Source organism: Mangrovibacterium marinum, assembly GCF_003046625.1.
In the GTDB taxonomy this organism is placed as follows: Bacteria; Bacteroidota; Bacteroidia; order Bacteroidales; family Prolixibacteraceae; genus Mangrovibacterium; species Mangrovibacterium marinum.
The window spans coordinates 1-56,087 of record NZ_QAAD01000023.1 but is presented as its reverse complement, the minus strand read 5'-3'; the positions used below and the strand labels follow the sequence as shown (position 1 = coordinate 56,087).

The 56,087-nt window shown below is 48.2% G+C and carries 32 protein-coding genes; 5 read left to right on the top strand and 27 right to left on the bottom strand.

Features of this window, described 5'->3' with window-relative positions; all coding sequences use genetic code 11:
- Window positions 1-153: 153 nt before the first annotated feature.
- The 6 genes from C8N47_RS16180 to C8N47_RS16155 all read right to left on the bottom strand — a co-directional run bounded on the left by C8N47_RS16180 (window position 154) and on the right by C8N47_RS16155 (window position 11,410).
- Window positions 154-828, bottom strand: coding sequence for a GDSL-type esterase/lipase family protein (locus C8N47_RS16180; protein WP_107823614.1), 675 nt, complete (start codon window positions 826-828; stop codon window positions 154-156).
- A gap of 1 nt (window position 829) precedes the next feature.
- Window positions 830-2,965: a GDSL-type esterase/lipase family protein gene (locus C8N47_RS16175; RefSeq protein ID WP_211316179.1), complete on the bottom strand. Its 2,136-nt coding sequence runs from the start codon at window positions 2,963-2,965 to the stop codon at window positions 830-832.
- 13 nt (window positions 2,966-2,978) lie between these two features.
- Window positions 2,979-4,943, bottom strand: a complete 1,965-nt coding sequence (locus C8N47_RS16170) for a family 20 glycosylhydrolase (RefSeq protein ID WP_107823613.1) — start codon at window positions 4,941-4,943, stop codon at window positions 2,979-2,981.
- Between the two features lie 19 nt (window positions 4,944-4,962).
- Window positions 4,963-6,588, bottom strand: coding sequence for a sialidase family protein (locus C8N47_RS16165; protein WP_245915733.1), 1,626 nt, complete (start codon window positions 6,586-6,588; stop codon window positions 4,963-4,965).
- Window positions 6,589-6,676: 88 nt separating this feature from the next.
- The gene (locus tag C8N47_RS16160) at window positions 6,677-8,164 is read right to left on the bottom strand and encodes a RagB/SusD family nutrient uptake outer membrane protein (protein WP_107823611.1); all 1,488 of its coding nucleotides are present in this window, start codon (window positions 8,162-8,164) and stop codon (window positions 6,677-6,679) included.
- Window positions 8,165-8,176: 12 nt separating this feature from the next.
- Window positions 8,177-11,410: a SusC/RagA family TonB-linked outer membrane protein gene (locus C8N47_RS16155; RefSeq protein ID WP_107823610.1), complete on the bottom strand. Its 3,234-nt coding sequence runs from the start codon at window positions 11,408-11,410 to the stop codon at window positions 8,177-8,179.
- 146 nt (window positions 11,411-11,556) lie between these two features.
- Here C8N47_RS16155 and C8N47_RS16150 point away from each other — a divergent pair, with 146 nt between their 5' ends.
- The gene (locus C8N47_RS16150) at window positions 11,557-12,330 is read left to right on the top strand and encodes a FadR/GntR family transcriptional regulator (RefSeq protein WP_107823609.1); all 774 of its coding nucleotides are present in this window, start codon (window positions 11,557-11,559) and stop codon (window positions 12,328-12,330) included.
- Between the two features lie 206 nt (window positions 12,331-12,536).
- On the opposite strand, the gene C8N47_RS16145 is transcribed toward C8N47_RS16150, so the two are convergent.
- The 21 genes from C8N47_RS16145 to C8N47_RS16040 all read right to left on the bottom strand — a co-directional run bounded on the left by C8N47_RS16145 (window position 12,537) and on the right by C8N47_RS16040 (window position 51,808).
- Complete coding sequence (locus C8N47_RS16145; protein WP_211316178.1) at window positions 12,537-13,787, bottom strand: PNGase F N-terminal domain-containing protein; 1,251 nt, start codon at window positions 13,785-13,787, stop codon at window positions 12,537-12,539.
- Between the two features lie 203 nt (window positions 13,788-13,990).
- Window positions 13,991-15,421, bottom strand: a complete 1,431-nt coding sequence (locus C8N47_RS16140) for an arylsulfatase (protein WP_107823607.1) — start codon at window positions 15,419-15,421, stop codon at window positions 13,991-13,993.
- A 269-nt stretch (window positions 15,422-15,690) separates the two neighbouring features.
- Window positions 15,691-17,883, bottom strand: a complete 2,193-nt coding sequence (locus C8N47_RS16135; RefSeq protein ID WP_107823606.1) for an alpha-N-acetylglucosaminidase — start codon at window positions 17,881-17,883, stop codon at window positions 15,691-15,693.
- Between the two features lie 61 nt (window positions 17,884-17,944).
- Window positions 17,945-19,783, bottom strand: coding sequence for a right-handed parallel beta-helix repeat-containing protein (locus C8N47_RS16130; protein ID WP_107823605.1), 1,839 nt, complete (start codon window positions 19,781-19,783; stop codon window positions 17,945-17,947).
- 34 nt (window positions 19,784-19,817) lie between these two features.
- On the bottom strand, window positions 19,818-21,353 hold the full coding sequence (locus C8N47_RS16125; protein ID WP_107823604.1) for a sulfatase family protein: 1,536 nt from the start codon (window positions 21,351-21,353) through the stop codon (window positions 19,818-19,820).
- 228 nt (window positions 21,354-21,581) lie between these two features.
- Entirely contained in the window at window positions 21,582-24,647 is a 3,066-nt protein-coding gene (locus C8N47_RS16120; RefSeq protein WP_107823603.1) for a glycoside hydrolase family 2 TIM barrel-domain containing protein, read from the bottom strand.
- A 45-nt stretch (window positions 24,648-24,692) separates the two neighbouring features.
- Window positions 24,693-27,017: a glycoside hydrolase family 20 protein gene (locus tag C8N47_RS16115; protein WP_107823617.1), complete on the bottom strand. Its 2,325-nt coding sequence runs from the start codon at window positions 27,015-27,017 to the stop codon at window positions 24,693-24,695.
- Window positions 27,018-27,152: 135 nt separating this feature from the next.
- On the bottom strand, window positions 27,153-28,436 hold the full coding sequence (locus C8N47_RS16110) for a glycoside hydrolase family 27 protein (protein ID WP_107823602.1): 1,284 nt from the start codon (window positions 28,434-28,436) through the stop codon (window positions 27,153-27,155).
- A 10-nt stretch (window positions 28,437-28,446) separates the two neighbouring features.
- Entirely contained in the window at window positions 28,447-30,483 is a 2,037-nt protein-coding gene (locus tag C8N47_RS16105; RefSeq protein WP_107823616.1) for an alpha-L-fucosidase, read from the bottom strand.
- 17 nt (window positions 30,484-30,500) lie between these two features.
- A complete protein-coding gene (locus tag C8N47_RS16100; protein WP_107823601.1) occupies window positions 30,501-32,054 on the bottom strand; it encodes a sulfatase family protein in 1,554 nt (517 codons plus the stop codon).
- A gap of 26 nt (window positions 32,055-32,080) precedes the next feature.
- Window positions 32,081-33,634, bottom strand: a complete 1,554-nt coding sequence (locus C8N47_RS16095; RefSeq protein ID WP_107823600.1) for a sulfatase — start codon at window positions 33,632-33,634, stop codon at window positions 32,081-32,083.
- Window positions 33,635-33,909: 275 nt separating this feature from the next.
- Window positions 33,910-34,767, bottom strand: a complete 858-nt coding sequence (locus C8N47_RS16085) for a glycoside hydrolase family 16 protein (protein ID WP_107823598.1) — start codon at window positions 34,765-34,767, stop codon at window positions 33,910-33,912.
- A 186-nt stretch (window positions 34,768-34,953) separates the two neighbouring features.
- Complete coding sequence (locus C8N47_RS16080) at window positions 34,954-37,251, bottom strand: glycoside hydrolase family 20 protein (protein WP_107823597.1); 2,298 nt, start codon at window positions 37,249-37,251, stop codon at window positions 34,954-34,956.
- Window positions 37,252-37,257: 6 nt separating this feature from the next.
- The gene (locus C8N47_RS16075) at window positions 37,258-38,097 is read right to left on the bottom strand and encodes a glycoside hydrolase family 16 protein (protein ID WP_107823596.1); all 840 of its coding nucleotides are present in this window, start codon (window positions 38,095-38,097) and stop codon (window positions 37,258-37,260) included.
- Window positions 38,098-38,244: 147 nt separating this feature from the next.
- Window positions 38,245-40,233 (bottom strand): RagB/SusD family nutrient uptake outer membrane protein, encoded by a 1,989-nt coding sequence (locus C8N47_RS16070; RefSeq protein ID WP_107823595.1) that lies wholly within the window; start codon window positions 40,231-40,233, stop codon window positions 38,245-38,247.
- 12 nt (window positions 40,234-40,245) lie between these two features.
- Window positions 40,246-43,680, bottom strand: coding sequence for a TonB-dependent receptor (locus C8N47_RS16065; protein WP_211316177.1), 3,435 nt, complete (start codon window positions 43,678-43,680; stop codon window positions 40,246-40,248).
- A gap of 169 nt (window positions 43,681-43,849) precedes the next feature.
- Window positions 43,850-44,926 (bottom strand): FecR family protein, encoded by a 1,077-nt coding sequence (locus C8N47_RS16060; protein WP_107823594.1) that lies wholly within the window; start codon window positions 44,924-44,926, stop codon window positions 43,850-43,852.
- Window positions 44,927-44,989: 63 nt separating this feature from the next.
- On the bottom strand, window positions 44,990-45,607 hold the full coding sequence (locus tag C8N47_RS16055; RefSeq protein ID WP_170111426.1) for an RNA polymerase sigma factor: 618 nt from the start codon (window positions 45,605-45,607) through the stop codon (window positions 44,990-44,992).
- Window positions 45,608-45,785: 178 nt separating this feature from the next.
- The gene (locus C8N47_RS16050) at window positions 45,786-49,121 is read right to left on the bottom strand and encodes a glycoside hydrolase family 2 TIM barrel-domain containing protein (RefSeq protein WP_107823592.1); all 3,336 of its coding nucleotides are present in this window, start codon (window positions 49,119-49,121) and stop codon (window positions 45,786-45,788) included.
- Between the two features lie 185 nt (window positions 49,122-49,306).
- Window positions 49,307-51,595, bottom strand: coding sequence for a family 20 glycosylhydrolase (locus C8N47_RS16045; RefSeq protein WP_107823591.1), 2,289 nt, complete (start codon window positions 51,593-51,595; stop codon window positions 49,307-49,309).
- Between the two features lie 18 nt (window positions 51,596-51,613).
- The gene (locus C8N47_RS16040; protein ID WP_107823590.1) at window positions 51,614-51,808 is read right to left on the bottom strand and encodes a hypothetical protein; all 195 of its coding nucleotides are present in this window, start codon (window positions 51,806-51,808) and stop codon (window positions 51,614-51,616) included.
- Window positions 51,809-52,833: 1,025 nt separating this feature from the next.
- On the opposite strand from C8N47_RS16040, the gene C8N47_RS16035 reads away from it, so the two are divergent.
- The 4 genes from C8N47_RS16035 (at window position 52,834) to C8N47_RS16020 (ending at window position 55,737) form a co-directional block, all read left to right on the top strand.
- Entirely contained in the window at window positions 52,834-53,469 is a 636-nt protein-coding gene (locus C8N47_RS16035; protein WP_107823589.1) for a carbohydrate-binding family 9-like protein, read from the top strand.
- Between the two features lie 152 nt (window positions 53,470-53,621).
- Window positions 53,622-54,722 (top strand): LacI family DNA-binding transcriptional regulator, encoded by a 1,101-nt coding sequence (locus tag C8N47_RS16030; RefSeq protein ID WP_107823588.1) that lies wholly within the window; start codon window positions 53,622-53,624, stop codon window positions 54,720-54,722.
- 134 nt (window positions 54,723-54,856) lie between these two features.
- Window positions 54,857-55,141, top strand: a complete 285-nt coding sequence (locus C8N47_RS16025; protein WP_107823587.1) for a LysO family transporter — start codon at window positions 54,857-54,859, stop codon at window positions 55,139-55,141.
- On the top strand, window positions 55,138-55,737 hold the full coding sequence (locus C8N47_RS16020; RefSeq protein WP_107823586.1) for a LysO family transporter: 600 nt from the start codon (window positions 55,138-55,140) through the stop codon (window positions 55,735-55,737). Before C8N47_RS16025 ends, C8N47_RS16020 begins: the two co-directional genes overlap by 4 nt.
- Window positions 55,738-56,087: the final 350 nt, after the last annotated feature.

Below are 56,087 nucleotides of genomic sequence, written 5' to 3'. Positions count from 1 at the left end.
AAGTTGTAATAAGCAGGAATTGCGGATACGTTCAGTTCACCGTTTTCTTTCATCGGTGAAAATGGAGCTGCAACCAGCCCTTCAATTTTATTAATTGTAATACTCATAATTTATGAAATCGTTGTGGTTAAATAAATAACCGGTTTTTACTGTTTATATAAATTGATTTATAATCTTCGTCCATAGCAGGTAACCATCGCCCAACAGATGAAGCCCATCGTTGGTGTAGCGGGGGTTCATCTGCTGGTTATCGTCATTTTTAAACTGATCGAACAGGTTGATAAACTGTGCGTCATGGGTTGAACACCACGCACTCAACTGTTGGTTAATCCATAAAATTTCTTCTGTCTTGGAGCAATGTCCCTGGAATTTCCCGAAATCGGGGTTGACCGGCAAAATGCTTTGCAAATATAGCTGTGTCTTCGGCGAGTCGGCTTTAATTTGTGCGGCGATTCTACAGATGTTGCTAAAAACAGTATCTTTCGATATTCCACGCGCCAGGTCGTTGATGCCAATCAGCAAAAACACTTTTGCCGGCTTCGATTCGGTCACCTCATTCAGGCGAAAAAGTACACCCTCGGTCACATCGCCGCTGATGCCACGGTTCTTGATGCGCTTATTCTGAAAAAGCTCAGCCCACTCGCCACCATTGGTAACGCTGTTGCCCAAAAAGATGATTTCCTTTTTGGTATTCGGAAGGCTTTCGAACAGGGTTCTCCGCTGCTCGTAAAAAGTAGATTGAGACCACTTTTTTGCCTCCTGAGCCTTTGCTGCCGGTACAACGTAAAGCGCCAAAAGAATTATTAATATGACTCTACTCTCCCTCATATCATTCGTTTTTAGTAGTAAGCTGTTTGGTACATTCGAGCTCGAATGTGGATGCCGGCCAACCGTTTTCGTTTACCAGGTTGCCTCTTGAATAAGGTTGCCAGCCGTAGCGCACCTGTTCTATCGTTTGATCTTTTGAATCGATGATGATCTTATTATCCTTCAGCCTTGCGCTAACTAAATGGAAAAGACCATCCGGTCCGGCCGCCTCCAATTCCCGGACAGGTTCACCATCCGACGTTTTTAATTGGGTCGCGCCTGAAAAAGAAAGAATCACTTTCCCCTTGTCCCGGCTAATCGTACGGATTGCAGGTCCGCCGGCCGGAATGCTTTTCAAACCGTAATCGCGGGATAAGGCCAGGTTTGCAAAACGCTCGCCAATTTCTATTTTATGTCTGGGATGCACATCCAACGAATCGCCCAAATCACTGGTTACCACCATGGCGGTGTTTGGAATTGTGAGTGCCAATTCTCGCTGCGTTTCGCGGAACCAGGGCCACGAAGGTCGACTGAGACTCGACAGCTGGGCAAAATAAAAAGGCATTTCAGCTTGGTTAAAAGCCATCCGCCACGATTTCACCAAAGCCGAAAATGCATGCTTGTAATGACCGGCATTGTGTGCATTCGATTCGCCCTGGTACCAAATCGCCCCGGCAACCGGGATTCCGGCCACCGACTTCACAGCAGCTTCGTAAATATAGGCCGGTTCGTAAGGATGGCGCTGCAGCTTGTTATTGGCCAACTCAATGTTGGTAGCGGCACGTTTGCGACACCAGTCCTGAATAAAATCATTTTGTTTCCAATTGGTGAGCACATCCACCATGTACGGATCAAACTCCAGCGTTTTGCGATCGATAAAGGCTTCTGCCGGAGCCCCCCCAACACTTATCTGGATCAGTCCGACCGGAACCTTCAGCGTTTTTTGCAGTTGCCGGCCGAAAATGTATCCAATTGCTGAAAACTGAGCCGCATCGTGGGGATTGCTTCGCTTCCATTTGCCCTCAAAAAATTGTAGTTGATTCACCTTCACGAGCGTCGTCGAATCCCAACTTGCATTGTCGGGACGCACAATGCCCTTTAAATTATACAGGCGAAGATTCGGAAAAGCGGAAGCGCCATCAATCACTGCTAAAGCATCGATCGCTTGCTTCAACTGAAACTCCATATTCGACTGTCCGGCACAAATCCATACTTCTCCCACCAAAATATCGTCGAGTTCAATCGACTCGTTCCTATTGCTTTTTACTTTTAGCCGGTAAGGGCCGCCGGCAGCTACCGGATCAAAAGTAACGGACCAGTTGCCATGTTCATCGGCCGTACAAGTTCTTTTTTGTTGGTCGAAGGTCAGTGTCAGCTTGGTTCCGCTATTTGCTTTTCCCCACACCGGAATGGGCTGTTTTTGTTGCAACACCATCTGGTTGTTAAAAACCGGAGCCAGACTTAATCCACCAAAGTCACCTGTAATGTTTTCATAAACAGTTTGCGCAATAATACCGGCCCCTTCGATATTGGGGTGAATAGCATCGGCAAACAAGTCGGGACGGCTATACAGCGGGCCATGCAAATCAATCAGTCCGGCATTGCTATTGCTGGCTACTTGTTCAATGGCTTCCTGAATTTGCCAAAACCAGTCGCGCGTGCCGGATTTAAAACGCGGGTGCGCATTAAAAATCGGGCTCATTTTGCAGATATAAACTTGCGGATTGTTGTCCTTGCAGAGCGAGTCAATCAGGGCCATGTAATCCGTTACAAATTCGTCCCGGTAGTTGGGCCAGTTGCGCGGATCGGTATCGTTCAAGCCAAGGTGAATGATGATAATGTCGGCATCAAAATTCTGTGCCTGGCGATACTCGGGCATTTCCACATACGGACGGTGCCCCTTCGTTAAGAGCGTTGCTCCACTATGCCCGAAGTTTTGGACATCGTAATCGTCTCCCAATAAATTCTGCAACTGCGACGGATAAGAATCTTTCTCCGGCTTGCTCAACCCGTAGCCACGGGTTACAGAGTTACCCACGCAAGCGACCTTAATTTTCCGGTGAAACTTCTCGTTGGGTGCGAAGGCCATGGCTTTTGTCCACACCCCCAGCGTGAGTATCATCAGTCCAACCAAAAGAGTTATCCTATGCAGTTTCATTTTAAAATGCTTTTTATTTTATTTCAGCCGAAAACTTCAGGCCTTCAACTTCTTTCATTGTTCCATTTTCTTCCCTTACCGGCACAAAGGTGAACATGCGCTTCCAGGTTTCTTTTTTCACCGGAATTTTCAGCAGCACTTCGTTCCAGCCTTTTTTCAGTTGGATGGGTTCAGGCTTTCGGAAAAAATAATTTTCATCGGTGAATGGAATTTCTTCGGAATTGCTCGCCAGCCCCGGGTGATCCCAATTGGGCGCAGCAACCAGCTCCCCGTTCAGCCAAACCTTCGGATGTGTATTGTGCCACTCGCCGCTCTGCGGGAATGGTCCTCCTCGCCGACCGCCCGAGCGCGACCAGTCGTGAAAACTGATCCAGGCTCCCACGGTTTGTTCTTTGGGCGACCAGATTTGGGTGCGGGCATAATAAGTCCCCTCCTGCTTGGGGAAGTATGAAGGGTAACCAAAGAAGTGATTCAGGTGAATGGTACCACCAACAAAAGGCCCCTGCCAGACATAACCGACCGTATCAATCTGATAAGTTTCCTGCAAAGTGTCTTCAACCGGAAAGGTCGCATCCACATCGCCTCCATTGGCTATCGGCCCCAGCACCTTCCACTCCATGTTTGTTTGCTTCAGGTAGGGAAAGGGTTTTCCGGCGAAATATTTATCGCGGTGCTCGATCAAGCGGTCTTCAAAATCGCTGAATTCATTGTAAAGCTCGCTCCCTTTTTCGGGCAGCTTGGCCAGGTACGTTTCGCCAAAGTGGGTTTTCTGTCCGGTCCACGAAGTTTCGCTGTAGGTAACTATTCCCGGGTAAACGGGATTCTGCGTTAAAATGTCGTTTTCTTCATTGATATTATTGTCGTTCCAGCAACAAAGGATGCCCCCCAGCCGCAACGAATCGCCATGGGCTGCACCGTTTATGCGTTCGAAATACAATTGGGGAATCCCGGCCAGCGGATCCAGGTGATTCAGGTAATTCAAGCGGCAGTCGATGTAGCGATGCCCCGGCTTGGGATGGCCGCCGGACGACCAAAGTTGGGTAATGGAAACTGAATCGCCCTCAATATGTTGTCCGGGCCGCCAAACAATAAGTTCGCGGCCGTGGTGTTGGGTTACGCGTTCGAGCAAAGCCGACAATAATGTTGGGGAGGGTTTTTCGTAGCTGTGCCAAACCTCATCGGTTCCCAGGTGGATGTAGGGCATCACATCTGCCGGAGCCAGAGTGCACAGTTCGTCCACCAGGTCGATTAAAACCGGTTGTACACGCGGGTCGCTCATGGTATCAAATCCCATGGCATTGCGGAAAGCAGCACTGTGTCCCGGGATATCGAACTCGGGAATCAGCGTAATTTTTCGTTCGTGGCAGTAGGCCACCAGTTCTTTAAAATCTTTTTGGCTATAGTATTTGCCTTTTTGGCGGGTCATGCTTTCCGCCGCGTTCAGTTGCGGATAGATTTTGCTTTCCAGGCGCCAGCCCGGATTTTCGGTGACATGAAAATGAAAAACATTCAACTTATAGGCAGCCAACACATCAATCTGTTCTTTCAGCATTTCCAGGCTTTGGAAATTGCGGCCTACATCCTGCATGAAGCCACGCATGGCAAAAGCCGGCCAGTCAACAATAGAACAGCCTGCCAGGTAGCGTTTGCCGTGCTTCCGGAAAGCAAGCTCTTTTACGGTTTGTAAGCCATAGAAAAGGCCTGTTTCACTTGTCGCTTCCAGGACAACCGAATCGGCAGAAACCTGCAAGCGATAGGCTTCATTACTGTTCAGCTGAACTTGCGGAATAGCCTCTACAATTCGCGGTACAAAACGGGTGCTGCTGTCGGCCAGATCAAAGGGCTGCGCGCTCCACACCAGTTGTTGGGGCATGGGTATTAAAGCCGGATGAACCGGCTTCTCGGTTCGGCATGAAAAAAGCATCCCAACAGCCACAAGGGCTGCCAGGAAGCTGTAATATGTTTGCTTTTTATCCACAATTCAGCCTTTCATATTGCTATTTTCCGAGGATGGCAGCAACGGGAATTTTTTGGAAATAGAGTTCTTTTACGCCTTCGTAAAGAATACCGATGGTGTTTTCATCGATCATGGTCATGCACGAATAACCATAACCACCTGCTTCGTTCAGTTGCAACTGGTACTCCGCCGGCCAGCTCATTCCTTCATCCAAACTGGCTTTAATGGTCATATTGGTTCGTTGGTTTTTATTATTCGGGTTCGAGAAGAAAAGCACTCTTTTCGGAGCTCCGTCAATGCTTAGCTCAGCCGAAATGATGCTGGCCATACAGTTTGATTCGGGCAGGGCTGAATTTGACGAAGGATGAACCTCCCAGCTTTGACCGAAGTCTTTAGTTACGGCAACAGCGCGGCCATTGGTTTCCGATTTATCTTTGCGGTTGCGGTCGTCGCGCATGTTCAACATCAGGCTGCCATCCGACAACTCAACGACCTGCGCTTCGGTGGTGTTCGATTTAGCGCCAACACCGATGTGCCAGCTTTGCCCTGCATCCTTGCTGTAAACAAGGGTTGAGTGCGACGTATATTGTCCCCCGTCGAGCGATTTTTCGCCAATATCGGCTTTAAACTGCGCCGGAAAAACCAGCGTGCCGTCTTCCATGGCGATACCCCGGCCGGGTCCCTGCAACAACAACTGCCAGGCCGGATCTTTAATCTGTTCGGTAATATTGATTGGTTCTGACCAGGTCAGGCCATCGTCGGTACTTTTAGTCAGTAAAAACTGCCCGGTTTCCTGCGGCGACAGTCCGGGTTTTGAAACCCACCAGGCCATCTGATCCTTGCTGAATCCGTTCAGCCACAAAGCTGCCACCCAGATGGTGCTGTTCACCGGATCGTACAACACACACGGGTCGCCCACACCGTTTAGCTCTTCGGGCTGGCCACCCCACTCACCCATATCCATAATCACCTTCATGGGTTCCCAGGTCTGACCGCCATCGGTGCTTCGGCTCATACCGATGTTAATATCTTCCTGTAAATCTTTACTATTATTATAGCGATTATCGTAAACGGCAATTAAACTACCTTGGTTGGTTGTGATTAACCCGGGGATGCGGTAGGTGTCGCAATTATCCTGCCCCGCAGCACGTAAAATTTGTGCAAAACGATGGCTCAGCGGTGCATCAATAGCAGCCTGCAGCCGTTCGCCGGTAGCCAGTTTTACATCTACATTTTCAAGTTGAATGGTCGATAACAGGTTGGCATCTGCTTTCACCTCGAAGCGAAAGCTAAAAACCTGTTTTCCGGCCGTTGTGGAAAACGGCCCCTTAAAAATAACCGGGCTGTTGAAGTCTGTTATTGTTTGAACAACTTCGCCTTGCTCTCCCGATTGCTTCACCAGGCTCAGAGAAGCCAGGGCCGACAAATCGCTGTCGTCGGTAAACTGAAGGTTGATTTCAGCCAGCTCAACCGGGCTTAGTGTTGAATCGCCGGTGATCACCAGGCAGGCAGGCTCGTTGTTGTCGGTTCCTGCAAAAAGCGGTACTTGTTTTTCTTCCAGCCGGATCGCATCAATCTGCTCCAGCTCGTCTACATTCGTATACTTTGTTGTTCCACAGCTCATCAGCAACAAAGCCAATACGAAAGTGAATGCTGTTTGTCTCATCGTTCTGTTTTCTGGTTTCTTTTATTTTGTAAAGGAGAGGAATAAATTCCTCTCCTTTCATGACCTCTATTAGGTGGTAATGATTTAATTATTCGTAACCGTCGGTTTGTTCCAACTGGTCGTCGTTGGCAATCATGCTTTCGGAAATTGAATAGTATATTTTGTACGCTTCAGAAGCATCCAGCGATGCCACCTCGTCGAAAACATAGCTACCACCAGCGCGAACCAAATCCCACCAGCGTTTTCCTTCGCCAATGAACTCTTTGTAACGTTCGTCCAGGATGGCTTGGGTATTTTCCTCAACCGATCCGTTGGTATATTCATGCCCGGCATAGTTCTCGCCGTAAGCACGTTCTCGTACCGCATTGATCTCTGCTGAAGGATCTTCACTCAGGTTGTTTTTGGCTTCGGCCAACAAAAGCAACACATCCGCATAACGGTAAAGTGGAACATTGTTATAGTTTTTACGAGCTCCGTCATCGCCCACAATACCGAGGAATTTGGTTAAGACAGCACCTTTATAAGCACCCTCCGAAGCGACATAAGGTACGTGGACAGCTCCGTCGTCGTACAAACGAATGAACGTGCTTTGGCGTTGATCGTCCTCATCGTCCAGCAGCAACAGCGTTTTATCAGTCGGGCCATAGCGGCTGGCTCCGTTTACCACAAAACCAGCCATTGTTGTGCCTTCTTCATCAAACAGACTTGCCAGATCGACTGCCCGGCCTGTAAATGACGCATAGAAGTTTGAGGCTTGATCTTCTTGATAATCGAAAGCAAAGATGAACTCATCGTTATTTTCATTATCCTGTCCCCACAAGCTACCAAAATCAACCAGGTCAAATCCGGCAATCTGCGACAATGCAGACTTGGCTTCCGTATAGTCGGCATTACCGCCTCCCAATACTTTGCCCGACCAAAGATAAACATCGCCTTTCAGGGCCAATGTTGCTGCTTTCGACCAATACACGTTTTTATTCAACCACAAGCTGTTATCCGAGCCGAAGTACTGCAACGATTGAGCGATGTCGCTCTTAATTTGGGTCATCACCTCTGCTTTGGGTGAGCGTGGTTTTTTCAAAGCTTCCAGGTTCACCTCAAGCAATGGCTCAGTCGAAATAGGCACGTCACCCCAGGCTTTCACCATGGTGTAGTAAATCTGAGCCCGAATACCATAGACCTGCCCCAGCAGATGGTTTTTCTCGTCCTCGTCGGCAAAAGTAACATTGGGCACATTTTTAATAAAATCATTCACATAGTGCAACAGCCCGTAGAAATTGGCCCAGCTACTGAAATGAACGACCGTTGTACTAATGTTGTTATCAATTAAATCTTGACCGGAAGGCGATTCAATTGTGTTTCCGCCCCAGATATCGGAGCGAAGCTCTCCCATCTGCCATAAGGTTGAAGCATAATTTCGATAGCTCGCATAAATTCCGACATGCGCTGCTTTCACCGCTTCTTCCGATTCCCAATAGCCGTTATAGGTTAACTCACTTTCAGGCTGCATGTCCAAATCGCAAGCGGTAAAAAAGCCCATGGACACGAATAGTATTAATAATATTGCATTCTTCATAATTGGTCGTGATTAAAAGGTTACGTTTACACCAAAGGTTACTGTTCGTGGAAGCGGGAAACGTCCGCTGTCGATACCTGAAGATGATTCTTCGGGAGAACTACCCGAGAAGCCGTTAAAGTAGGCCAGGTTCGAACCACTCACATAAAGGCGCATATTGCGGAAGTAGTTGTTGGCAATTGCGCCGTCCAGGTCGTAGCTAAGGGTCACTTCGCGCAAAGCCAGGTAATCGCCTTTTTCCCACATCCGCGAGCTACTGCTGGTCATCGATCCCTGGTCGCCACCGGCAGCCAGGTGGTTTCTCTGACGGTCAACCAAAGTAAAGATCGGAATGTTTGATGTTGGGTTTTCCGTAGTCCAAGAATCGGCGATCTCTGCCGGTCCGTTTTGGTTCCCCTGGGTTTGTGCAATCCCTTTTACGCGACGACCATTGATGATATGGTGTCCAACGGCAAAGTCGGTTTTCACGAATAAGCTCAATTTTTTATAGCTGAAATCAGAAGTTAAGCCTCCGGTAAATTTCGGCGTTCTGCGTCCAATCACTACGCGGTCGAGGTTGTTGATTACGTTGTCGCCATTCAGGTCTTTCCAACGGGTATCTCCCAGGAAACGGGTATTCTTTTGGGTCGCAAATTCAACCGTACGGCCAGCATCCTCTGCAATATCGGCTTGCGTTTGGTAAACACCATCAAATACATAAGCCGTAATCACGTCGTAGCCCACGCGTTCACCTTCCTGTAAACCACCAACATATTTTGTTCCTCCGGTTTTAGCGTCATAAATTTCGGTACCTCCCTGGCGATTCTTGGCAACACCATTGGCCGGTAACTTATGGGCGAAGTTACGCACGCGGTAATAGGTTAAGCCAACATTCCAGTTAAAATCGCCGGCTTTCACAACATTCGCATCAATCTGCAGTTCCAGACCTTTGTTTCTCAGGGTACCGTTGTTGGTGGTAATCGATGAGAAACCGGTCCAAAGCGGCAAAGTCAAACTAGCCAATTTGTCTTCCACATCGCGAATGAAGTAGTCTCCAATTACTGTTACCCGGTTGTCGAACAAGCCCAGATCCAAACCGAAGTTCAGTGTTGTTGAGCGTTCCCATTTCAAATCGAGTAAGGGTAACTGCGTATTGGCATATCCGGCCTGCGTGTCGTAAACAGAAGTTCCTGCATAAGTTCCGAACACGCCAAAGTTACTGAGGATATCAATATTACCATTCACCCCATAACTTACACGAGGTTTGATTTTGGTAACCACCGAAGCGATTTTTGATTTTTTAAAGAAATCCTCGTTGTGCATGTTCCAACCGGCTGAAACACCGGGGAAGAAGCCATATTGGTTATTTCCCAAACGAGATGTTCCGTCGCGACGGAAGGTAAATCCAAACAGGTATTTATAATCGTAGTCGTAGTTCACCTGTCCGAACACGGAAGCAATTTCGTAACCGGTGCGGTAGGAATAAGGAACGCCACTGGCCTCGGAACCTACATTCATCGTGTAAATCAAATCAGTTGGCGACAAACGTGTTGCAGCACTGAATGAGAAATACTTTTCTTTAAAATATTCGGTACCCACCAGGGCTGTTACATTGTGTACGTCATTAAACGACTTTTTATAATTTAACAGAGCGGTTAACTGATTGCGCAAAGTTCTTTGGTGTGAAGCAGAAGATACACGCTCAGTATTCAAACTTCCGGAGTTCAGATAAGCTTTGTTAAACGATTCGTTTGAATTATTGACGGTAAAGTGGCTGGCACGAACCGTTGCGGTAAAATCTTTTAAGAAGGAATAATCCATTTGCACCGAACCTGTTAATCGTTGTTCCAGGTTGTACTTCACGAATTTATCGCGGTAGTACAGCGGGTTACCGAAGCCCAGGTAAGTTCCCGGTTGGTATTCATCCGAAAGGCTTCCGTCGGGATTGTTGTTATAAATCCGCGATGTAGGCGCCAAACCGGCGGTCCGCTGAAACAAGTTATAATCGCTGTCGTAAGGCAAATCCTGATTGGAATGCGCATAGATCAGGTTCGATGAAACTTTCAGATTTTCATTCATCTTGTACGAACCATTGAAGGTTCCTGAGTAACGTTTGAAGCCTGAACCAAACACCAGACCTTTGTCGTCCATGTAACCAAGGCCCATATAATAGGTTCCCTGATCATTACCACCGTCAAATGACAAGCTGTAATCCTGCGCACTACTGTTTTGGTAGAACAACTCGTTCATCTTATTCTCCTGGAAGAGCAAAGTACGGCCCGGTTCGATGGGGTCATCAATGGTTTGCCATCCGTCGTAGTCCAACAAATACTCGTTATCGGCAGTCAGGTACATGGTGGTATAAATCGAGTTGGTGGTGTTGTTACCCGTAGCGGCAGCATGTGCACCAGTCAGGAATTGATCCAACCAGGCATAGCCCATTACATCCTGAGCTGCTCTTACCGCCAAACGGTTAAACTTCACATAGTCGGCAGCACCGAGGTATTTCATCGGATCCTCACGACGTTTGTTGGTTGTAAACTTGGCCCGGAAATTAATACTTGACTTTCCGGCTTTCCCTTTCTTAGTGGTAATTAAAACCACCCCGTTGGCCGCACGTGCACCGTAAATGGCGGTTGAAGCAGCATCTTTCAATACCTCCATCGACTCGATATCATCCGAGTTTAAGGCATAAAAAGATCCCGGCACCCCATCGACCAAAATCAGGGGACTACCTGTTCCGTCGAAGCTGGTACCACCTCGCACAGTCAACGAAGGAGTTGACCCGGGCTGCCCGGTTGTTTGTACCACTTTCAAACCGGCAATGGTTCCCTGCAAAGCTGTTGCCGCATTGGAGCGTGGCACGCTTTCCAAATTCTTCGTGTCCAGCTTGGCAATAGAAGTGGTCATTTCGGCCCGCGATTGTGTAGAATAACCGGTTACCACCACTTCGTTCAAAGCTGTAGTTTCGGTTTTCATCACCACATTAATTACATCGGAATCGCCAATTCTTACCGTTTGAACTTCAAAACCGATCATTGAAAACTGGAGTTGATCTTTGCCTTCCGGCAGGGTGATTTTGTAAACACCGTCAAAATCACTGATGGTCCCGATGGTCGTTCCGGGAACCAGTACTGTTGCCCCAGGCAGGGGACTTCCCGTTTCGGCTTCTGTTATGCTACCCGAGATGCTCCGCTGTGCAAAACCATAGCTGGTCAGCATCGAAAAAAGCAGCAATAAGCCCAAATACTGTAGTCTTACTTTCATTTTTCTCATAGATTAAAGTTTAGTTCGCCTTACATTTGTCTTATGTATTACATATTAGATACGGTAAATTTAAAAAAAAGTTTTTCTGAAATCCAAATAATTTTCGGAAATTTGTTGCGTTATGTATTACATATACACGAATTAATATGAAAGAACAATCTACTACAGGCAATTCATTTGAAACCATCGACACTAGAAGTTTGGTGGACAAGGTGGAGATGCAACTCATTCAATTTTTTACACTTAAGAAACTACAGCCCGGTGATGTAATCCCCAAGGAGCTTGAGCTGGCCGCAGCGATGGGCGTTAGCCGCACGGTGATTCGCGAATCGCTGAACCGTTTAAAAACCATGGGCATGATTGAATCGATCAAACACAAGGGCACCATTATAAAGAGCCCGAACCTGAGCTCGCTTCTTCAGAAATCGATGATTCCGCATATTCTGGATAATGCAACACTGAAAGATGTGTTCGAACTGCGGCTGGTTTTAGAGATTGGGATTGCCGATTTGATTTTTGCCCATAAAACGGAAGAAGACCTGGAAGAATTAGCCCAGATTGTAGAGCAAGAACCGGACTTTAGTGATGATGTGCTGTTTGATGTTGAGCACGAAATCAAATTTCACCGAAAGCTGTATGAAATGACGCAAAACGAGACCTTGCGGAATTTTCAGAATATCCTGCTACCGGTGTTCAATTATGTGTACGAAAGCGGGCTTTTGTACAAACCGGTGAAAAACAAGCGTTATGTGTCGCACAAAGGCCTGGTTGAAATCATCAGAAACGGCAAAGCGTCAGAATACCGCAAAGCGATGCGAAAACACCTGGCCAACCATTTTCAACGCATTTTCAGTCTGGAGGCCGAATCGGCAAAAGCGGAAAAGAAAAGCCCGGCGGGAAAAGATCAGGCTACAAAATAACTTGCTCTTCGGGGGATGCGGTTTCCTGCGGTAGGCAGGGTTTCCAAACCGCATTGAAGGATGTTTTCAGGTTAAACATGGCTATTAAAACCATATCCTTCATTATTCAACCTTCGTAGAAATCAAACTTGCAAAATCTCTAAGCATTGATAAAAAAAACAAGCCGAAATCGCTTCGGCCTGCTTCTCGGTGTTGGGGCTGTGGTATTATTTAACATCCCAAACCAGGTAGGCCGAGATCAACCAGTGGTTTAGTTTATCTCCATCAACTTCCTGCGCCTGGGGAATGCTGAATTTAAATTCGTGCTGCCCGGGTTTCAGGTTGGGTAAAGCGATCTCTTCGGGCACAACGCTGGAGCCGGGGCACCAGTTCGAGCGGCTGAAATCGGAAGAGCTTACCCGTTCGTGCATGGTGGCTGTTTGGTATCCGCCTGCTTTCCAATCGAGGTACTCACCTTCGCGTTCTTCGGCATACCAGGTGCCCGTGCCCGGATTAAACCGGCGGAACGAAGCACAGTCGTCGCGCCAGGGCACAAAGCTGAAGGCTTTCTGTCCATCGACGTAAATGATGTTTTCCTTTTTCACAAATTCGTCGCCTCCCGAATGGCCACCATGCCCAGTCGTGATGTATTTCAAGCGCACATTGGTGGCATTGTCGGGCACGCTAGCCGTAACCACCACATCCTTGCGGGCAAAAATATCGGGATAGGTTTGCGGCCCGGTATAATAAACCGTATTGACCAGCGGAAGCAGCTTGGTTTTTGGCTTGGCATAACAAGGTCCTTCGGTTTCATCAAAGTTCAGCTCCAGACTTACCGTGTAGCCCTCCGGCGTCCAGGTGTCAATCCAAAGGCCAATCCACACATCCTGCTCCAATTCCGAAAGCAAGTCGGTCACATCCTGTTCCCACACCACATTTTCGGCCCACTCGGGAATATAAGGCGGGCGTCGCAACTCCATTTTGTCGTTATAATAGCCCACACCAAAGGGCGTCATAAAGCGCATCAGCTCGATGGATGGCTGATAACCGTCTCCGGGCACAATCCCGGCCATGCCTTCCAGCTCTTCCCCTGTTTTGGGGAAACTTGCGTCACCACGAAGGATGTTCAACAGGTTGTTCTCGGAGCCTGCCGGGATGATAAAACACGAGCCGGACTTATCCCAGCGGTCGCCCGCCGAGCTAAGGGTCATCTTTGCCTTTACATTCACCTGCCGCTGATAAACCGGAAGCGTTAACTTTTTCATGATAATTCGGCCGTTGGCAAAGCAAACCAGGCCATCGCTGTCGGGAGTGAGCCCATCGCAATTTTCGTCCGGCGCAAACCGAACCGGCTCTGCATTAAACACCTGAATTGTTTGATCTCCCTGCGCGGGAATTTCCTGGTGCTGGTTACAGCCCGTCGCGGCGAGCGCAACTAACAACATTGTCCAATACGTTCTTCTTGTTCTGTTCTTCATCTTTATTAATCGTTGTTTTAAGGTTTTAACGGCTTCTACTGCTTTTTCGTTTTTCGGTTCTGAAAAGCGCTTCCAAAACCCGGCATTCTAAAATACAATCAGCTGCCCGACTGTTTTACATCGTCGGGCAGCTGATTTTTTCTGTTATTTTTTTCGCGTGCAAAGATAGCTGAAACAGCTTTCAGCGCGCTCCGCCAGTCGCTCTACTTTTCGTAGGCGAAGGGAAAAATAGTCGATTTCTGATGCGCCTGATCAAACAGCGCCTTCATCTCTTCAACCTTTTCGGGGAACTGCTCCGCGATGTTGGTCTGCTCGGATGGATCTGCCGACAAATCGTACAACTCGATTGGCGTATCTTCCGCTTCGATGTGATTCCGAACCGCTTTCCATTTTCCCTGACGGATGGCTTGTTTGTCGCCGCCGTAGCCATGAAATTCCCAGTACAGATAATCGTGCTCGGGTTGTTTGTCGCCCAGTAATGTTGGCAGCATCGAAATTCCGTCGATGTTCTCCGGCGTTTTCACACCTGCCAGATCGGCAAAGGTGGGCATCATATCCCAAAAGGCTGAAATATGATCCGACACCTGACCGGCTTTAATTTTTCCGGGCCAGGCGGCAACCATGGGCACCCGAATGCCACCTTCGTATAAATCGCGTTTAAAACCGCGGAATACATTGTTGCCGTTGAAATAGTTCGGGTCGGCACCACCTTCCATATGGGGACCGTTATCGGAAGTGACAATGATCAAGGTATTATCAGCAATCCCCAGTTCTTCCAGTTTCGCAACGATTTCGCCAACCTGGTCATCCAACAGATTGATCATGGCTGCAAAAGCGGCATGCGCTTCGGGTTGCGAGCAATAACCACCGTTTTTATAGGAAGGTCCTTCGTCAACACCTTTGTAGTTCTTCTCAGGCTCATATTTCCCGCGATGTTTTTCCATGTAATTTTCCGGGGCAACCAACTCGGCATGCGGGATGATGGACGGATAGTACAAAAAGAAGGGTTCGTCCTTATGGTCTTCGATAAATTTCAAGGCCTGGCGGTGAATCAGCTCCGGGGCATAATCACCCGTTTCGTGATCTTTGTTTCCTTCCAGTATTTCTTTTTGCTGATTATGCCACAAATAGTACGGGTAGTAGTTATGGCCCTGTCGCTGGCAGTTGTAACCGTAGAACTCATCAAATCCCTGCCTATTGGGATCGCCCTCCGAACCGGGATAGCCCAGTCCCCATTTTCCGAAAGCGCCGGTCGCATAGCCAGCCTCTTTCAGCATTTCGGCCACCGTAAAAGTTTCTTTGGCAATCGGGTACTGACCTTCAGGCTCCATTTCATAATTTCCCCGGATAGGCGTATGCCCCGTATGCATGCCGGTCATCAACGAAGAACGCGACGGTGCACATACGGTACAACCGGAGTAATGCTGCGTGAACCGGATACCGCCATTCGCCAGTTTGTCGATGTTTGGCGTTTGAAACTTTTGCTGTCCGTAAGAGCTTAAATCGCCATAGCCCATATCATCGGCCAAAATGTAGACGATATTGGGTTTCTCCTCGGGCTTGTTCTTTGCAGTGCCGGTGCAGGCCGTACCCAAAAAAAGGGAAGCTCCGGCCAAAAGCAATGTATTGTTCATATTCAGATTCTTTTTAAAATTATAGTCAAAATATTATTTTACGCTTTTCATAACGTCTATTGGACTTTCACGAAGGATTCACCAACAAATAAAATCAATTTGCAGTTTAATTAAGCCTTCAATTCGTTTAACTCTTTAAGCCGCCTCAATTGTCTATCTGCATTAGTTCTTGCAAATTCAGCGTTTCGTTTATGACTCGCTGTGAAAAACAATACGCACAAGATACTTACAATCACTATAACCAACTTACTAACTGACATATACGCTTGTCAATCACCTCTATAATCCGATTCAATTTCAGCATGATAATTTTTATAAATCCGTACCGCCTGGTTAACAGGGTCTTGAATTGCTTTGGAAGGATAAGTTTCGGTCTGCTTTGTCCATGCAAGCTCGAAAGCATAATAATCCGGTTCATCGGGCTCCTGGCCTTCCATTTTCTGGCTTAAGTAGTCAATAAACATTTCCCACCTGGGTTTATAAAAATCGGATAGCAGACCCGACCATTCCCGATGCGCATATTCATGCAGATTTGAGTTTTGGAACGACCAGGTCGTAATCAGGGTGCGGGCATTAAACTCAAATAATTTTTTTTCAGATGGAGTTGTTCCGGCTCGTCTGGCTTCTTCAATCCACTTTCCAAGCATAAAACAATCGTCACTACTCAATAACTGATCCTGATCATCCAATAATTGAAGAAATTCATTGGCTGCTTCGTCGAAGCCTGGCTTATCATCGTTTTGGTAGGCATCTACCATTTTCCGGTGCACCACCTGAGCATAATTAGCAAGCACCTGCCGGGTAATATCAAGCAGGTCGTATTGAAAGCCTTCAACATTTTTATAGCTATCGGCCTCGTTGATAAAAAGCGTCCAGGCTTGCAGCAGTTCCGACGGGTCGTAATAGAGCTTTGAGGTGCCCCAGGTTGAAACCTGATCAATTTTTAAGGAAGGCCTGGCACATAAGATCGATTCGGAAGTGCCTTGTTGCGACTCTGTTTCGGACAACTTCTTGCCATAAACGGTCTTTCTTAATATTTGCCATGCCGTGTATAGATTTTCATCGTCTTTACCATATCTGCGTTTGACATATTGCCTTAACCATTGGTCAAGGTCTAAGGTGTCGGAATGCCATTTCAGTTCGAACAGCAGTTCGTAAATCACGGAATTGTTTTCAATGCCTTCGGGAATAGCCCCAATGCCCTTTAATCCTTGTGCATATTCCGTCTGCTTTAATGCGCGGAAGGGCTCTTGAGCAATCACATCCATGCGTCCGAACATGCCCACGTTACCACCAAAGTTGGTCACCGTATTCCAGATCCATGGTTTTCCGTCCCAGCCGTTTCTGTGTTCCCATTGCGGACGGTTATCACAATCTAAATCTAAGATTAGCACATTTGAGGGATCAATATCAGCCAAAAGAGGAGCTTGTGGGTTTCCTCCCCATCCCTGAAACACCCAGGTTGCCTTTGGATAGACCGCTTTCACCCCATCGATAATATTTTTCCCGGCCGTTGGCAAATCAATTGCCTCTGTGATGCCGCCTTCATGAAATGGATCACCCGAGAAATATTCGATGTCGCCATAGAGCTTTTTCATCTCTTCATAATAGATTTTTGAGATGGTATTGAAAAGGCTATCGGTGGGCGATAAAAAAGCTGGTCGTTGGAATCCACCGGCCCAAAGTCCCTGATCGCGGATATCCGCATCGGGGTATTTAGCTTTGAGTGCTTGCGGCACCATTCCATAAAAGCCCGGAAGAACAGGATTCATCCCCAGGCGCTTCATGCGTTTAAGGATCTTTTGCTGAAGAACAAGCTGCTTCTGAATAAAAGCATCCGTTACCGGTCCACCCCATCCTTCCAGGTTTCCCATCAGCCACCAGCCGGTAAAAGCTGGTCCGGGAATAAAATGATCGATTTCTGATTGCGTAAAATCCAAGCGCTTTAAGGTGTTTTTCCACACCGCCTCGGTTCCCACAATGGCTAACGGGAGGTTAACCCCATTCAGCGCCATCCAATCAATCTCCTCTTCCCACCGTGCCCAGTCCCAAAAGGCCATGGAATAATTAAAGGTGCAGTAATTCAGATAATAAGAATAAGTAAACGCACTTTTTCGGGCTATCGGCTTGGCGGCTGCAGGCAATTCCTCGGGTAACTTTATGTGCCTTGTTTCCCAGGATATATCGGTGTTCGTTTCATATTTCAAATACCAGTTTAAACCCGATGCCAAAGCGATTGTTGAATTGCCGCTAACGAGCACTTTACCATTCTCAAAATCAATCTCAAACTCATCATTTTCCGAGTTCGACTCCGTTTTGCGAAAAATGAAATTCCCGGCATTTTCCTTGCCGACTATTCGTTCCGCTAATTCATGTATCGAATTCAATTCATCAATCTTTGTTCGTTCTGCACCACAACTGATCAATGAAATCAATAAAACTAATGTTGCTGCTATTCTCATTTCAGATTACGATTCAAAATGCCCCTATATCATTCGCATTTATTCCGGGACTCTCCCAAAACTAAAATTCAAAATATTCGCGCGAAGGCAGTTTAATTTCCTTCTTTTTCATATTCAAAAATTCCACTTTTTTGCCTAACACCTCCCCCTCGGTCACATTGTCCTTGATCGTCACATTTTTGCACGCATCCAACGTAATACCGGCCTTCCGTTTATGAAATGGCTTAATCGCTGTGCTGCGAATCAGTGTATTATTCATAAACTTCAAACCATCCACTGATTTAGCATACAAGATGGGATAGTCGAATGGATAGAAAGTATTGTTTTCAATGGTGATGTTTCGATGAAAAGGATATTCGGACTGTGGTTCCGGAATCTCAGGCAGGATACTGATAATGGCTTCGCAAAACTGATACATCGACGACATACACGGGTATTCAAAGGTGTTATTCCGGATCGTCACATCCCTCACCGCTCCCGACTCATACCAATAATTGGCATCTCCGGCAATGAGGATGGCCGAACCGCTCGACTCGAAACTATTATTTTCAACGACCACTTTACCGGGAGTTGAAATCAGCAGCCCACGTGCCCGACAGCTTCCAAACTTGCTATCGCGAATTTCCACATCAGGTGTCCAGCTGAGGTTTTCAAGCGCAGCGCCGGCTTTAATTTCTTCAGGGATTGGCGTACTTAACTCAACCACAAACTCCTCCTTATTCAGGATCTCGAAGGTTTCAATGACACCATAACCAACAGTGCGCATACTTTTGTTTTCGATAAAACCAACCCTCTCACCGGCGTGGCCCCAAACCATTCCGGCACTCATGTCGTGCATAAAGCGGCACTTTATTTTATTCGGCGCAAGAATTTCGGTAATACGCACGCAGGTGCCATGCACATTAATCGGATCGTCCATCAATCCGGTCCACTCGCAGTTCTCAACCGTAATTTGCCCCTTGCAGCCCATAAAGTGAAACCCATCATCGTGCCCACTTAAAAAGCGCCCTTTCGCTTTATTGGGAACCACTTTGACATCCTTCAGGGAGATGTTTTCGCTATACTGCGATAATACGCCCAACCCGGCTGTATGGTAGATCCGAACGCCTTCGATGGCAATATCTTTACTATGAACCAGAAACATACCGGCATGGTCGCGCGTACTGTGACGCAACACCAGCAAATTACCAACTTTGGGGTGACGCGTGAAACCTCCTTCGCGGTAAATTTTCACCACGCCAGGTTCTATTTCTTTAGCTTTATAATTTTGCCAGCCATAGCCCAAGGCCTGCTCATCGCCGGTGTAGGGCTCCACAAAACGGGTATCGGGCTGAAATTCCATGATTTCGTGCATGGCTGATTTCCATCCCTCGCCAACAAAAACCAGTTGATCGTTTTCAATAATATAAGGCGACTCGTGGGTATTGATACGAATGGTAAATCCCTCATTATCGGACGAGACTACCTCGCCCTGCGCCGTTAACGGAATATCCCAGTCAACACTGAAGTTTTTCAGACTAATATTTGTTGAATTATCCACCGTAACCGGTTGCATCCTGTCGTGGAAAATAAACTCAGAGCCATAGCCATCAAGTGTCACATTGGTCATACCTTCCAGCAGAAACGCCAGTCGTTTCGGATTAATATCGTAGGTGTTCGATTCAAAATACTCTTTTTCGATACAATGATGCGGCCAAAAGTCGTATCGTCCTTTGGGAAAAATAAGAACTTTGTTCTGGCCGTTCTTCAAAGCATCCATTGCTTTGTTGACAAAAGGCACAGCATTTTCGCGCGTGTTCGGTTTGAGCCCAAAGTTGGCTATTGAAATAGTATCCTGCGCTGTCGACTGCAAAATGCCAAACAAAAAGATAAAGCTTAGATAAATAGATCGTAGATTCATTATTTCAAGGTGTTTTCGGGTTACAATATTCGAATCATTTACCTGGATTTTCAGCCGGTCTTTCGTCAAGTATTTTCTCCAGCGTCTGCTGCATTTGTTGCACTAGCTCGGGATACGATTCAGCCAAGTTGTTCTGCTCGGCTGTGTCTGCTTCCAAATTGTATAGCTGCGGATAGTTCGCCATTCCGCTGGCGATCCCTTTGCCCTGCTCAATCCAGCGGGGGGCTTCGCCTTTTCTGGCTTGAATATACTTCCACGATCCCTGCCGCAAACCATAGGTATAAGCTTCTTCGAGCATGACGTCCCTTCCGGCAGATGTTTTTCCGAGCCAGGCTTGCAACAAAGGCTGACTGTCGGGAGCTTCACCGGGCTGTAGCTGATGTCCCACCAAATCAGCCAGCGAGGCATACCAATCAACCTGGCTGAGCAGCGCGCTGCTCGTTCCGGCCTGCACCGTTCCGGGCCAGTAAACAATAGTTGGCATCCGGGTTCCGGCCTCCAGTATGGAATACTTGCCGCCCCGAAATGGCCCCGATGGTTGATGATCCCCCAAGAGCTCTACAGCCTGGTCCGCATAGCCATCATTCAATACGGGCCCGTTGTCGCTGGAGAAAATGACCAATGTTTTTTCATCCAGCCCAAGCCGTTCGAGCTGCTCAATTACCTGCCCCACGCACCAGTCCATCTGTGCAATGGCATCGCCGCGAGGCCCCATTGAGCTCGTTCCGACAAACTGCTCATTCGGCGCGCGCGGAACATGAATATCGTGGAAGGCCAGATAAAGAAAAAAAGGTTTGTGTTGATTTTCTTCCATAAAAGTTTTGGCCTTTTCGGTCAAAATGAAGGGAAATTCTTCGTCTTTCCACAAAGCTTGTTCGCCACCGCTCATGAAGCCGATTCGGCTCAGACCGTTGACAATGGTATTGTTGTGCTGCGGATCGGCTGCTTGTTTTAACAACTCGGGATGCTCCGTTCCGGTTGGATAGCCATCGAGTTTTACCCTGTAATTCACGCGAATGGAGTCGGTTGGATCCAGCCCCACCACGCGCTGATTTTCGACAAAAACACAGGGAACCCGATCTCCCGTTGCGGGAATCAGAAAACTGTAGTCGAAGCCGATCTCCCGAGGTCCGGGCTTTATCTCCTTATTCCAGTCGAGCTTCCCGTTGCCCAGCCCCAGGTGCCATTTTCCGACAACAGCGGTGGTGTAGCCCGAGGCCTGCAACATTCGTGGCAATGTTGCCTGTTCGGGACGGATCAGCAAAGGGGCATCGCCCGGCAACACGGCAGCCTGGCCCCGAAAAGCATAACTGCCGGTGAGCAGCGAATAGCGCGAAGGCGTGCAAGTTGCCGAAGAGCAATGTGCATCGGTAAAATTCACGCCCGCGCTGGCTAAGCGGTCTATGTTTGGTGTTTTAACGCCTTGAGCGCCATTCACGCCAATATCGCCGTAGCCCAAATCATCGGCATACACAATCACAATATTGGGTTTTTCAGCGGGTAGCAGAGGCTGCGCAAACGCTCCGGATACAGAAACAAAACAGCCAATAAAGGGTAATACTTTTCTCATTTAGGTTCGTGTTTTTAAGTTATGCAAGCTGTCCTTCACCGGTTTATACCGATTAGCAATTGAACTGATGCTTAAATTCGTTACACTCTTTAAACCTTTTCAATTGTCTATCGGCATTTACCATTGTAATTTCAGCGTTTCGCTTAAGGCTCACGCTGAAAAACAATTGGTATTAGACAGTAACAGGAGCGTAGTCTGCAGCCACGCTCCTGTCCTATTTATTTGCTCTTATTTTTTAACCAGCGGCCGCACGCTAAACTGAAAACGATAGTCGGTTGCCGGAACCTGGTATTGCGGCAATACGCCCGGGCCACAGGTTGCTGTTCCCACACCGGTTTGTTCGGCATCCAGGTGAATGGTTACCGTCCCGGTTTTGTACAGTTCGTTGATGTGTTTGGCCTGTTCAATCACCTCGTCGGTGTAGGGGCGCACACTAAACTGAAAAGGCTTGCTGGAGTCGAACGACAGGCCATTTCCGGCTTTATCAGTCAGCTTCATCCAACGGGTGTCGGTGCGGTTACCGGTAGCCTGCGGCACCACATAATAGTGGAACATGCGCTCGGCGGTGGTTTGGTAAATACCAATCCGGCCTGATTGTTTCCGGTCGGCCTGCGTTTCGTGATCGCCTCGTCCCAGGTAATTCACCCGGTTAAACTGATCCGCCATTTCAAAAGTTAAGCCTACGCGGGCATAAGTTTTCACCAAGGTATCCACCGGAGTGAGTTTTGTTTCCATATTGAGTTTTCCGGCTTTGTCCAATGAATACACAAAAGTGACATCACCCACTTTTTGGTTTTTGCCGTTCACCAGCTCAACCACAGCAGTTCCGCCTTTGGCATTGGTTTTCACCGAAACGGCTTTCTGTTGCAAGCTATTCAGCCCGGCTGCTTTCCACTGGCGAGCGCTGTTCCAGTCGCGGTTATCGTTCTCTGTAATCGGACGATAAAGGCTCAAAACAACCGGCGATGCCAGCATTTCTTCCCCATTGATGGTGTAAGATTTTAAGGCACCGGTTTGCTCATCAATCTGGATGGCCACCTGAGCTGTGCTTGGGCTTGCGGCGGATTTTGCTTTCGGATTTGCGGTTATCACAAACTGGTCGTAGGCCACTTCGGGAATGCTATCGCTCCAGATCGGCTTCACGTTCGGCGTCCAGCTCAAATCGAGATAAGCTTCTGCAATTTGCTTCGGAAGATTGACCTTACCCAGAGAGATAGTCACCGTTTCCTGAGGCTCGGCATCAACGACTTCTTTGCCCGATGCAATCAGCTGCCCATTGTCGCCGGTTACTTTCCAGTGCAGGGTGTAAGCATTCAGGTTGGTAAAGTCGAACCAGTTTTTTACCGAGATGGTCAAATTCTTCGGATCAACCAACTGGCTCTTGATGTTCTGGTACACTTTCTTCACTTCGTACAAATGCGGGTGCGGTTCGCGGGCAGCATTCACCAGCCCGTTACAACAGAAGCTGCCAAAGCTGGGGACATTCTCAGGGCCGTAGTCGCCACCATAAGACCAGAACCATTTGCCGTTTTCGTCAATTTCGCGGAAGGATTGATCCACCCAGTCCCAAACGCAACCGCCCTGAGCCATGGGTTCGCTTTCGAACACATCCCAATAGTCTTTTAAACCACCAACGCTGTTGCCCATCGCGTGCACATATTCGCACAAGATAAACGGACGGTAAATATCGTCGCGCGAAACATAGGCTTTGATATCCTCCACGCTGCGGTACATTCGGCAGTAAATATCGGTGTTGTAGTTTTCCTCGGCGCGTTCGTACTGAACCGGGCGGCTACTGTCATGAGCTTTCAGCCAGTCGTACGTGCGCTCGAAGTTGATACCGTTGCCGGCTTCGTTACCCAACGACCAGATGACAATTGCCGGATGGTTTTTGGAACGCTCAAACATGCGGCGGGTACGATCCAGATGAGCGGTTAACCAAGTGGAATCTTTTGCCAACGATGCCGGGCCGTAGCCCATCCCATGCGACTCGATGTTGGCTTCGTCAATCATGTACAAGCCATATTTGTTACACAGCTCGTACCAGTACGGGTGCGTTGGATAATGCGAATTCCGAACCGTGTTAATATTATTCTGCTTCATTAGCAAAACATCTTTCAACATCAGTTCTTTACTCACCGTGCGTCCTTGTTGCGAGTGTTCGTGACGGTTGGTCCCTTTCACCAAAATAGGTTTTCCGTTGATGCAGAACTGCCCGTTTTTAATTTCCGATGTGCGGAAACCGATGGCACGGCCTGTCAGGTGCTGATCTCCGGAAGCAGTTTCCAGCTTCATTACCAACTGGTACAAATACGGATTCTCGGCGCTCCAGGCATTCACCTTCGGAAGCGCCTGATCAGCCAGCCGGTAGTTTGCTGTTGCTCCTGAAAAATTACCTTCAACTTTTCCGGAGAATACTTCCTTATTTTGCTGATCCAATAATTCATAGCTCAAAACCGGTTTCTCGTCAGCCTGAATCCCTTCAACCTGAACATCCAGGCCGAAGATTCCGTCGCGATAGTTTTCTTTTTCAAGCGATGCCGTCACCGTGTAGTCGGCAATATGCGCTTTGGGCGTACTGTACAGGTACACATCGCGCTCGATACCACTAAGGCGCCAAAAATCCTGGCACTCCAGGTACGAACCCGCACTCCAGCGATAAACTTCCACGGCCAGGCTGTTCTCCCCTTTTTTTAGGTGGTCGGTGATATCCCATTCCGATGGCGTTTTCGAGCCCATGTTGTAACCCAGCAACTCGCCATTCACCCACACATAGTAAAATGAGATGACACCCTCCAGGCAAAGCACCACGCGGCGACCTTCCCAGTTCTCGGGAACGGTGAATGTACGACGGTACGATCCCACTTCATTCTCCTCGTAAGGCACCAGCGGCGGGTTCTTTTTAAAATTGAAAAGCTTATCGTCGAACTCGTAAGTTTCGTTCACATAAATGGGCAACCCGTAGCCCTGGCGTTCCCAGTTTCCGGGCACCTGAATGTCGGCCCAGCCGCCGGTATAGAAATCCGGTTGATAAAAATCTTTCGGCCGGTTATCGGGATTTTTCACCCAATGGAACTTCCATGTTCCGTTCAAACTCTGAAAATAAGGTGAGCGCTCGTGCTCCCCTTTCAGCACATCCTGTTCGTTCTGATAGGGCCACACATAGCTGTGCGGCGCCAGCTTGTTCAGTCCTACGGCATACTGGCTTTGCCACTCGGGCAAGCTTTGCGCTGCTAGCGGCAACAAGGTGATGCCCAGCAAGTAAGTCAATAATAAAAAGCTTCGTTTCTTCATTTTCTATTTCTGATTAATCGATATTTCATGTTTACGTTGAGGGGCTTAATGCACCATCAATTCATCAAAATACATCCAGGTGGCCTGTCCCACGCGAGGAAGTCCCGGCGGGCAGTGTCCCGGATTTTGCGCTTCAATTTTTAAATAGCGCCCACGCACATTCAGCTCTCCGAAGTCCAGATCTTTAATCTTTGTTCCGGCTTCGAAAATGCTTTCATCGCTTTCCGTAATCTCCGCTACGGTCGTGTAATTCGTTTGGTCATCCGACACCAAAAGCCGGACTTTTGCAGGTCGAAAAACCCCCATCCCGGCATTGGATACAGTCCCCAATGTGACTGCCGAAATGGGCTGTTCACGTCCCAGGTCAACTTCAAAAACAGCATCCTGGTTGTACCAGCCCGCCCATTCAAAATCGGAGTGCCGGTCGCTGCCCCGCAGTCCGTTTGTTAACACGTAGGCACGGCCATTCTCTGCCGTCACCGGACAGGCAGTAGCTTTGTTTTTCAGCAAATCGAGTGTTAGTGTTTTTCCGGTCTGTACGCCTTTGCGAAAGGTTGCCGCTTTAATCACGGTGGCCTTTTCAACCCGCAGGCTGTCGGTGTACCCCGCCGAGTTGGCCGTTGGTTCGGAACCATCCGTCGTCAGTCGGATTTCAACATCGGGGCGGATGCAGCTCAAGCCAACAAGCAATGTGCCGTTGGAGGGACGCACCAAATGGTCGATGTTATACATGGAGCGGGCATAAGTGATTCCCTTTTGCTCCAGGTGTGCCAGATAATTGTCGAGTGCAGGCAGAAAACCCGGCCAGTTTTTTGTTCCTTTTGGCGACCACGCAACTTCAGCAAGCGCTACCAGACGCGGGAAAACCAGGTATTCCACATCCTCGGGAGCGTTGCAGAACTCTGTCCACAAGGAGCCTTGCACGCCCATCAGCAAACTGTCGAGACCGGGCTCCCAATTGTCGCCCACCGGCTCATAGTTGTAAACATCCTGAAGCGTATTGTTGCCGAAATAGGTCAGCGGCTCAAACCATTGCGGCCCCTGATAGCGGATGAGGTATAATTTCTTAGCAGGTGTGAGCACAAACCGATGCCCTTGGCGGGCTGCTTTCAGCGCTGCCTGTCCGTCGCCGCGCCAGCCAAAAATGATGGCATCGTCGGGTAGTTCACTGTTGGTCAGTTCATCCCAGCCCAGTACTTCTTTGCCTTTACTTTGCACATTGCGGCTCATCCGTTTCATAAAATAGCTTTGTAATTCCTCTTCATTCGGAAGCTTTTCAGCTTTCATCCGGGCCTGGCAATCGGGACATCTTTTCCAGTAAGTTTTAGCAGCTTCGTCGCCTCCCAGGTGAATATATTTCGATGGAAAGAGCTCAGCAACTTCGTCAATCACATCCTCCAAAAAGTGAAATACTTTTTCTTTTCCGGCGCAATAAATGATTTCCGCATTTTTGCCACCGAGGCCGGACAATACCGTAATCGGTTTGTGGACAACAGAACATGCCAGCTCGGGATAAGCTGCCAGTGAGGAATTGGTATGTGCAGGCATTTCGATTTCGGGGATGATTTCAACCTGGCGCTGGCCGGCATAGTTCACCATTTCGCGAATGTCGTCCTGGGTGTAGAAACCGCCGATAGTCGCTTTTTCGCCGGGTAGCGCATTCGGGCGGGCCGGGAATGGTTCATCTCGTTCAACCCGCCAGGCTCCCACATCGGTCAGCTTCGGATATTTTTTTATTTCAATTCGCCAGCCATTATCATCCACCAAGTGCAAGTGCAGCTTGTTCATTTTCAACATGGCCATGGCGTCAATAATTTCCAGCACCGTTTCTTTGGGAATAAAATAGCGCGAAACATCCAACATCAGCCCGCGGTAGGCGAAGCGCGGATAATCGGTCATGGCCAGTGCCGGAAGACGATATTCTGCGTTTTCTGTTTCTGCGGAGGCCGCCTCAATAGCAGCGGGCAACAATAACCGCAAGGTCTGAGTGGCATAAAAAAAGCCGCTCTCCGTTTCGGCTTCAACCCGAATTTTCCGGGGCGTTATTTCCAGCCTGTATGCTTCATCGCCTAAACCGGTAGCGGACTGAAAAAGGATATCCGCTTTGTCTGGATCCTGCATCTGTTTTGGACAGCCACCCAAAGCCAGCTCCAGCCCTTTAAAGAACCGGTCAGCAAGCTGCTGTTGAAGATCGTCTTCTACAAAATAGGTCGTGTTTTTTGAAAGCTTGAAATACCCCTCCCCTTTTTCGACCGCAACCGGAGCCGGGACAACTGCGGGAGCCGCATCGGGGCTGGCTGCCTGCCGGGCATTACATCCGGCAAAAAGGCAGCAGACAATCAACGCAAGTGTGTAAATAGTTAATTTCATTCGTTTTTGATCCGTTTTATTCTTTTGAGCGTAGCCTGCAATCGAATGATTACAGGCTACGCTGGGGGTTACATTCGTTGGCCTCAAAGTAAATGCTGAAAAACCGGGAACTTTTACCACCGGAATAAGCTGGTTTTAATTTTTATCCTGATACTGAAAAACATTATACGGAATGTTGGTGCCGGTGATTTTCAACACCACAACGGCATGCCCGGGAACTTCGAAGCTCAATTCCGAGTCCGCAGAAGGTTCATAATCTTTTTTCGACCACAGGTCGTGCACCCGATAGCCTTTGGAAGCATCAATTCCGACGGTCTCCAGGGCAAAAGCGATATCAGCCTTTTCGGTCGAGCGGTTGAGCAGGGCTACTGCCACCTGCCCGCTTATATTCGACACCAGCGGGCGTCCCCAAACTTCCTGTTCGCCGTAGTCAATCACGCGGCGTGCCTGGTAAACAAAGGGACTCTGGTTGATGGCAATCAACTCGTCGTTGGTCACCAGCTCCACAGTTTCCTGCGACATGGTTGTGAGGTCGTTTCCAAGCAAAAGCGGCGAGTTCATCAGGCACCACATCGAAAAATGGGCTTTATCCTCTTCATAGCTCATTCCGCGTCCTACCTGCAACATGTCCATATCGTTGTAATGCCCGTAAGAAGCGTGTTTCCACAAATCAGCATTCAAGTCGATAATCGCTAAGATGGATTCAAATCGATTGTCGATATCGCCGGAGATGCGCCAGGAATCGGCCACCTGAGTGACCCATTTCCCCGGGAATTTCCAGCGGCACACATTGAACACCATTTCCGGTTTAAGCGCTTTAGCCTGACGGGCCAATGCGGTGTAACGCTCTTCCTCGTCGAGGCCAAGCCAATCGCCACCACACCAGTCCACTTTCAGAAAATCGTATCCCCAGGTATTCAAAAACAAGTTCAGGTCCTGCACATCGTGGCCGTAAAGTCCCATCCCGACACCAATCGTGTCTTTGTCCCAGTACGAGGCACAAGTGTTAATCCCAGCATCGGAATAAATCCCGGCTTTCAGGCCTTTGCTGTGGATATAGTCGGCCAGAACTTTCATGCCATCGGGAAAGCGCTCGGGATGCGGCAGGATATTGCCCTGCTCGTCGCGGCCTCCGAAGAAACCATCGTCAATATTCAGGTAGCTGTAACCGGCGTCACTCAGTCCCCGGTCAATCATCGCATCGGCCTGCGCCCGGATGATATCCTGGTTGATGTTCACGCGGTAGTTGTTCCAGCTGGCCCAGCCCATAACCGGCGGGTGCAGCAGGTTTTCAACTTCGCCTGTTGCTTCCTGTCCGGCCGGCGGTTGTTTGGCCGGGTTTTGCCCGCATGAGCTGGCCAGCAACAAAACGGTCAGGCAGGCGAGCCTGGTGATTTGGGAAATACGATTTTTTATCATGCTTCTCTGTTTATTTCGTTTGCGCAATATTGATTTCGGCAATTCCCAATACCGGCTGATTGTCAACAACCGAGGTGGCTTCAAATTTCAGGAAACGGGCTTTCACGGTTTTTCCAAGTTCAATTGTTTGGGTTATCGGGTTGTTGCGAATATTCGAAAAGTCGCCGCTCAAAACCACCGTCCAGTTTTCGCCATCAGCACTAACCGAAATCCGGTATCCGCTGGCAATACCCTGTGCCCACCGCGCCTGATCGGGCAGATAAGTCAGGCCATTGAACGAAAGTTCCGCGCCAAAATCGATAATCGCTTCCCGCTGATTTTTGGGGCTCACCCAGCTACTGTTGGGATTACCGTCGAATAAGGGCAGTTTCGATGAATCCGTTCCCACAACGGTCCAGTTCGCTTTGGAGATACCGAAGTACTGTTCACCAAGTTCACCGTGATTGCTTCCACTATAAACCACTGCTTTAATGGTGACGTCGCCGTCAGATAAGAATGGTTTTTCGTAGCGATTTGATTCGCGCGTGGGCGTTGTACCGTCGGTTGTGTAAAACACTTCGCCATGTTTTTCGGGCGAATAGATGCTCACCATGCCTTGCTGGTTGCGGCGAATGACCGGTTGAGCCAACAATATCGGAGCATTGTAGGCCGCCACTTTGGTGATCATTACCGGAGCGAGCATCTCCTCAAAAGTCACGCGCAATTTTGATGTTGTAACCGGCAAAAAGCGAAGAATCCGCTTATAGCCGATGGTCGTCTCGCTGGCCAGTTCTCTCCAGCTTCCATCCTCGAAATATTCCACGCGAAAAGCTTTCACCCGTTGTCCTTCCGGGATGTATTCCTGCAACAGCAGGCGGTTTATAGTAACGGTCTTTTTAATGTCGATCTCCAGGAAGCTGCCGGCCTCCGAAGCCTGCCAGTACGACGAATAATCATCGTCGAAAGCCTTCATCACATGTTTCTTCACATTTGACGAAAAACGACAAGCCGATGTAATCAGGTTCTCCCGGAAATCCTGATCCAGCTGACGTTTCCACTCCAGCAATCGCAACGAATCGATGGGATGTACCAAACCACGCTTATCCGGACTTAGGTTGAGCAGCAGCAAGCTGTTGCGGCCAACGCTTTCGTAATAAATATCCATTAAGCGGGGCAGTGATTTCACCTGGTGATCTTCCGAAGCGTGGTAGTACCAGCCCGGACGAACTGAAACGTCGGTCTCAGAAGGCAGCCAACGCGTCCCGTTTTCATGGCCTTCGTTCAACTGTGCCGGGTGACTCTTATCTTTGCTGAATTGACCATTGGGCAACAAACTGCTCCAATGGGTTTTACCGGCATGGCCTTCTTCATTACCGACCCAACGAATATCTGGCAGGCCGCCTCCATGCACAATGCAGTTGGGCTGCAGCTCGCGAACGATGTCAACAAAGCCTTGCCAGTCGTAATAATCTTCCGAAATGCTCCGGTTATGCAGCGAGTCGGTTCCGTAGTAGCCACGACCACCATTGGCGCCATCGAACCAAATTTCGAACAGATCGCCGTAGTTGGTCAGCAACTCGGTTAACTGATTTTTGAAATACTGGTTGTATTCCGGCTTGCCGTAGTCGGGGTGATTGCAGTCCCAGGGTGAAAGATAAAGTCCCATTTTCAGGCCAAATTCTTTACAGGCATCGGCAAACTCGCGCACCACATCGCCCTGACCGTTTTTCCAGGGCGAATTTTTCACGCTGTGTTCGGTGTAAGCTGAAGGCCACAGGCAGAAGCCGTCGTGATGTTTGGCTGTCAGGATAACGCCTTTCAAGCCGGCATCTTTACAGATTTTCACCCACTGGCGGCAATCCAGATTCGTGGGGTTGAACAATTCGGGCGACTCGTTCCCATAGCCCCACTCCATATCGGTGAACGTGTTGATACTGAAGTGAACAAAAGCGATGGTCTCCATCTTCTGCCAGCGCATTTGCAAATCAGTGGGCTTGGGCAATTGGGCTTGTGCAAACAGTCCGGTCGTTAATAACAGAACCAGGGCAATGCTAAATCTAATTTTCATTTTCTGTCGGTTGAACATTATTGATTAATAATCGGATCCTGATATTGTTGTTGCAAATTCAGCAACTGCGTTTTCAGGCTATCGGCCAATTCCTGATACTCGGATTGACCGTACAGGTTATGCATTTCGTGCGGGTCGTTCTGCAAATCGTACAGTTCCCAGGCATCAATATCATTATAAAAATGAATGAGCTTGTAGCGATTGGTACGAATGCCGTAATGACGTTTTACGGCGTGCTCGGCCGGGTATTCGTAATAGTGATAATACAGGCCGTTGCGCCAGTGTTCGGGTGCATTTTCGCCCACCAAAGGCAACAAGGATTCCCCCTGAATATCTTCGGGAACAGCTACGCCGGCCAAATCCAGGAAGGTTGGCGCATAATCAATGTTCTGCACTAACTGGTCAATTTTGCCGTGCGCATTGGTGTAAGCTTTTGGGAAGCGCATCAACAGCGGTGTGCGGAAGGATTCCTCATACATGAAACGCTTGTCGAACCAGCCGTGCTCACCCATGTAAAAACCCTGGTCGGAGGTGTAAACAACCAGCGTATTTTCCGCCAGGCCGTTATCGTCCAAATATTTCAACAGGCGGGCAACATTGTCATCCAAGGATTTTACACAAGCCAGATAGTCTTGCATATAGCGGTTGTATTTCCATTCGGCCAGCTCGCGACCGGTCAGTTTACGGGCTCTGAAATCGGCAATAATCGGGTCGTACACGGCGTCCCAGGCAGCACGTTGCTCCTCGTTCATACGCGCATAGGCGCCGCCCTGGTATGCTCCGCGAAGACGCGACTTGATATCCCCTTCTTTGTCGAGCATTTTCAAATCGTACACCAGGTCCATATCCTTGATGATGCTCATTTCCTGTTGCGAGGCAGCAATCCGCCCTTCATAATCGTCGAAGAAATTTTCGGGCACCTCAAACTTGCGGTCCTTAAATTCATTCAAATACTTCGTAGGCGGCATCCACACGCGGTGAACGGCTTTGTGATGCACCAGCATACAGAAGGGCTTATCCTTATCGCGATGATCGAGCCAATCGGTACTGAAGTCTGTAATCAAATCAGTTACATAACCGTCGTAATGTTTCTGTCCGGTTGAGTCGATAAAATCGGGGTTGTAATAGCTTCCCTGCCCGGGCAAAATGTTCCAGTAATCGAAGCCGGTAGGCTGGCTTTTCAGGTGCCATTTACCGATCAGTGCGGTTTGGTAACCGGCCTGATGCAACAGTTTCGGGAAGGTTTGCTGACTGCCATCGAAGGTGTCGGCATTATCGCGTTGCCCGTTGGCATGGCTATGCTTTCCGGTGAGCATCGCAGCCCGGCTGGGTGCACAAATCGAGTTACACACAAAACTGTTCGAAAACGTGACCCCTTCGTTGGCGATACGATCCAAGCCGGGCGTTTTAATTAAGGTACTGTCATACGCTCCCAAGGTTTGGAACGAATGATCGTCGGTCATGATAAAAATGATATTCGGTTTCTGCGGCTTAACCTCCTTGGGTTGGGTTGAAGTACAACCTGCTGCCAGGGACGCCAAACCACACATCATCATTAAATTACGCTTCATAAATTCTATTGTCTTTAAGTTGATTGCTATTTCAAATGCTCATCGGGCCAGGCCACGACCTGCCCGCTCTCTTTCAGGCTGGGGCGCTGCGCATTTACCGAGCGCAGGTAATTCCCCAACTTCATTGCCAGTTCTTTCACGATCTCGGGATGTTCGGCGGCACGGTTATGTTTTTCACCCAAATCTTCGCGGATGTTAAACAGCTCGTACTCGCCGGTTTTGTACCAATAAATGAGCTTCCAGTCGCCACTGCGGATGGTGCTTGTTGTACCGATCCCGGGCCCCGAAGCGCCCCATTTGTTGGGAAAATGCCAGAATAAATCCCGCCCCCGGGCTGTTGTACCGGTTTGCAAAAGCATGGGCACAAAGCTTTTTCCATCGATCTGCTGCACGGTTTGATAGTCCTTCACTCCGGCCAGTTCGAGAATGGTAGGGTAATAATCTTCAATGATCAGGTAATCGTCACACACCGAAGCGGCCTCGATATGTCCCGGCCATTTGGCCAACATGGGCTCGCGGATACCGCCTTCATAAGCCGATCCTTTGCCGCTGTTCAACGGGGCATTGTGCGTATGGCGCTCTCCACCGCGCTCAGCAGCGCTCAATCCACCATTATCCGACATAAATAAGATGACTGTATTCTTGTCAAGGCCATTCTTCGCCAGATAATCCATCAGATCACCCAGGCTTTGGTCCATCCCTTCCACCATGGAGGCATAACGAGCTTCAAGCTCGTCGTACCCCCGATCAATATATTTCTGGTAGTAGCGCTTATCCGGTTCCAAAGGGGTATGCACCGTGTAGTGCGACATATACAGATAGAATGGCTTTCCGGTCCCGCGCGACTTTTCGATGGCCGCAATAGCTTCCCGTGTCAGCGCATCGGTCAGGTTGATGGTATCGCCATGGTATTTTTCCAGCCCGGGAACTCCCCAAGGTTGGGTGTAAACGCCCGGCTCGGCATTTCCGAAGAACCGCTCGCCCTGATAGCTTGCAGGCCTTCCGGCTGCATGTCCGGCAATGTTCACATCGAAGCCCAACGTCAATGGATCGGCTCCGGGGGTTCCAAAGGCTCCCCAGTGTGCTTTTCCGCAGTGAATAGTGTAATAACCATTGTCGTGCAACAGTTGGGGCAAGGTGGTGGCATACACTGATTGTTCAATGGAATCCACTGCCTGAAGTCCATTCACATTCCATTTCGGAAACTCCAGAACCTCATCGGGAGCATCCACCGAGGCATCGCGGTTCAGAGTCCAGTTCGTTACCCGATGGCGGGCGGCGTTCATGCCGGTCATCAGGCTAGTACGTGTGGGCGAGCACACCGCTGTTGCATAAGCTTGGGTAAATTTCATCCCTTGCGAAGCCAGCCGCTCCATATTGGGCGTATGGTATTTCCGGTTATTGGGTGTGGTATCGCTGGCAAAAGGCACCGAGGTGTCCTGCCAGCCCATGTCGTCGACCAGGAAAAACAGGATGTTGGGTTTTTCCGCGGTATGCTCACCTGTTGTTGGCGACGTACAGGCCGAAAATGCCATCAGCCCCAACACGGCAGTCGATATATTTCGTATAGGTTTTTTCATTTAGCTTGTACTAATTTTAGTTCTCCTGCTTTTTTAATAGTTGTGTACAATCGAGTCGAAGCCTTCCCACAAAACACCCCCAACAGAAATGCAAGGTACCCGTGATGATTAAAACCAGCATACAATCCCGACGCCCCAAATAGGAATACCAGGATTGACAGGATCCAAACTTCTACTTTATGATTCTGCATGGTTGTCATTATCTAAAAATGTTTGAATTAAAATCGAAATAAAAGTGACAAGCAATCATCTTGTCACTTTTAACTGTTTATTGTTTACTCTACATCTTTCAATTGCCATACTTTCACGTAGTCGATTGCCATCTCGTAGGGAAAGCCGGTGGTATCGGTAACACTACCCGGCCAAAAATAGACTCCCGAGTCTCCTTTGTCGGCACAGGCATAATTCAGAATGATGTAAAAATCGGTTTCATAAGGCCAACGGGTGCCATTGACTGCATTTTTAACATGGGTGAATGTGGTTTTGCCGTTCACCTGAAACTCGATTTTATTTTCAGACTTAATAATTCCGTAGGTGTTATATTCATTCAGATCAATACTCTTCGTTGCGCTTGGCGCAGGCTTTAACTCCTGCCCGGGGCTCGCTGACTGGTGAATAACCTGGTACACAAAAGCATCGTTGTTCAGGCGTTCCATCACATCAATCTCGCCGCAGTCGGGCCATCCGTTGTAAACCGCATTTTGCGGCATCAGCCAAATTGCGGGCCAGGCTCCCTTTCCCGATCTGGTAAACTTGGCTCTCACTTCGAGCTTTCCATAAGTAAAACTGTATTTTCCGACTGATTGAATAGCGCCGGTTTCCGGCAGATCGGTCTCGTCATTCCAGCGTGCACGCATGTGCAATGCTCCATCCGAAACTTCGGCCAACGAGGCATCGTTGGGAACAACGTATCTGTTCCAGGCCGACGACCACGACTGTGTTTGATAACTCGACCAGTTTTGGGTGTCGTAGGCTGTTCCGTCGAAATTATCTTCGAACACCAGCGACCACTCTTGCTGCGTTTCGGTATTTTCCTCCTCTTCGGGCACAATCGGATCATTGTCCTTGCTGCAGGCGGCGAAAGATAAGGCCATAACGGCCCAAATAATTAGGTTGTGTGTTTTAATGTGCATCGTTTTTTCTTTCGTTAGTTCAGTGTTAGTTCGTTTATTTCAAATTCGATAAATATCCACTTATAGTCACTCTACTACCTGCGTGTTCGAAGACACCAAAAATAAAAAATTATTGGGATTCTTCACGAAGTGGTCAAACAGGCACGCTGTATTCGTACCTGTTTGCCACCAGTAGAAGTGCTATTTTTACTCCACAATAATTTCATCAGCGAAGATCCAGGCTGGTTTTCCGGCTCCGGGATGCCCTTCGGGGCAAAGTGTACTTTTGGCAGTCACCCGAATATAGCGTGCCTTTTGCGCTTTAAATTCACTTTTAAAGTCGTGTTGAGCCAACTCTTCGTTGCGGTCAACCGGATTGGCAAGGTTTGCCAATTGCCTAAAGTTTTTGCCATCGGTTGAAACTTCAAAATTGACTGATGAGGGCATAAAAATCCAATCGCGGTACTTTTGCAGGCAGCCCAGCGTGATACTGCTGATTGTTTTGCTTTCGCCTAAATCGATGGTCGCAACCAGGTCTGTTCCGTTGAAACCGTGCCAGTATTTTCCGACGGTTTCGGTTCCGCGAACACCATCGGTCAGCGAGTTAGGGCCATCGGCCTGGTAGTAGCGGCTCACCGGTTTTGTGTATTCAACAGCCCGCCCAATCGCCTGGTGCATCACAAATGTTTGCTCGGCAGGCTTAAAACCTTTCACCTGACCACCAACCACATTGGAAGCTTTCAGCACGGTGCTGGCTTTGATTTCCACGGGCTCCGTGTATTTGGGGCTGGCGGCAGTAAGCTCGCTACCATCAAGGGTGTAATGTATTTCGGCATTTAAAATTTCGGTCGTCAATTCAACCTTCAGCTTGCCGTTTGTTGATGTCGGTTTAATATGAACGGTGTAGTTTCCGCCACAGTAGCGCAAGCCTTTTTGTTCGAAAGCCCGGAATTGATTTTGCAGGCGCAGGTTGAAACTCGTCCAATCCTTTTGTGCCGCAGGGGTCCACACGACTTCAGCCAGGGCCAGCATACGTGGCAACACCATATATTCGAGGTACTCCGGAGTGGTGATGTATTCGGTCCAGACATTGGCCTGAGCCCCCAACACATATTGGGCCTGCTCTTCATTCAGTTCCGCAGGAATTGGCTCATAATCGTACACCTTTTGCAAGGTATTAAAACCACCAATGGCCATTGGCTCGCCTTCAGGTCCGGCCTGATAGTGGTCGAAATAGCAAGGGCTGCCTGGGGTCATCACCACATCGTGGCCCATTTTCGCCGCTTCAATACCACCGGCTTCGCCTCGCCAGCTCATTACCGTAGCTTCGGGCGCCAGTCCACCTTCCAGAATTTCGTCCCAGCCAATCATTTTGCGGCCTTTGCTGATGAGGAATTTCTCCATGCGCTGGATGAAATAGCTTTGCAGCTCATTTTCATCTTTCAGCTTTTCCTTTTTCATGCGGGCCTGGCAACGCTCGCAAGCTTTCCAGGAATCTTTGTTCACCTCGTCGCCGCCAATGTGGATGTATGTTGAAGGGAACAGCTCGATTACTTCACTCAGAACATCTTCCAGGAAGTGAAAAACCTCTTCGTTTCCCGGGCAATAGTTCGACGACATATCGGTATAATCGCCACCGGTAAGCGGAAGCTGTGGTTTTTGCTTACAGCTCAGCTCCGGATACGCTGCAATAGCCGATGCCACGTGTCCGGGCATCTCGATTTCCGGCACAATGGTCACGTTTCGTTCGGCAGCATAGCGAACAATCTCCTTAATTTGTTCCTGGGTATAGTAGCCGCCGTAAGTTGGTTTCTCGCCGTCCTTAGCTTGCGGACGCTGGTCCCAGGGCAGTTGGGTTTGATCCACACGCCACGCGCCAATATCAGTCAGTTTGGGATACTTCTTAATTTCAATTCGCCAGCCCTGGTCGTCGACCAAATGCCAATGAAAGGTATTCAATTTGTAAGAAGCCATCAGGTCGATGTACTCTTTAACCACTTCGGGACCAAAAAAGTGACGGCTCACATCGAGGTGCATGCCGCGCCATTTAAACCTCGGGTAATCAGTAATCGACAAACAAGGGATTTCCAGCGCCGCATTGGTACGAATAGCAGGCAGCAACTGCAACAGCGACTGCATACCATAAATAATACCGGCCTTGGTATTGGCGCGCAGGTCAATTTTTTCGGGGGTCACATCGAGCTGGTAGCCTTCTGCTCCAATTGTTGGCAGTTCCTGCAGGCTCAATGCAATGGTTTTGGTTTTCTGTTGGTTGGTTACGAGTTGATAAGCAGAAATATGTGCTACCGCATTGGCAAAAAAATCGGCAGCCTGCTTAAGTTCCTGCTGTGTTTTATCAAACTGAATGCCGGTTTCACCGTCGATGATAAAACTACCCTGCTTAAGCTGAACCGACACCGGTTGCGGAATAATCGGCAACAGGTTTTCGGCAAAGAGCAAAAACGGGCAGCAAAAAACCCAAAGACTGAGAATAATTTTCTTCATAATGATCTATTGTTTATTGTTTCTAAGAAATGTGTTTTCGTTGGCTTTCTGATACACGCGTACCCAATCGACCTGCATTTCCACAGGAAGATGATCGGAATTGACCGGCCCGGCCCAGCTGCCGCCCAGCGCCTGGTCGAGAATGATATAAAATTGTTGATCGAAGGGCCACTGAGCTACTCCCAAGCCATCAACTTTGGGATAGCTAAATGTTTGGCTCCCATTAACGAAAAAATCGAGTCGATCGGGATACCATTCCAGGCTGAATACATTGAACTCTTCCGGCTTAAAAGAGGCTGTAGAAAAGTATTTGGGATTATCTTTTTGTTTTAAAACATCCACATATTCGGTGTGGACGGTTTGATAGACGATGGTGTCAAAATTCAGCTGTTCCACGATATCAATTTCTCCGCTGCGCGGCCATGAACCATAAACACTCTTCTCGGGCATCAGCCAGATAGCCGGCCACGAACCTTGTCCTTTACCAAGCCTGGCACGCACTTCAACCTTACCATACCGAAAGGAGAATTTTCCTTTTGTTGAGATGCAGCCGGTGCGATAAGGAATGGTGTCAGCTGTGTTGGTGTTTGGGGTACCCCGCAAGTGCAGCATCCCATTGATCAGTTCCGCATTTTGCAGGTCATCGCTACAATAACAGGCCCAATCGGCACTCTTGCGGCCGGAGAAACTCCACCAGTTTTCATCGGGCTGACCATCGCCCTGAAACTCATCGCTCCAAACCAATTTCCAGTCCGATTTGATCACCTGCCCGTGTACCGGGCCAAATACAATCAAGCCAAACAATAGCAGCAACAGGCGGCAAAGTCTGTTTGTCGTTACAATCATGTCTTGTTTTTCTGTTTTCGAGGCTTCACAAAAATACTTAAAGATTCCAGAATCCTGATGACGAATAGCCCTTATAACGCAATGAGGCCTCTCCCTTAATGCTGGAGAGGCCTCAAGGCTATATTTCAATTCTGCTGTGCACAAGTACTATTCTGTGGCACCACTATTGGCTTCCAATGGCCACCCCGGGTTCTGATAGATTGTAGAGGTAGTCAAATCAGAGGTATTTTCAGCTGTAATAATAAAATGCTGAATGGCAATTGGCGACAGATAGTGAGCGGCAGTCCAACGATAACCGTCGAGCACCTGGTTCGAACTGCTCAGTACAACACGGTAAGGACGCATATACTCGCTTTCCGACGACTTGGAGATATTCGCTGTTTGATCTGGCGTTCCGGCCTCAATCAACAAAGAATTACCGTCTTCATCCTGATACCAATCCTGCATCGGTCCCCAAATTTTGAAACCTTCAATAATATAAGGGTTGGTTTTGAGTTGATCCAAGGCTCTCCAACGTTTCAGGTCGAACATGCGAAGACCTTCAGCCATCAATTCGCAACGACGTTCGCGACGAATGTTATACAATACTTTGTCGGTTAGCAGCTGACCGGCAGAGTATGCTGCGAAGTCATTTTTCGCTTCTTCACTCATCACTGTTGCGTTAACTGTTACATTATAGTCCGGATTAACACCGGCGCGTTCGCGAATCGCTCTCCAGTATTGGTCAGCCTTGGCGTCAATCTGGCCGCTTTTCAAATACGAAGCTTCAATGTAGTTCAGGTAGGCTTCAACAGCACGGAAAACAATGCTCCCCGTTGAACCGGCACTTCCTTCCGACTGTGCCGCCAGATATGAAAAGCCTTTTTTCAGGGCATAACCTGTTACATAGCGAACTTCGTTAATTCCCAGAATATCGGGGTATCCTTCCAAAATAGGCGCACCATCCGTATTCTGCTTATCAATATAACGCAGGTCGCCAGGCACTTTCATAAACAATTGCAGACGATTGTCGCGATCGATTTTAACCATCTGTGTTGAATCGTCGCCGGCATATCCCGAAGCGTCATCATAGATTGGCAAACCGTTAGCCATCACAAAATTATCAACAAACCCTCTAGTAAAACCGGTATTACCACCGTTCTGATTCACATAGTGGTTCACATTATGGTTGATCCCTAAACTGGCGTCGTATTCGCGCCACAGCAACACTTCACTGTAACCATCCAGATCGAAATCGGCAAACATCTGAGCATAAGGGTTGGTCGACGAGTCGTAACCATCATCTTTGGTGTTTTCAACCAAAGATACGGCATCGGCCACCTCGGCAGCAGCATTCATCGCCTGAGTCAGGAAATAATCGATTTCAGTATCAATATTGAATCCTGAAACGGTAGCCGCATCACCAGGCCATCCCGGACCACCAGGAACCTGTGCCGTACCTTTGTGATATTTCAACCAGGTAGCCTCGTGCAAAGCAACACGCGATTTCATGAGATAAGCAGCTTGCTTCGAGATCCGGTTTTTACCGTAAGGTGGATTATCCTGCAACAACATAATGGCTGAATCCAGATCAGACAGGATAAAGTGGGCAACCTCATTACGCGGACGACGAACGGAAGCCGCTTTCAACTCAGCCATTTCGTCCTTAAGGGTACGACGAACGATTGGAAAATCGCCATAAGTCTCCACTTTCCCGAAATACTCGTAAGCTCTCAGGAAATAAGCTTCACCAACATAGTGATCAATATTATCGGCATTACCCGAAATTTCGCCGGCTTGCCAACGAGGCAACACGGTTTCCAGAAAGTAGTTGCAATTGCGAATTGCGCTAAAGTTCCAGTCGCCACCTGACTGCGGCACACGCCACTCGCCGGGCACCCACCTGGTGGAATAACTACTGGTTGCCTGATTGTCGGTATTGTTGTCGGTTGCAAAGGTGCCGGGTCCCCAACCGCTGTGGGTCGGAAAATCATATTGATTGATCGTATAGGCAGCCAGATCGGCCTCGCTCCACAAATAATCGTTTGGCGTGACATTGGACAGAGGCTCCCTGTCGAGAAAATCATTGCAGGACGTAAAAGAGAGTGCCGCTAAAGCAATGACCATGAATTTTTTGATGCTATATTTTTGATTCATGATTCTGTATTTTTAAAAGTTAACACTTAGACCACAAGAAACAACCTTGGCTAACGGGTAAGTTTTTCCGTCACTCCATCCACCCAATCCGACTGTTTCGGGGTCGAATGTATCAATCAGGCTTGTGAAAGTCAACAGGTTGTCTCCCGACAAGAAGAATCGTGCTTTTGAGATTCCAATTCGGTTGGTCAAAGACTTCGGCAAAGTATAACCAACCTGAATGTTTTTCAAACGCATATAAGCGGCGCTTTGTACATAACGGGTTTGCGTTTGCTGGTTTTTGCCGGTGTTGAAATATGGTTTCGGGAAGTACGAATCCAGGTTCACATCAGCATGTCCGGCCTGCACCATCACCGATGATTCGTCGCGGAAGTAATCCATGTGTGTTGTAAAACCGGCCGACTGCCACATACCGCCGCTGGCTCCCCAGAAGTAAGGACCATTAGGCATCCAGTCTCTTTTGGCCACACCTTGCAGCAAAATTCTAAAATCGAATCCTTTGTAGTCACCCCCCAGGTCGAGGCTGAAACGATATCGTGGTGTTGAGTTACCGATAATGCGACGGTCGCCGGTATCACCCAAAATACCTGAACCACCGTCGATTTTGTGGTCATCGTTCAGGTCAGCATACATGATATCACCTGCTCCCCACTGGCTGGCCAGGTTACTTTGGCTAACGTCAGCCAAATGTGCATCCATTTCAGCCTGCGTTTTAGCAATACCAATCGTTGTGTATCCCCAGATGTCACCCATTTTTTCTCCTTCGTACCAGGTGCTGATATTTCCGGTCGGGTTCGGGTAGCTGGTTACTTTTTGCTGGTCGTCAGACAAGACTGCTCTCACCGAGTAGTTGAATTTTCCGATGCGGTCTTTCCAGTGCGCCTCCAATTCGAAACCGTAGGATTCCATATCGGCATTGTTAATTTGAGGCACGCTTGTTCCCAAAACTACCGGCAACTCAGGTGCTGGCCCTACCATATCGAAAGTATTTCGTTTGAAGTAGTCCGCATTCACTGTCAGTCGGTTTGAGAACATGGACAAGTCCAGGCCAACGTTCCACGTTGATACCTTTTCCCAAGTCAGCAGCGAGCTCACAAGGCCTGGAGCACTGGCTGTATTAGGCTTTTGCCCCCCCAGCAACCACGAGCCACTGTTGATGCCAACAGGCATCTGCGAGTAGAACGGATACCAGTTTGATGTATTTTGGTTACCCAGCTCACCGTAAGAACCTCTTAACTTGAATGTTTGGAAGATGTGGTCTAATGTCCAAAAGTTTTCCTTTGCGATATTCCACCCCAACGAAACAGAGGGGAAGACGTTCCAGCGCTTGTCGCCGATGAAGCGGGAAGTACCATCGTAACGGCCATTCACCTCCAATAGGTAGCGTTCTTTGTAGTTGTAGTTTAAACGTCCGAAGAAACCGGCTGTTGCCCAATGTTGATACTGACCTTCAGTCGCTTTACTGTTATCAGTCGCCGTGTTGATCGTTGGCAATGAAGGAGAAATCAACCCGCTTCGCGAAGCACCTAAAGTGCGGTACTTCATCAACTCTGAGTTGAAACCGGCCATCACCTTGAAGTAGTGATCTTCGTTTAGTTTGAACTCATAATCGGTATAAATGTTAGACGTAAAGAAATTATCGGCACGGTCGTATTCATAAACCGAGCTGTAACCAGCAGAGTTCCAACCAACACCAACAGCATACGGATTATTATTCACATCGTAAGCGTAAGCAGGAAGCACATCCTGGTGGTAGGTGTAGTATTTTACCCGGTAGTTTCCTTCGGCATAAATGTTCCACCCCTTGATTGGGCTAACAATCAACTGCCCCTGCTGGTAAATCCAGTCTGAACGATCATTGGTACGACCACCTTGAGTCAACTGCACCATCTCACCACTAGCCTCGGTATAGTGTCCGTTCGGATCGGTCACCGGGTTAGTCGGCCAGCGACGGGCAATATTGTGGAAATACAAACCGGACTGTTGTGTTGCTTTTTCATAGTCTTCGCGAATCAACTTCGAGCTGTAGTTGAATTTAATCTTTTTCGACAAGGTCGCGTTGATTTTCGCAGTCACAGCATAGCGGCTAAACTGGTCGTCCGAGTACTTGGCCAAACCTTCCTGATCCAAAAAGTTACCGGACACATAGTACTTCACATTTTCAGATCCGCCATTGATACTTAACGAATGTTCCTGAGCGAAAGCAGCATCGCGGTACAGCTCGTCAAACCAATCTGTATTGGCATTGGCTCCCGTATAAAACTGCCAGCGGTCGCCATTGTTATTGGGCACTGTTCCGTAGTCAATTTCACCAGCCTGGTATTGCAAAATACGTTCAATAATCTCGTCCGTAAATTTGGCTCCTTCACCACCATTAGCGGCAGCTTCGTTCCAGTACAAGGCAAAACTATAGGAATCCAGCATCTTGGGTAATCCAAGCGGCATGGTCATCCGGAAGTTGTTGTTGTAATTGATATTTGTTACGCCAGCCTTACCTGTTTTCGTGGTAATCAAAACCACACCAAAGGCAGCGCGCGATCCGTAAATAGAAGCCGCGGCAGCATCTTTCAATACCGAAATGCTTTCGATATCCTGCGGGTTCAACGCGTTCATATCCCCTTCCATCCCGTCGATCAATACGAGCGGAGAAGCATTTGATCCGGAACCAATGGTACCGGTACCACGAATATTGAAGCTTAAGTTTTGGTTTAGCTCACCTCCCAAACCGGAAGTTGAGAAGTTCAACCCGGGAACAATCCCTTGCAGCGCCTGGCCAACATTCTGCACCGGACGTGATTCCAGAGCTTCGGCACTAACAGCCGATACCGCACCAGTCAAGTTCACTTTTTTCTGCGTACCGTACCCTACTGCAACAACCTCCTCAATTCCAACGGTTTCTTCCTCCAGTACCACATCAATTGTTTTCTCCTGGCCCACGACAACTTCCTGCGCGCGCATTCCAACAAAGGAGAAGACCAAAGTTGCGCCACTAGGAATATTCTTCAACGAGTACATCCCGTTACCATCGGTAATCGTTCCGTCGGAAGTCCCTTTAAGAACAACCGTCACCCCGGGCAATGGAAAATCGGTGTTATCGGTTACTTTACCGGTAATGGTACGCACGGGTTGCTGCGCAACAACTTCGTCAGACGAGAGAACAATCTGACGGTCCATCACCCGGTAGTTAACTGCAGTACCGGCAAATAGCTGATCCAGTACTTTTTCAATGGGAAGGTCTTTAGCCTGCAAGCTGGCCCGCCGATTGACATCGACCATATCCCGGTTATACAAAAATACGTAGTCGCTTTGCTGCTCTATTTCATATAAAGCATCCTCCACCGACACATTTTTGACGTTTATCGTCAATTGTGTTCGCTGCGAATAGCCAGCAACTGCGTAAGTTTGCATTAAACCTACTAGAAATAAAAAAGTTGTTAACTTCATCATAAGCAATAGTTTCCCAAACTTATCCCTTCCGGGTAAGCCTTTACAATCATTTTTTTTCATACTTTTACAGTGATTAATTCTTACAATTAATTAAAAATCAAATTTTAGGATGCGGATAATGTTGGGGCATTATCTGCATTTCTTTTGTGTTACATAGGCAATTTGTTTTTTATATCTTTTTTCGTTTAACTACTACTTTTCCTTTGACTTGTTTACCATCCTTCGTCAGGTAAGCTTTTGTGTATTCAAACTGCATTTGGGGAGCTGAAACTTTCAGCAATTGCAGGATTTGTTCGAGGCTTTCATTGCGAAAGGTGGCATTGTACTGGTAGCCGGCCAGGCTCGGGTCGTCGAATTCGAACACCACATTATACTGCCGTTGCAACACCCGAACAATCTCATCCAGTGATGTATTCCGAAAGATGAGTTTACCGTCTTTCCAGCACAGCAAAGGCTCCAAATCATTTTTGGCAATACTCAGCGAATGCTCATTGCGATGGTAGACCGAAACTTCGCCCGGGTGCAAAAAGGCTTCTTTTCCTTTCAGGTCGAGAGCGACACTTCCCTCCTCCAGGGCCACAACAACGTGGTCTTCGTCGGCGTAATCATTCACATTGAAGCGGGTTCCGTAGACTTTTACCGTAGGCCCGGAGTTTTGAACTAAAAAGGGTTTACTTTCTTTTTCGATGTCGAAGAAGGCCTCACCTTCCAAACGCACTTCACGTTGGTTATCGGCAAAAAATGCCGGGTACGTGAGACGGGAACCCGAGTTCAGCCAAACCTTTGATCCATCGGGTAAATCAACAACGGTACGGGTGCCAATGGGAGCCTGCACAGCAATATTCTTTCCGCTCTGACCGGCAACAAAAGCGCTGTATTGTTTTTGCAAACGCGCCTGATTAAAATACAGGAAGGCGGTAGTGAGCAACAGTGGCAAAAAGAATGCAGCAGCAATGCGCATCAACAGCACCGAAGGAGCAATTTTTTTACGGCTACGATCCTGATTTTTTCGCAAAACGCCATTTTGCCACATATAGGCAATCTCCTGATCGGAAATTGAAGGAGCAGCAAAGGACAATGCCGAGGCAACTTTCACGGCATCATCAAACTCCCTTCCTTGATCGGGGTATTGTGTTTTCCAGCTTGCCCAGTATTCCGGATTGGAACAAGGTTCGCCTTTAGCCCAGCGAACAAACTGCTCGTCGCCCAAAAGACTGTTAAACACGAATTGATTAAAGTTCTGCATTTGCGGTTGTTTTATAGTATAGAGCAAAGCAGCGTCTTTTATACTCAGTGTTTCGAAAAAAAATTAACTTTTTTTTGCAAAAAAGAGTTTCAGGAAGATTTCGGCATCCAGGGAAGGGATAATTTTACGCCCATCAAGGTCGTTTCGGATCTGTTCGAGTGCGCGAAACAGCAGGTTACGCACCGATTGAACTTTCATATCCATCACCGAAGCAATTTCATCAAAGTCCAGTTCATTTTTAAAGCGCAAGAAGATTACCTCGCGCTGCCGCTCGGTTAATTTGGTCAGGCTATTGGCCATCAATTGCCGGAACTCGGAGCCCAGCTCCTGGTGAATCAGAAAATCCTCGGACGAAAAACAAAATCCATCCGGTGTTTGCTCGTCAGCATTTTCGGTGTTCCGGAGTTTTTGCACATTGCGCAGTAAGCTGCGGCGAAGCGAAACGTAAAGGTAAGCATTGATATTGGAGATTGGCGCAAGTTGATTTTCGCGATTCAGCAAGTCAGCGAAAATGTCCTGTATTGTGTCTTTTACCAGCTCGGAATGCCCGACAAGCTTTAGTCCGTAATGGTATAGCTTGTTGAACTGACTGCGAAATAAAGCACCCAGATACTCGGTTCGGGAACTATCCATTTCCTGAATCGAACGATCTGCCAAGCTATCTTCCCTAAATTTCCTCATGTCATTCCGCATTACAGTCGTTTACCATCTAAAATTACCATTCGCACACCATGCCTTATGCCCAAAACAGAATCAGAAAAACGTGATTCACCTCTGCCTTGAACAAACGAACAAACCAGCATACAAGTCCCTGGGGCTGTATGCCGGTTTGCTAAAATAAGTATTTCTTTGTCGAATACTAGAGCTTCTTAGTCAGATTTTTACAGCCTTCCACGCTTACATTCGTCAATGGAACCAGGGTAAAGCTGTATTCATGCACTTCGTGTCCGTTTAGCACATATTGCCGTTGCGGACGTGCTCCCCAGCTGTTGTCGCCGCCCACACCACGCTGTGCGAGGTCGATATTCAGCTGTACCAAATCACGTTCTTTAATATCATTGATATGCTTGCTGCCGTTTACTTCGGGGATACCATCGATCCGGAATTCGGGTTCCACATCGGCATTTCCTTCGTAATCGAGGCCTTCGGTGGTGTCGAAGTCCTCGTTCAGCATGTGCAGGGCGCTCATACCCAAACCTTGTTGTGGTTGATTGCAAACAACCAGCAGCCCGTCGCCGTCGGCATTCGTCAGGGCCAACCAATCGACATCGGTTTTGTAGCCATTCTCCTGCGGACGTACATACGGCACATATTGCTCGCTAACGGTCGACTGATACAGGTCGAGAAAGGCTGAAGCTTTGCGATCGACATAATTCTCCCAGGGTCCGCGACCAAACCAGCTCAGTTGCTGATATTCGGCCGGCAGCTGCATGCGCATTCCCACACGCGGGATATCGGCTTTGTATTCGGTTACATTCAACTTATTGGAAACACGAACCACGCCGGTTCCGGCAATTTCGTAAACCGATTCGAAAGTTGTATTAACTCCCGGCAATTCGTAAGTGACGGCCAGCTCCACCAAATTTGCTTCAACTTGTTTGGTTGCGAGCTTGGTTACTTTCGAGAATAAGGATGCTTTTTTCCACTCGCGGTTATTAAACTGCATGCGGTTGCCGAAGTCGTTATCGGTTGGTGCGCGCCAGAAGTTTGGCATGGGCCCTTTGCCGTCTTTCAACAGCTCGTTGCCCTGATAGCGGTAGGAAACCAGTCGTCCTTCAGCCTGGCTGAAAACCACTTCAACCTGACTGTTGGAAACAGTTAGCAATCCATCTTTTTTCGTAACCGAAAGTTCTGCTCCGTGCTCAGCAGCCACCTGTTCTGCTTTATACAGCTTGGTCAGTTCAATCTGCTCATGAGCTACTTCGAAACCTTTTGGCAGCAGGCCCCAGTCGTTTTTCAATGTTGCCGACAGCTGCACAAAATAGCGGGTGTTAGGCTGCACATCGATACCCGAAAGGGGAATGCGGATCAGTTTTCCGGTATGCGTTTCCACTTCCAGATCGTTCAATTCAATGGTCTTCAGTATTTCGCCATCAGCCTTAATTTGTGCCGTAAAGTTGAAAGCACTCAGGTTGGTGAAGTCGTACAGGTTTTCGATGAACACACGCTGCTCGTTATGTCCGTTGATGTCTTCATCTTTAAAATTGATGAACTCGTGCACTTTTTTCACTTCGTACAAGCCCGGTTGCGGACTGCGGTCGGGGAATACAATGCCGTTGTTCAGGAAGGTGTTGTCGGTTGGCATATTGACGCCATAGTCGCCACCGTAGGCATAAAAACGCTCGCCTTTCTCATTGGTTTTCCAGATCGACTGATCGACCCAGTCCCAGATGAAACCACCCTGCAGGTTGTCGTATTGCTCAATCACATCCCAGTAATCCTGGAAGTTTCCGGTGCTGTTTCCCATCGCATGAGCATACTCGCTGGGAATAAAGGGGCGGTCGGTTTTGTGCTTACCGATGTACTCAAAATAGCCGGGCGACGGATATTGTGGCACAATAATGTCGGTATTCCAGTCCATGTCCAGATCACTGGCGTCGTAGTCCTTGTACGGACGTTCGTATTGTACCGGACGTTTTTGCACATCAGCCTCTTTCATGGCTTTGTAGCCGGCATAAAAGTTCACACCATTTCCGGCTTCGTTCCCCATACTCCAGATGATTACCGAAGGATGATTTTTATCGCGTTGCACCATGCGCACCATGCGTTCAACGTGCTGCTGCTCCCACTCGGGCTTTTTGGCCAGCGAATGATCACCGTAGTACATCCCGTGCGATTCAATATTAGCCTCGTCCACGACGTAAATACCGTGCTCGTCGCACAGCTCGTAAAAACGGGATGCCCGCGGATAGTGGCTCAAACGCACTGCATTGATGTTATTTTCTTTCCACAAGCGGATATCTTTCAGCATAAGCTCTTCGCTCATCACATGGCCGGTTTCGGGATCTGCCTCCTGGGTGTTCACACCTTTCAGGGTAATGCGCTGCCCGTTTACCAACAACAAGCCTTGCTTGATTTCCACTTTGCGGAATCCCAGCTTGATCGCTGTTGCTTCGAGCGTATTTCCTTTCTTGTCCTGAACATTTAACAAAAGGGTATACAAGTGGGGATGCTCAGCGTTCCAGGGAAGCACATTCTTAACAGTCAACTGCGGGAAAGTCACTGCCGACGTTTGCATTCCGGCCAGATCAACAGCTTGGTTGCCGCCGGCCACTTGCTGACCGCTGGCATCTGTCAGCTGATAAAATACACGAACTTTGCCCGCTTTTGCCAGGTGATTTTGCAAGGCCACGTTCAGGTTGAGCGTTCCGTTTTGGTAACTGCCATCGAGCGAAGCATTGGCTTCAACATCAGCAATGCGCATTTTAGGCTGTGCATACAAATACACGCTGCGTTCGATACCGCTCATCCGCCAGAAGTCCTGGCATTCGAGGAATGAACCATCTGTCCAGCGGAAAATTTGCAGGGCGATGGTATTTTCACCTTGCTGCAGATAAGGCGTAATGTTGAACTCGGCCGGCAATTTGCTGCCTTGCGAGTAGCCAACAAACTCGCCGTTAATCCATACAAAACCACCGGATTTCATCGCTCCGATGTGCAGGAAAATTTCTTTTCCGTCCCAATCATCGGCCAGCGTGAAACTTCTGCGGTACGATCCAACGGGATTGTAGTCGTGCGGTACTTTTCCGGGATATTTCGGGTAGATTTTGTCTTCAAACTCAATCTCGGGCGAAACCGGCGCTTTGTAGTCGGCAAACTCATATTGATGGTTCACGTAGATTGGCACGCCATAACCTTCCACTTCCCAGTTCGAAGGCACTTTAATATCGTCCCAGTCAGCAACCGAAACCGCAGGTTCCATAAAGGTTACCGGGCGGTCTTTCGGCGAGCGCACCCATTTGAATTTCCAGGTACCATCGAGGTACTGACGTGTCGAAAGATCGGTCGCGTTCGTATTCAACGCCTCCGACACCGACGCTGCCGAACCATACGAAGCGTGCGCAGGCGCTTTGTTCAGACCAATCATCTCAACGTTTTCAACGTAATCCCAGGGATTGGCAACAGGATCAGCCTGCTGGCTGTACCCGAGCTTCGCCAAACCAATGATGGCCATAAAAATGAATAATTTTCTCATCGGATTATAATCTGTTTTATCTCTGTTTTTAAATGACATAAAACGGATCCGGGAACAGCCCGGGTCCGTTTTTTTTCAAGCAGATGACACTGCTGGCCAATCAGCCCTGCCGTCGGAACAGCATCCTTTTAAGGCGCTCGTCCGATTTCGACCGGCAAGTACGGCCGGCGGTGCCTATACAAACACTAATACGTATAATCTTCCAGTTTAATCAAGCTGAATTTCTCATCGCCGGATTTTCTGTACTCCAGATTGAAGTAGTTCCACGATTGCGGGAAGCCGCCGATGTTGTTATTCAGGTAGACAATCTTAACCGGGTGTTTTCCTTTGGCCAGTGCCATGCTTGCATTGCTGCGCGAGAAGCGCTTCACTTCGCCATCGTTATTCACCAGCAATTGGTCGCCAATAAAGAACTGGTCGAAATTAGTCTGGAACTCATAAATACCATTTTCCGGTAGTTCGATGTAGCCATCCAGCACTGCTGCTGTCGGTGTTTTGTAGTCGTTAATCGTCTTCAGGTTCTTGCGGTCTACTGCAATGTCGGTCCATTGATCAACCGACTCCGTATCTTTCACCTGTACAAAAATACCTTCGGCATAGCGTCCGTTCAACCCGCTGTGGCTTGTTTCAACCGTTGCTGCCGGAGCATAATCCTGCTTTTCAACCTGAATGGTGCGCACAGCACTCATTTTTCCGCTGTTCAAAACGGAACGGATTTTCACCGTCGCATTTTCAGTAAAAGACAGGGGCGACCCGTACACTTGCGAGTTTTGGTCAGGCTCGGTTCCATCGAGGGTATATACCATTTTGATTGGCCGGCTTGTGCTAAAATCGAGGGTGATGGAGTCGGTAAAAGCCATCTGGTTTAACGGACCTTCCGGAAGTGGAATATGGTAATTGATTCCGTGGTAGTCGAGACGCACAAACTGCGGATCCATGCGTTTCAGGAAATCATCGAAGTTTTTGTTTTCAACTTGCGTCCAGCCCACTTCGGCCAGTGCGATAATACGCGGATAAATGCGGTATTCGAACATTTCGGGAGTGTACATGTATTCCGACCACACATTGCCCTGTGTGCCGAGAATATACTTAGCTTGCTCGCCTTCCAGTTCCTTGGGAACGGGGTTGTAGCTGTACGATTCTTCCAGAGTGGTGTAGCCGCCAATAGCAACGGGTTCAACCTTGCTGCTTCCCTGGTAGTGGTCCAGGTACACCCAGTTTCCGGGAGTCATAATAACGTCGTGTCCTTGTTTGGCGGCTTCAATACCACCTTCTTCGCCCCGCCATGACATCACGGTTGCCGAAGGAGCCAGTCCACCTTCGAGGATTTCGTCCCAGCCAATCATTTTTTTGCCATGAGCCAGCAACACTTTTTCGATGCGTTGTACAAAGTAGCTTTGCAGCTCGTGTTCGTTTTTCAAGCCCTCTTTGCGCATGCGTCGTTGACAGTCGGGGCACTTTTTCCAACGGTCTTTGGGACACTCGTCGCCACCAATGTGGAAATACTCGTAAGGGAACAAAGGCACCACTTCGTCGATGATATCTTCCAGAAAGTGGAAAACTTCTTCTTTACCGGCACAGTACACATCGGGTTCGACGCCCCACACGTTGCGCACCTCGAAAGGCCCGCCGGTACACGACAACTCGGGATAGCCAACCAGGGCAGCCAGCGAGTGGCCGGGCAGCTCAATCTCGGGAACGACGTTGATGAAACGCTCGGCAGCATAAGCCACTACTTCGCGCACTTCATCCTGGGTGTAAAAACCGCCGTAAACCGATCCGTCGCCTTCAACCCGTTTTGAGCCCAGCTCGGTTAGTTTCGGATATTTTTTGATTTCAATCCGCCAACCCTGATCTTCAGTCAGGTGCCAGTGAAAAGTATTCATCTTGAACAGGGCCATCACATCCAGTTGCTTTTTAATAAACTCAACCGGCACAAAATGGCGGCACACATCCAGGTGCATTCCGCGCCACACAAAACGCGGGGCATCGTCGATCTGCACAAAGGGAATGCTCCAGCATACATCGTCAACCACGGTTGTGCTTTCGATTGCCGGCGGCAGCAATTGCAACATGCTCACCAGCCCGTAAAAAGCACCACGCTCGGTGCCGGCTTTCACCTGTACGCCGCTTTTATCAACGGTCAGCTCATAAGCTTCGTCGCCCTTAGTCCAGGCCGGATCCAGCTCAACGGCAATAAAGTTTGATGACGGCTTCTCATCCGTTACTACGAGCTCGAAGCCCGCTGCCTGACTAAAACGCTGATTGATCAGGCCTGCGACTTTTTGCAGTTTCTCGCTCCCGGGGAGCACAAGACTTGTTTTTTTGGTGACGGTAAACGCTCCGTCCTGACGAACCAACTGGTTCGGTTGGGGGACAATGGCAACGGGCAAATCGCCTTTCGGGCAATTACTGCACGAGACCATCGCGAATAAAACTGCACAAAGTGGTACTAATTTTCGAAGGATCTTCATGTTTCTGTTATTAATTGTTTAATAGATTTTCAATTGTGTATTTTCTTCTTGGTTGATGCAGCGAACGCCGGTATTGTCACCGCCGGCGAGCGTCAGCAGAACAGGCGTTTTGAATTTACTGCTAGCATGCATAAAAGCAGGCACGCCAACTGTTACCGGCCCCACTTTCCTCGAGAGAGCTTTGATAAACGAACGACAATTATTTTCTTCCATAGTTATATAATTAGTTCTGAGTTTTACTCGATTTCGTGACTTCCGAATAGCAATCCGGGATTCGTCAAGTGGTTTTAACTCCTCAAATATATAAGTTTTTGCGTGTTCGTGCACACGCCGAGGGTGAAAATTCGCCCGTTTTTCGCCGATTTTTTGCAGCTCAAACTACAAAAGATCATCTCGCCGCGAACAAAGTAGATTCACCCGTGATTTCGACGTCTTCCACAGTCATCGCAATCACCAATTTGACAGCCTCAACAGCCCACAATTAAATTCAACGCTTATTGAGGCGGCCAACGATCTTCCGAGTATCGCCCTCAAAAAAAACCGACATGATTCCCCGGAGAATCACCAACAGAGATGAAAGTTTCGAATTTTTTCAACGATGCTGTTGTCGTGGTTGTCTCAAGTTGTCGGGTTGTCGTTCCACATCTAATCAAAACCTCTATTGGCATGGCGCCATAGTCTCTTTGCATGGTAGACTTTCTGCAAAAAACCTTCATAATTCCGGGGAATCACCAACAGAGATGAAAGTGGATTCTTTTGAATTAGATTGACCCTCCCATTCCGACAAAGTCGGAATTTCCCTCCCTCGCGAGGGAGGGCCAGGGTGGGTACATTAGATCGAAGGTAAAAGCAGAAGAAGACTTTCATAAAAAACAACAGTCCGACCTTCCCACCCCCGCAGCCCCACTCGCGTGCTCGAGCACAATTTTATTACTCAGAAGTGAGATAATTTGAAATTATGCGCTACCTTAGCCTCATCGTCATCACAATTACGGAAGTCTGAAACCAACAGATTTCCACATTCAGAAATAAAAACAAAAGCTACGGTACAAAAACTTGCGCACAACTGAAGCCTAAAAAAAATCAAGAGCAAAAAACGAAAAGCACGATATTTTATTACGGCGACTGCAAAAGCTGATTAACCATCAAAAACAGGGTAAAAAAAAAACAGAATACACGATCGGAAGATCGAAAGCAATAGTTTTAAAATTTACAAACAAAGCAATTCAGAATTTATCATGAAAGTGCCTTTTATCGACTACCAGGCAAACACGGCGGCAGAGCTAACTGCTGCGCTTGTGCCGGTTAAAGCAACACCAATCGCCATTTTTTCGTGGGATGAGCAAAGCCCCAAACCGGATGTTCAGTTTAAAATTGCTCATAATAATGAAGCCATTCTGCTGCAATACCAAGTACGCGAAAGCGAGCTGATTGCCCGCTACAGCCATAACAACGAGCCCGTGTATAAAGATAGCTGCGTTGAGTTTTTCGTATCGTTTACCGGTGGCAAGGACTATTACAATCTGGAGTTCAACAGCCTGGGTACTTGCCTGGGAGGTTATGGCCCTGAGCGACAAAACCGCGAGCGGTTAAGTGCGGATACCCTCCGCCAAATCAAGCTGCAATCAACCATCAGCCGCAATAGTGCGGAGCAGCCCGATTGCATCGAATGGCAGCTCAACATCCTGATTCCGGCAAGCGTTTTTCAACACACACCAATTGACACACTGGCCGGGCTTAAGGCAGACGCCAATTTCTACAAATGTGGCGACGAGCTTAGTCAACCGCACTACCTAAGCTGGAAAAAAATAGATACGCCAACGCCTGATTTTCATCAACCGCCTTATTTTGGGAAAATCGAATTCGAGGGATAACATCAACCGCTGCACCGCAGGCCGGAATTTGCTTTTTACGCAAAGCTTCGGCTTGCAAACCGGCTGATTACAAGGAAAGCGACGAGAGAAACTGAAAATTAGCGTTAGAAATTATACTTTTACGCGCAAAATTCAAGCATAAGACAAATTGTATGGCGAAAAAGAGCATAGCCAGAATTAAAGATATTGCTGAAAGAGCAAAAGTTTCAACCGGCACGGTGGACCGGGTGCTGCACAACCGCGGACGTGTTTCGGAGGACGTGAAGCAACGCGTACTGGCTATTGTAAAAGAGTTGAACTATGAACCCAACATTCTGGCGCAAGCCCTAAAATCGAGCCGAAAGTTTACCCTGGCCGCGCTAACGCCCGATCCCAAAGCCGACGAATACTGGGAGGCACCAATGCAAGGAATTGAACAGGCCGAACACGATCACCGGCAGTTCGGGCTCGAAGTTAAAATCCACACCTTCAACCCGGCCGACCAAAATTCCTTTAAGGATACCATTTCAAAGATTGACAAAAACAGCTACGACGGTATTTTGCTGGCTCCTATTTTTGGAACGGAATCACTCTCGTACATGAGTGAGTGGAAAAGCGCCGGCATTCCATTTTGCTTATTTAACACGCATATTCCGGACTACGAGCCGCTCACCTATATCGGGCAGGACTCGTACCAAAGTGGTATTCTGGCCGCCAAATTATTGCACTATGGCCATCCGGCGCCGACCACCTTCGTTGTTGCCCACGTTGACGAAGACCTGAAAAACTCGCCTCACCTGATCCGAAAAGAAATTGGCTTTACCGACTATTTTCAGCAAGCCAATTTAAGCGATTTCAATATTGTAAAACTTGAGTTGAACGACCGCAACAACAAAGCTGCTTTCTACGGACAACTGGAACGCTTTTTAGCAGAACATCCGGACACAAGCGGCATTTTTGTCACCAACTCGAGAGCCTTTCATATTGCCGCGTTTTTAGAGGAAAAGCAACTCGGACATATCCGGCTTATCGGTTATGACTTACTTCCCCAAAACATTGACTACCTGAATGCTGACCGGATTAACTTTATCATCAACCAGAATCCGTTTAGTCAGGGCTACTTTGGCATTAAAACACTAGCCGACTTTCTGATTTTTAAAATCAAGCCGGCCGCCATCAAGTATCTGCCACTGGACTTAATTACCAAAGAAAACCTAAGATATTACTTAAACAGCAGCAGCTCGGTGGCTGATATTCTGAGCATACAGCATTAGAAAGAGCCGAAATAACCGGATCTTCGAAAACATCGATTCTGGCTGGAAACAAAGCAAGCCGCCAACCGAGCAAATACCCCACAAGTTGATTACCCGCATCCGTATGCAATACAAATTTATCTAAAATATCGGCTATGTTAATTGTATTTGGAATTATCATCGCTGGTTTCATCACCGGCTTATTGATCAGGCAGCAACAGCTGAAGCACATGCCACAGCTTATCACGATGGTAATATGGGTACTTTTATTTCTGCTCGGACTCGACGTGGGCTCGAACCCTCAGGTTATCGATCAAATTGGAACGCTGGGCTGGAGCGCATTTATCCTGTTTTTCTTCTCTGTTACCGGAAGTATTGGAGCTGCCTATCTGCTTCAGCATTTCATAAAAATGAACAACCGGAAAAGACAATCCCGATGAAAGGAAGCCTTCTTATTCTCGCATTCTTCACCCTCGGATGTTTTGCCGGATACAACCATTGGCTTCCTTCGGAATGGAGCGGCTCAACCGTGAGTACAATTGTCTTATACATACTTATGTTTTGTGTTGGCATCGCATTGGGACACGACAAGACGCTTCTGGACAAACTAAAAGGGATTGACCGACGACAGGTATTTTTGCCATTCATGACGATGGCCGGCACCCTGGCGGGCTGCCTTGTAGCGTCAGCCTTTATTAACAACACCGCTTCGGAAAGCATGGCTGTTGGAAGCGGCTTTGCCTACTATTCGTTGTCGAGTATTTTTATTGCAGACTTCAAAGGCCCGGAACTGGGCACCATTGCACTCTTATGCAACATCATGCGCGAGCTTTTTGCCCTGCTCTTTATTCCGATTCTTGTCAGGTGGTTTGGCCCTTTGTCTGCCATTTCAACCGGCGGAGCAACAACTTTCGACACCACCCTGCCGGTTATCAGTCAAAGTATGGAAAAGGAATATGTGATCGTTGCCGTTTTTCATGGTATCATCCTCGATTTCAGTGTTCCTTTTCTGGTGACCTTCTTTTGTTCAATTTAATCGATCAACGTCAACACCAATTTGTATTCAGCTTTACACCAAAAGTTCATAAACTAAAAGAGGTTAACCGAGAGCACTCTCCATTAACCTCTTTGCCTGAAACAAGCGGTGAGCCCCGGAAGGAACCGTTTTTTCGATCCGAAAAATTGACTCGGTAATTTCCGGGCTTCACCGGCTCGTCTGCCATTCGCTCGACGAAAGCCTAAAGCTTACTTCAAAAACGATTCTTCATCGTCGAAGGGATAGCGAACAAAGGCTTCAATCGCTTCATATTCGGTCAGACCAAGTTGATCGTAGATTTGCGCTGTTGTGCGGTTACGCTCTTCGGCACGTTGCCAAAATTCGCGTTT

Excerpts from the sequence above, each read along its gene's own strand:
- C8N47_RS16165 (WP_245915733.1), bottom strand. The coding sequence starts at position 6,588 with ATGAGACAAACAGCATTCACTTTCGTATTGGCTTTGTTGCTGATGAGC.
- C8N47_RS16045 (WP_107823591.1), bottom strand. The coding sequence starts at position 51,595 with ATGAAGATCCTTCGAAAATTAGTACCACTTTGTGCAGTTTTATTCGCG.
- C8N47_RS16100 (WP_107823601.1), bottom strand. The coding sequence starts at position 32,054 with ATGAAGCGTAATTTAATGATGATGTGTGGTTTGGCGTCCCTGGCAGCA.
- C8N47_RS16150 (WP_107823609.1), top strand. The coding sequence starts at position 11,557 with ATGAAAGAACAATCTACTACAGGCAATTCATTTGAAACCATCGACACT.
- C8N47_RS16120 (WP_107823603.1), bottom strand. The coding sequence starts at position 24,647 with ATGAAGAAACGAAGCTTTTTATTATTGACTTACTTGCTGGGCATCACC.
- C8N47_RS16110 (WP_107823602.1), bottom strand. The coding sequence starts at position 28,436 with ATGATAAAAAATCGTATTTCCCAAATCACCAGGCTCGCCTGCCTGACC.
- C8N47_RS16160 (WP_107823611.1), bottom strand. The coding sequence starts at position 8,164 with ATGAAGAATGCAATATTATTAATACTATTCGTGTCCATGGGCTTTTTT.
- C8N47_RS16105 (WP_107823616.1), bottom strand. The coding sequence starts at position 30,483 with ATGAAAATTAGATTTAGCATTGCCCTGGTTCTGTTATTAACGACCGGA.
- C8N47_RS16050 (WP_107823592.1), bottom strand. The coding sequence starts at position 49,121 with ATGAGAAAATTATTCATTTTTATGGCCATCATTGGTTTGGCGAAGCTC.
- C8N47_RS16085 (WP_107823598.1), bottom strand. The coding sequence starts at position 34,767 with ATGCACATTAAAACACACAACCTAATTATTTGGGCCGTTATGGCCTTA.
- C8N47_RS16130 (WP_107823605.1), bottom strand. The coding sequence starts at position 19,783 with ATGAATCTACGATCTATTTATCTAAGCTTTATCTTTTTGTTTGGCATT.
- C8N47_RS16125 (WP_107823604.1), bottom strand. The coding sequence starts at position 21,353 with ATGAGAAAAGTATTACCCTTTATTGGCTGTTTTGTTTCTGTATCCGGA.
- C8N47_RS16175 (WP_211316179.1), bottom strand. The coding sequence starts at position 2,965 with ATGAAACTGCATAGGATAACTCTTTTGGTTGGACTGATGATACTCACG.
- C8N47_RS16025 (WP_107823587.1), top strand. The coding sequence starts at position 54,857 with ATGTTAATTGTATTTGGAATTATCATCGCTGGTTTCATCACCGGCTTA.
- C8N47_RS16075 (WP_107823596.1), bottom strand. The coding sequence starts at position 38,097 with ATGATTGTAACGACAAACAGACTTTGCCGCCTGTTGCTGCTATTGTTT.
- C8N47_RS16070 (WP_107823595.1), bottom strand. The coding sequence starts at position 40,233 with ATGAATCAAAAATATAGCATCAAAAAATTCATGGTCATTGCTTTAGCG.
- C8N47_RS16065 (WP_211316177.1), bottom strand. The coding sequence starts at position 43,680 with ATGATGAAGTTAACAACTTTTTTATTTCTAGTAGGTTTAATGCAAACT.
- C8N47_RS16145 (WP_211316178.1), bottom strand. The coding sequence starts at position 13,787 with ATGAAGAACAGAACAAGAAGAACGTATTGGACAATGTTGTTAGTTGCG.
- C8N47_RS16180 (WP_107823614.1), bottom strand. The coding sequence starts at position 828 with ATGAGGGAGAGTAGAGTCATATTAATAATTCTTTTGGCGCTTTACGTT.
- C8N47_RS16030 (WP_107823588.1), top strand. The coding sequence starts at position 53,622 with ATGGCGAAAAAGAGCATAGCCAGAATTAAAGATATTGCTGAAAGAGCA.
- C8N47_RS16040 (WP_107823590.1), bottom strand. The coding sequence starts at position 51,808 with ATGGAAGAAAATAATTGTCGTTCGTTTATCAAAGCTCTCTCGAGGAAA.
- C8N47_RS16060 (WP_107823594.1), bottom strand. The coding sequence starts at position 44,926 with ATGCAGAACTTTAATCAATTCGTGTTTAACAGTCTTTTGGGCGACGAG.
- C8N47_RS16135 (WP_107823606.1), bottom strand. The coding sequence starts at position 17,883 with ATGAGAATAGCAGCAACATTAGTTTTATTGATTTCATTGATCAGTTGT.
- C8N47_RS16080 (WP_107823597.1), bottom strand. The coding sequence starts at position 37,251 with ATGAAGAAAATTATTCTCAGTCTTTGGGTTTTTTGCTGCCCGTTTTTG.
- C8N47_RS16115 (WP_107823617.1), bottom strand. The coding sequence starts at position 27,017 with ATGAAATTAACTATTTACACACTTGCGTTGATTGTCTGCTGCCTTTTT.
- C8N47_RS16140 (WP_107823607.1), bottom strand. The coding sequence starts at position 15,421 with ATGAACAATACATTGCTTTTGGCCGGAGCTTCCCTTTTTTTGGGTACG.
- C8N47_RS16155 (WP_107823610.1), bottom strand. The coding sequence starts at position 11,410 with ATGAAAGTAAGACTACAGTATTTGGGCTTATTGCTGCTTTTTTCGATG.
- C8N47_RS16095 (WP_107823600.1), bottom strand. The coding sequence starts at position 33,634 with ATGAAAAAACCTATACGAAATATATCGACTGCCGTGTTGGGGCTGATG.
- C8N47_RS16020 (WP_107823586.1), top strand. The coding sequence starts at position 55,138 with ATGAAAGGAAGCCTTCTTATTCTCGCATTCTTCACCCTCGGATGTTTT.
- C8N47_RS16035 (WP_107823589.1), top strand. The coding sequence starts at position 52,834 with ATGAAAGTGCCTTTTATCGACTACCAGGCAAACACGGCGGCAGAGCTA.
- C8N47_RS16055 (WP_170111426.1), bottom strand. The coding sequence starts at position 45,607 with ATGAGGAAATTTAGGGAAGATAGCTTGGCAGATCGTTCGATTCAGGAA.